Origin of the sequence: Salmonella sp. NW884 (assembly GCF_051700745.1) — a bacterium.
Classification (GTDB): Bacteria; Pseudomonadota; Gammaproteobacteria; order Enterobacterales; family Enterobacteriaceae; genus Salmonella; species Salmonella enterica.
On record NZ_JAMMDE010000010.1, the window covers coordinates 57,672 to 115,342 of the forward strand.

The following is a 57,671-nucleotide window of genomic DNA, read 5'->3' on the forward strand; positions in this document are numbered from 1 at the left end:
ACGATCCTGACATCAGAGTGGAGTTGCTGTTGTCCGCCGAGCCGCCAGAAGGTTTTATCCTGCAAGAATCGCAGCAGCTTACTTTGCATTTCTATCGGCATGGCGTTCAGCTCATCAAGAAAGAGCGTTCCCCCGTTTGCCAACTCCAGATAGCCCTGGCTATTTTCCGCGCCAGTATAGGCGCCGCGCACGGTGCCGAAAAGCGTACTTTCGATAAGCGTAGGCGGTAGAGCGCCGCAGTTCAGGGCGATGAAGGGTTTATTCGCCCGCTTGCTGCATTGATGTATCAGGCGGGAAAATAGCTCCTTACCCGTACCCGTCTCCCCGACAATCGTCACCGGAATATTACTGGCGGCCAGCCGTTTGGCTTTGGCGATATTACTGAGCATTTCCGGGTTTTCGGTAATAATGGCATGGTGCTTCTCATGGCGATCGGCATACAGCAGTTGGTTCAGTTCTACCACCTGCTCCTGGAGCCGCCTGACGCCGGACATATTCCTGCCGATTTCGATAACGCCGACCATGCCGCCATCGCTTGCATAGAGCGGTGCGGTGGTGTGCTGATAGTCAACGGCCTGGCCTCGCGCATTGTAATAAATTTGATAATGGCCAATGTATTCCACGCCTTTTTTTAACGATGAAAGCATCGTACTTTGCGTCTCTTTCATGCCCGGATAGACATCCAGCATATGTTTTCCCATTGCCCGTTCAATGCTGTAGCCGTCCAGATCCGCGCTTTCCTGATTGTAGTAAACGTATTCACCACGCTCATTAATGACGGCCAACGGCTGATGAATCAAATCGAAAAAGCGGGAAAACATCCTGAGCGCCGAGGCCAGTTCCTGATTGGTGGATGCCATACATGCATTCCTTATATCTATTGTTCATGTTGCCATTATAAAAGTGACGAATTTTCGTCGTTGTGATGAATAGCAAACTCAATGACGAAAATGAGAAATAGCTTATTTTTATAAGTAATTGATTATTTTGATAAAAAATAGTGGCATGCCTTTTGCTTTATCCCTGTAAAGAATGCGTATTTTTACCATAAACATTAAGCAGAGGGCGTTATGACTGACTCGATTATGCAGAATTACAACCAGCTACGTGAGCAGGTAATCAACGGCGATCGCCGTTTCCAGCACAAAGACGGTCATTTGTGTTTTGAAGGGGTCGATCTGGACGCTCTGGCGCGCCAGTACCCCACGCCGTTCTATGTGTTTTCTGAGCCGGAGATTATTCGTAACATTCATGAAATCCAGCAGGCATTTGCGGCGCATAAAAATACCAAAACCTTCTTTGCGTCAAAAACCTGCTCGGTCATGGGGGTATTGAAAGCCATTCGTGACGCCGGAATTTGCGCGGAGGCAAACTCACAATATGAGGTTCGCAAGTGTCTGGAGATAGGCTTTCGCGGCGATCAGATCGTCTTCAACGGCGTGGTGAAAAAGCCTGCCGATCTGGAATATGCCATCGCTAACGATCTGTATCTTATTAATGTTGATAGCCTGTATGAGCTGGAACATATTGATGCCATCTCTCGCAAGCTGAAGAAAGTCGCCAATGTTTGCGTCCGCGTAGAGCCGAATGTTCCCTCGGCGACGCATGCGGAACTGGTTACCGCTTTCCATGCGAAGTCGGGTCTCGACCTGGAACAGGCGGAAGAAACCTGCCGCCGCATTCTGGCAATGCCTTATGTGCATTTGCGCGGCTTGCATATGCATGTAGGCGATCAGGTGCCGGAGTCAGAGCCTTTCGCAAAAGCGACTAAAGTGCTGGTGGATGAATCCCGTCGCCTGGAAGAGGTGCTCGGTATTAAATTTGATTTGATTAACGTGGGCGGCGGAATTCCGGTTCCCTATAAATATGACGACGAGAATGGCGACCCGTTAAAAGATAATATGTATGCCGGTATTACCGCCCAGGATTTTGCCGATGCGGTCATTCGCGAAGTGCATAAATGGCGTACCGATGTGGAAATATGTATTGAACCGGGACGTAAAGTGACCGGGTCGGCGGCGGTTTTACTTACGGAAGTCTCCTGCGAAAAACGTAAAACAAATTACGATCTTAACGGCAATGTGGAATGCCACGTTGAATGGAAATTTGTCGACGCTGGTTACAGCGTACTTTCTGACAGCCAGCATTTTGACTGGTTCTTTTATGTCTATAACGCCTCTCGCATGACGGCAGCGCACGACGCCTGGATAAAATTAGCCGGGCCGCTGTGTGATGGCGGGGATTATTTCCACATGGGAGTGAAAGGCGAAGAGTTTTTACTGCCGAAGGAGACTCATGTTGGCGATATTGTCGCGTTTCTTGATGCCGGGGCATACACCATTGAAAGTCAAACCGTTTATAACAACCGTCCGCGCACGGGCGTGGTGATGATCGATAAAAATGGTGAGACGCGTCTGATTCGTCGGGAAGACAGTTACGAAGATATGGTCAAGTACGACATTTATTAATACTGTTTTGGGCTTCAGTTTCATGCTGAAGCCCGTCGTCAGATGATAAGAAGAGGGCAGTGATGCCTGAATGCATAACAGGAGATGGCCATGAGTAACACGAATTCTGGCTTACTTGGCATCAAAGACATTGTCTTTATGAATGTCATCGCTATTCTGAGTTTGCGGCAAATCCCTAACGTGGCGCCTTACGGGGCATCGGCCATGTTGTTATGGGTGATAGCCGCATTCTGCTTGTTTTTTCCTTTAGCGATGGTATGCGGCGAGCTGTCAACCGGCTGGCCGAAAGATGGCGGGATATTTGTCTGGATTAAAGAGGCATTTGGTAAACGTATTGCATGGATTGTCGTGGTTTGTTTTCTCTTTTCCTGCGTACTGTTTTTCCCATTAATGCTGCAATTCGGCTTTACCGCGTTGGGCTATATGATCGGCGGCGGCCTGGCGGAAAATAAAGCATTTATCGGTATTGGTTCCGCGGTAATTTTCTGGCTATTAACGCTGATGAATATCCGCGGGATGGAATGGACAAAAATTATTAATAGCATCAGCGCCTGGTGCGGCGTATTTATTCCCTCCGCCATCCTCATTTTACTGGCGGTGGTATGGCTATGTACCGGACACCAGATGCAGACGGACTACACTACAGCGAAAAACTGGATTCCGGATCTCGGACACTGGGATACGATCGTTTTCTTATCCAGCATGATGTTTGCGTTTGCCGGACTGGAGGTCGCCCCGATGATTGCCGGGCGTACCCGTAATCCACAGCGTGATTTTCCGCGAGCGATGGCCGTCTCCGCCGCCGTTATCGTTGGGATCTATATGGTCGGCACCTGGGCGCTAAACACGCTTTTACCCGCCGGGAAAACCGACATTGTGGCAGGCGTCATGCAGGCTATGCATGCTGCTGCGGATACGCTGCATATGCCGTGGTTAATTCCTGTTATGGCCATCTGTATGTTTTTTGGCGCTCTCGGGCAGATTAACTCCTGGCTGGTGGGGCCGATTTATATGCTCCAGGAAGCCTCGCGTGAAGATAATCTGCTGGGGGACCGAATCGGCAAATTACATCCGGTGTGGAAAACGCCCGCCTTTGCCTTGACTGTACAGGCGATTATTGTCACGGTCCTGTGTTTTTCGACTTTTATTTCGCCAAGCGTTGCGGCGGCTTACTGGATGTTAACGGCGCTAACGACCATCACCTATTTTATTCCTTACCTGGTGATGTTCCCGGCGTTCTGGCGTTTACGTAAGACTCAGCCGGATACGCCAAGAAGTTTTAAAATTCCGGGCAAGGTTTTACCGGCTATTTTACCCGCGCTGGGCTTTCTTTCTATCGCCTTTGCCGTTGCGCTGTTATTTATTCCGCCTTCTCAAATTGATATGGGCGGATATTTCCAGTACGCCGGGAAAATTATTGGCGGAGCCGTGCTGGCGGTTGTCGTCGCGGAGTACATTTACCATCGGGCGCAGAAACGTAATGCCCGTTTAAGCATGGCGGGAGGAAAATAAAATGTATATGCCAGTTCTGGAAATCAATCTACGCAAGCTGGAAGAAAACGCCCGCACGGAAAAAGCTCTGCTGGCAAGCAGCGGTATTGACGTGATGGCTGTCAATAAAGTTTTTGACGGCTGCGTGGAAACTGCACAGGCGGTGTTCAACGGCGGAATTACCGTTATTGCTGAATCACGAACCTATAATTTGAAAAAAATACGCGAGACAGGATGTACGACTTGCCTGTTACGCAGCCCGTGTCTGAGTGAAATCGAAGATGTGGTGCGCTACGCGGATATTAGTTTAAATAGCGAGCCGGTGGTATTACGGGCATTATCGCAAGAAGCCCAACGCCAGGGGAAAACGCATCAGGTATTACTGATGGTGGATATGGGCGATTTACGCGAGGGTATCTGGTTTGGTGAATATCAACGCATTCTTGAGACCGTGACTCTGATTACTGGTCTGCCCGGTCTGGAATTATATGGACTGGGCACCAACTTTAATTGTTACGGCACCGTGTTGCCAACGGTAAAAAATGGCGAGGATTTTCTGGCGCTGGCCGCCCGGCTGGAAGCCGACAGCGGTATTCCTGTCCGGCGGCTTTCTGCGGGAAACTGCACCAGCTATCACCTGCTGGATAAAGGTATCTGGCCGCAGGGACTGAATCATCTGCGCATCGGCGGACTGCATGAATTCGGCATTGAATATGTGGACATGAAATACCTGAATGAATTTCACCACTCCGCAAAACCGGTAGATAAAGCCTGTTCCGATATGTATATCCTGGAAGCGGAAATCATCGAACTGAACAGTAAACCTACCGTCCCGGTCGGGGAGCTGGGCGTCGATGCCTTTTTGCAAAGTAAAACCTTTGTCGATCGTGGCATACGCCGACGCGCATTGCTGGCGTTTGGTCGCCAGGATGTGCCGTCGGATAACTGTGTGCCATGCGACGACGCTATCACTATCTTAGGGCAAACCAGCGATCATACGCTGGTGGATATTGAAGATTGTCGTCAGTCGCTAAAAGTAGGCGATGTGGTTCGCTTTGAGCTGGATTATACGGGCCTGTTAATGGCCTGCCAGACCAAAGGCGTCGCCTGGAGGTTTACGCGTTAACGCATAACCGCCGCGGCTATGTCGCGGCGGCATCTTTGACCTCACGAAAGACAGGGAGTAACGATGGATACCCTGCAACAATCTCCGCCAGCAGAGCCTGAAGGCGGTCTGCGGCGTAACCTGAAGAAGCGGCACCTGCTGATGATGTCGCTGGGCGGCACGATTGGCACCGGCTTATTTATCGGCATTGCCGAACCGTTAAGCAGCGTCGGGCCGGCGGGAACCTTACTGGCCTATCTGTTTGCCGGAACCATTATGCTGGCGACGATGATGTGTCTTGGCGAATTATCATGCGCTTTTCCTCACTCCGGTTCATTTCAACATTACGCGCTGATGTTTATGCCGTCACCTTGCTGGAGCTATACCATTGGCTGGCTTTACTGGTTTAGCTGGGTCTTTTCCCTGGCGGCCGACCTCACTGCCGCAGGGTTTATTGCTCACCAGTTTTTCCCCGCGGTTCCGGTATATATGTTCTGCCTGGCGATTCTGCTCATCCTGACGGCCATCAATCTTACCTCCGCAAAAAGTTTTGGCGAATGCGAATACTGGCTTTCGGCCATTAAGGTCTTCGCGATCGTGCTGTTTATCTGCGCGGGCGGGGTCATGATCTACTCGCTAATGGGCCATAGTGACTGGCACCCGACGTTAAAAACAGACGGAATGTGGTTTCCACACGGTTGGGAGCAAATTGTGGTCTGTATGACGATCGTGATTTACTCCTTCCAGGGGGTGGAACTGGTAGGAAATGCGGCAGGGGAGACTGAATCGCCGCACATTATTTTACCGAAAGTGATCCTGGGGATCGGTCTCAGAATCATTTTGTTTTACGGCCTGGCGATTGCGGTGCTGGCGCTGGTCTATCCGCATGAACTGACGCCAAATGGACAAAGTCCCTTTGTATGGGTATTCTCCCACGCGGGCATTCCGGGGGCGGATACGCTGATGACGCTGGTAATCTTTTCCGCCGCGGTTTCTGCCGCTAACTCGGCCATTTACGCCAGTTCGCGCATGCTGTGGTCTATGGCGGGCGATCGCTTTGCGCCAGCCTGCTTTGGTAAAACGAACGGCGGCGGCGTGCCGGTGTATGCTATTTTAATCACGGCCTTGCTGGCGTTGGTGTCGTTGCTGACCCGCTATATTCCCGCACAGCAATTTTATTTATATCTGATCGCCAGTACCGGGCAGGTGGGTTGCCTGGCATGGATAACCATTGGATGGTGCCAGTATCGCTTCCGGCAATCGGTGCGTAATGGCACGTACGCCAGCGATTTGCTACGCTATCGATCGCCGCTTTTCCCCTGGACGGCCCGATTTGTCATTATCACCAATTTTGCCATTATGGTCGGCACCTGGTTTAGTGAGCAGGGGGTAGTGATAATGTTGGTTGAGCTGGCTTTTATGATAGGGATTCTTTTGTCATGGTATCTCTTCAGACCCACTTTGAGCCGATTACGTAACACAGTGGGATGAACGGCGCTCGTAAACGGTAAGAGAACATGAAACGACTCATTGTAGGAATTAGCGGCGCCAGCGGAGCGATTTATGGCGTGCGCTTATTACAAATTTTGCGCGATGTCGATAGCGTGGAAACGCATCTGGTGATGAGCCAGGCGGCCCGGCAAACGCTGGCGCTGGAGACCCATTTTTCGCTGCGCGAGGTGCAGGCGCTGGCCGATGTGACGCACGATGCGCGCGACATTGCCGCCAGCATTTCTTCGGGCTCTTACCCGACGGCGGGAATGGTTATCCTGCCCTGTTCGATTAAAACGCTGTCGGGGATTGTCCACAGTTATACTGACGGACTGCTTACCCGCGCGGCGGATGTGATATTAAAAGAGCGGCGACCTCTGGTGCTGTGTGTGCGCGAAACGCCGCTGCATATCGGGCATTTGCGTTTAATGACCCAGGCCGCTGAGATAGGCGCGGTGATTATGCCGCCGGTTCCGGCTTTTTATCACCTTCCTCAGACGTTAGATGATGTTATAAATCAAACGGTTAATCGAGTACTGGATCAGTTTGACATCCCCCTTCCGCACGATCTTTTTGTTCGCTGGCAGGGCGCATAGCGTTGTCTGTTTAGCGTGCATTATTGTCCCTGTTGCCCTGTTTCAGGGCAATTTTGTAACCGCGATCATATCCTCAACATTTAATTCGTTAAAAGCCGCCGAAACGCTGCGGTTCAACCGTCATACCTGCTATCTTCAACATCAGGACAATATTGCAACGTTTTATTAACAAATTTAACGTCGAATCGTTTTGCTGACGTGAAAATGGCATAAGACCTGCATGAAAAAGTCTGCAAACACACAACGCCACGTAAAACATAAGAAAATGACGCTACTTGAGGGGTATGTATGAAGAAGACCGTTCTCGCTTTGTCTTTGCTGATAGGTCTGGGCGCGACGGCGGCCAGTTACGCCGCGCTCCCGCAAACGGTTCGTATTGGAACAGATACCACCTACGCGCCTTTCTCATCGAAAGATGCCAAAGGCGACTTTATTGGCTTTGATATCGATCTCGGTAATGAAATGTGTAAGCGTATGCAGGTGAAATGTACCTGGGTCGCCAGCGACTTTGATGCGCTTATTCCCTCACTAAAAGCGAAAAAAATCGATGCCATTATTTCATCGCTCTCTATTACCGATAAACGCCAGCAAGAAATCGCGTTTTCCGACAAACTTTACGCGGCGGATTCACGCCTGATTGCGGCAAAAGGGTCTCCCATTCAGCCGACGCTGGAATCGCTGAAAGGCAAGCATGTCGGCGTGCTGCAAGGGTCCACGCAAGAGGCTTACGCCAATGATAACTGGCGCACTAAAGGTGTGGATGTGGTGGCTTATGCCAACCAGGATCTTATCTATTCCGATTTAACCGCCGGTCGTCTGGATGCCGCATTGCAGGATGAAGTCGCCGCCAGCGAAGGTTTCCTGAAGCAGCCAGCGGGCAAAGAGTATGCGTTTGCCGGTCCTTCCGTGAAGGATAAAAAATATTTTGGCGACGGGACGGGGGTTGGGCTGCGTAAAGACGATACCGAGCTAAAAGCCGCGTTTGATAAGGCGCTGACCGAACTGCGCCAGGACGGAACTTACGACAAAATGGCCAAAAAGTACTTCGATTTTAATGTCTACGGCGATTGAGGGAAGGGGATAACGCGCCGCGCTGGGGAACTATCACGGTGCAAAATAGATGTTTTGCACCTTTTTGGTGCATAAGCCGTTGCGGAACAGGCGCATAAATGCATACTTAATCGATTTTTATGCAAAATAAACCGGCTGACAAGGTAGAATGCTTTGCCTTGTCGGCCTGATTAATGGCACGATAGTCGCATCGGATCTGTAAAGATCTCCTGGAAAGACAGTCTGTTGAGGATAGTTATGAAAAAACTGGCGTTATCCCTTTCTCTGGTGCTGGCATTTTCCAGCGCTACCGCAGCATTTGCCGCTATTCCACAAAAGATTCGTATCGGTACCGATCCTACATACGCACCGTTTGAATCCAAAAATGCACAAGGTGAATTGGTCGGCTTTGATATCGATCTGGCCAAAGAGCTGTGCAAACGTATCAACACACAGTGTACGTTCGTGGAAAACCCGCTGGATGCGCTGATTCCGTCTTTAAAAGCGAAGAAAATTGATGCCATCATGTCCTCGCTGTCCATCACTGAAAAGCGCCAGCAGGAAATCGCGTTTACCGACAAGCTTTACGCCGCTGATTCCCGTCTGGTGGTGGCGAAGAACTCTGATATTCAGCCGACCGTCGCGTCGCTGAAAGGCAAGCGCGTCGGCGTGCTACAGGGGACGACGCAGGAGACCTTCGGCAATGAGCACTGGGCGCCGAAAGGGATTGAGATCGTCTCTTACCAGGGGCAGGACAACATTTATTCCGACCTGACGGCTGGCCGTATTGATGCGGCGTTCCAGGACGAGGTCGCGGCCAGCGAAGGTTTCCTTAAACAGCCCGTCGGAAAAGACTATAAATTCGGCGGCCCGGCGGTGAAAGATGAGAAGTTATTCGGCGTAGGAACCGGTATGGGGCTGCGCAAAGAGGATAACGAGCTGCGCGAAGCGCTGAACAAAGCCTTTGCTGAAATGCGTGCTGACGGTACTTACGAAAAGCTGGCGAAAAAGTACTTTGATTTTGATGTTTATGGCGGTTAATCACCGTCGGTGCAGATAAAGCCCAAAGAATATTGACTGTCTGCATTGCCTGAGGGCGCTGTGCGTGTCAGGCCTACGGGGAGCATCGTAGGCCGGGCAAGGCACAGCCGCCATCCGGCGTGATGTGAGGCAAAAATGCAAAAGAGGCTTCTTACTTCACCACACACAACAGGACAGGCTGCATGTTGTACGGGTTTTCAGGCGTAATTTTACAGGGCGCGATCGTCACGCTGGAACTGGCGCTCAGTTCCGTGGTGCTGGCCGTGCTTATCGGTCTCGTCGGCGCGGGGGCGAAGCTTTCGCAAAACCGGGTAACGGGGCTTATTTTTGAAGGGTACACCACCCTGATTCGCGGGGTGCCGGATCTGGTCTTAATGCTGCTGATATTTTACGGATTGCAAATCGCGCTTAACGTGGTGACCGATTCGCTGGGTATCGACCAGATAGATATTGATCCGATGGTGGCCGGTATTATCACCCTTGGTTTCATCTACGGCGCCTATTTTACCGAAACCTTTCGCGGCGCGTTTATGGCGGTGCCGAAAGGCCATATCGAGGCGGCGACGGCCTTTGGTTTTACCCACGGGCAAACCTTCCGGCGGATTATGTTCCCGGCGATGATGCGTTACGCCCTGCCGGGGATCGGCAATAACTGGCAGGTGATACTCAAAGCGACGGCGCTGGTGTCGCTACTGGGCCTGGAAGATGTCGTCAAAGCCACGCAGCTTGCCGGTAAAAGCACCTGGGAGCCTTTCTATTTTGCCGTGGTCTGTGGACTTATCTACCTGGTATTTACCACCGTTTCCAATGGTGTGCTGCTCTTACTTGAGCGTCGCTATTCCGTGGGCGTGAAGAGGGCCGATTTGTGATTGAGATCATTCAGGAGTACTGGAAATCCCTGCTGTGGACGGATGGCTATCGTTTTACCGGCGTGGCGATTACGCTGTGGTTGTTAATTTCATCGGTGGTGATGGGCGGTCTTCTGGCGGTGATTCTGGCGGTAGGTCGCGTTTCCAGTAATAAATTCATCCGTTTTCCCATCTGGCTGTTCACGTATATTTTTCGCGGCACACCGCTGTACGTACAGCTACTGGTGTTCTATTCGGGGATGTATACGCTGGAGATAGTCAAAGGCACCGATCTTCTTAACGCGTTTTTCCGCAGCGGACTGAACTGTACCGTACTGGCGCTGACGCTGAATACCTGCGCGTATACCACGGAGATTTTCGCCGGGGCGATTCGCTCGGTGCCGCACGGTGAAATTGAAGCGGCACGGGCCTATGGCTTCTCGTCATTTAAAATGTATCGCTGCATTATTTTGCCGTCGGCATTACGCATCGCCTTGCCTGCCTACAGCAACGAAGTGATTTTAATGCTGCACTCTACGGCGCTGGCGTTTACCGCGACGGTGCCGGATTTGTTGAAAATCGCCCGCGATATTAACTCAGCGACTTACCAGCCGTTTACCGCGTTTGGCATTGCCGCCGTGTTGTATTTACTCATTTCGTATGTCCTGATAAGCCTGTTCCGTCGGGCGGAAAGACGCTGGTTGCAGCACGTGTCCTCTAAATAATTCGAGTAACATGATGTCAGAAAATAAATTACACGTTATCGATTTGCACAAACGCTACGGCGGTCATGAAGTGCTGAAAGGGGTATCGCTGCAGGCCCGCGCCGGAGATGTGATTAGCATCATCGGCTCGTCCGGCTCCGGTAAAAGCACTTTTTTGCGCTGTATTAACTTCCTCGAAAAACCGAGCGAAGGCGCGATTATCGTGAACGGTCAGAACATTAATCTGGTGCGCGACAAAGACGGGCAGCTCAAAGTGGCGGATAAAAATCAGCTACGCTTGTTGCGTACCCGCCTGACGATGGTGTTTCAGCACTTTAACCTCTGGAGCCACATGACGGTGCTGGAAAATGTGATGGAAGCGCCGATTCAGGTACTGGGATTAAGCAAGCACGACGCGCGCGAGCGGGCGTTGAAATATCTGGCGAAGGTGGGGATTGATGAGCGCGCTCAGGGCAAATATCCCGTCCATCTCTCCGGCGGCCAACAGCAGCGCGTTTCTATTGCGCGCGCGCTGGCGATGGAACCTGACGTTTTACTGTTCGATGAACCCACTTCGGCGCTCGATCCTGAACTGGTCGGCGAAGTGTTGCGCATCATGCAACAACTGGCGGAAGAAGGCAAAACGATGGTGGTGGTCACGCATGAAATGGGCTTCGCTCGCCATGTCTCTTCGCACGTTATTTTTCTGCATCAGGGGAAAATTGAAGAAGAGGGCGATCCGGAGCAGGTGTTCGGCAATCCGCAAAGCCCGCGTTTACAGCAATTCCTGAAAGGCTCGCTGAAATAAAAGAAGCCCGGCGGCGCATCGCTCACCGGGCAGGATACGGCGCTTTGGGAACTAGCGAATCACATCCGCCAGCGCCTCTTCTAAATCATACCAGCGAAATGCGAATCCGGCGGCTTCAAGCCGTTTTGGCAGCGCCCGCTGTCCGCCCAATACCAGCACTGACGACTCTCCCATCAATAAGCGAATTGCCGTCGCCGGAATGCGAATAATCGCCGGACGGCGCAGCGCGCGACCCAGCGCATGAGCAAAATGCTCATTATGGACGGGATACGGCGAGACCATATTGAAGGGACCGCGAAGATCGTTATCCAGCAGCCACAGAATGCCGTTGACCATATCGTCGATGTGAATCCAGGCCAGATATTGCCGACCATTACCCACCGGACCGCCGAGTCCGAGGCGAAACGGCGGAACCATTTTCCCCAGAATCCCGCCTTGCGGCGCCAGGACAACGCCGGTACGCAGCAGGCAGACGCGGGTCTGGTCGCTCTGCGCACGACAGGCAATCTGTTCCCAGCGGGCGCAAAGTTTATGCGTAAATTCGTTGTGCGGCGGCTCATCTTCAGTGACGACAACGTCGCCCAGATCGCCGTAATAGCCCGTGGCGGAGCCGGATATCAACACCGAGGGCGGCGTAGCGCTGGCATGAATTAAATCCACCAACTTTTGCGTGATAGCCCAGCGGCTTTGGCACAACCGTTCTTTTTGTTGCGACGTCCAGCGCTTGTCGGCAATCGGTTCGCCCGCCAGATTGATGATGGCATCAATCTCATTGAGGTGCTCACGTTCCGCCAGCCCTTTCCATAATGTCACTCTGGAATCGAGAATCTGACGCGCGTTATCGGGATTGCGCGTAACGACCGTCACCTGGTGCCCCAGTGTTAACAGCCGGGGAATGAGATGACGCCCTATCAGGCCCGTACCGCCGGTAATCAGAATCTGCATATGACCTCCAGAGTAGGGAGGATTTCCTCTTCCCTAATGTCAGGTTTTTAATACGAATAAGGGTGCCGGACGCAGGTTTTTTCCGTGTATACACCTCTACATCATACATGATGTATGCTACCGCGTTACGCTTTCGTACTGTTACAGTGCAGTTGCGCTTGTAACAGTGCGCGCGCTGTCGCAGGACGCGTGCGAATGCGTTCAAACCAGTTATACACCGCCGGGTAGGTATCAAGATCGATTCGCTGACGCTGATGTGCGTTAACCCACGGCCAACTGGCGATATCCGCAATACTGTAGTGGTCGCCGCCCAGCCACGGGGAGGTTCCCAGGCGTTTATTCAGGACGTTGTATAAGCGTTGCGTTTCAACCTGATAGCGTTCAATTGCATAGGGGATGGCCTGCGGCGCAAAGTGGTTAAAGTGATGATTCTGGCCCAGCATCGGCCCTAACCCGCCGACCTGCCAGAACAGCCATTGCAGCGTGGTATGGCGTTCACGCAGCTCCCCGCTAAGCAGTTTGCCGCTTTTTTCCGCCAGGTAGAGAAGAATTTCGCCGGATTCAAAAAGACTAAGCGGTTGACCGCCGTCTGCCGGGGCGTGATCGACGATGGCAGGAATTTTATTATTGGGAGAGATAGCCAAAAAATCAGGGCGAAACTGATTGCCCTTGCTGATATCTACTTTTAGCAAACGATACGCCAGCTCCGCCTCTTCCAGAAACAGCGTTATTTTATGCCCGTTGGGCGTGGGGGCGTAGTAAAGGTCAATCATTTTGGCTCCTGCATGTGCGTAAAGAGTCTGGGCTGAATTAAGTATAGAAAGCCTCCTGATGTGTGTGAGTTTTCATCAGGTGACAGCAGGCGAAAGACGCTATATTTTGGGAAGAAACCTAATACGCCCTCAAGAGGACATTATGAGTAAGCCTGTTATTGTGCTGTGGTCGGATGCGAACTTTTTCTCTCCCTACGTCTTGTCCGCCTGGGTGGCATTACAAGAAAAAGGGCTTTCCTTTACTCTGAAAACTCGCGATCTGGACCAGGGAGAACATCTGCAACCTGGCTGGCGAGGATATGCGCTGACGCAGCGCGTACCGGTGCTTGAGGCCGACAATTTTGAGCTGAGCGAGTCGTCCGCTATTGCGGAATACCTGGAGGAGCGTTTCGCGCCGCCGCAGTGGGAGCGTATCTACCCGCACGATTTACAAAAACGCGCCCGCGCGCGACAGATTCAGGCGTGGCTACGCAGCGATTTACTGCCGCTTCGCGAAGAACGGCCTACCGACGTGGTGTTTGCCGGGGCGAAAAAAGCGCCGTTAAGCGAGGCTGGAAAAGCCAGCGCGGCAAAACTGTTTGCGACGGCTGAAGCGCTATTGGGGCAGGGGACGCAAAATTTATTTGGTGAATGGTGCATTGCCGATACCGATCTGGCATTGATGATCAATCGTCTGGCGCTGCATGGCGATGACGTGCCGGCATCGCTGGCGGCATATGCGACATTCCAGTGGCAGCGTGCTTCCGTACAGCGTTTTATTGCGCTTTCCTCGAAGCGTTCAGGCTGAAAATCTATTCATATTCCAGTATCATAACGCCGTTTTTCACAACGAGGAGTGAGCGATGAAACTGATGTTCGCATCGGACATTCATGGTTCTTTACCCGCCACGGAACGCGTGCTTGAGCGGTTCGCGCAAAGCGGCGCGCGTTGGCTGGTGATATTAGGCGATGTCCTTAACCACGGGCCGCGAAATGCGCTGCCTGAAGGCTATGCGCCCGCCCAGGTCGCCGAACGCCTGAACGCGGTGGCGACGCAAATCATTGCCGTGCGCGGCAACTGCGATAGCGAAGTGGATCAGATGCTGCTGCATTTCCCGATAACTGCGCCGTGGCAGCAAATATTGACGCAAGAGAGGCGGCTATTTTTAACGCATGGGCACCTCTTCGGGCCGACGAATCTGCCCGCTCTGCATACTGGCGATGTGTTGGTTTATGGTCATACGCATCTGCCGGTGGCGCAACAGCAGGAAGGACTGTATCACTTTAATCCTGGGTCAGTGAGTATCCCGAAAGGCGGGTATGCGGCAAGCTACGGTATTCTGGATGATAATGTGTTGAGCGTAATCGCACTCAATGATCAAAGTATCATTGCGCAGGTTGCAATTAACTCGTAATTTACCTCACAAACGTAAATGCGCCGTAAGAGCGCCAGAAATAAGAAGGTTTCCTGATGGTGGAACAGCGTCGTTTGGCAAGTACGGAATGGGTGGATATTGTGAATGAAGACAATGAAGTCATTGCACAGTCCAGCCGGGAACAGATGCGTGCGCAACGCTTACGGCATCGTGCGACGTATATCGTCGTTCATGATGGTATGGGTAAAATTCTGGTGCAGCGTCGTACCGAAACAAAAGATTTTTTGCCCGGTATGTTAGATGCTACCGCAGGCGGCGTGGTCCAGGCTGATGAGCAGCTACTGGAATCTGCCCGCCGCGAAGCGGAAGAAGAGTTGGGTATTGCAGGCGTGCCGTTTGCCGAACACGGTCTGTTTTACTTTGAAGACCAACATTGCCGGGTTTGGGGCGCGCTGTTTAGCTGTGTTTCCCACGGGCCTTTCGCGCTTCAGGAAGATGAAGTCAGCGAAGTGTGTTGGCTGACTCCGGAGGAGATCACCGCGCGCTGTGATGAGTTTACGCCAGATTCGCTCAAAGCGCTGGCGCTGTGGATGACCCGCAACGCCAAAAACGAAGCCGCGCTCCAGGAGAAACCGGAAGAGACGGAATAAGCGTTTTAGCAGCTTTCCCGCATACATAAACTGGAGGCGATGGATTTCCGATCGCTCCAGTTTCCCTGATTTAACCTTTCCAACAGCGCCCGTCCGGCTTCACTGCCAATCTTACGGTGCGGTACGGCCATGGTGGTTAACGGCGGCTGGCAGACCCGGCTGACATCGCTATCGCCAAACCCGACCACCGCTAAATCGTCCGGAACTTTGATCCGCCGTCGTTGGCACTCGTATAACGCGCCGCAGGCCAGCTCATCCGATACGCATACCAGCGCGTCCAGCTCCGGCCACGCCAGTAAAAACTCCGGCAGTTGCGACGCGCCGGTAGAAAAATTGGGTGGCAAAGCGGCATTAATCACCCGGTTTGGCGACATATGGTGGCGAAGCATCGCTTTGTACCAGCCGTGCAGATGTTGCTGAAAAATCCACTGCTCCTGATTGGCGCATAGCAGCCCGATATTCTGATAACCGCGCTGAATCAGCATTTCCGTCAGCTCATACATTGCCGCAACGTTATCAATACCGATATTCATATCAATAGGATCGCTGCGAATCGCGCCCATCTCCATCACCGGGATAGAGGCATTTTTCAGCCACTGGCGCACGGTAGTGCTATGTTCGACGCTAAGCAGAATCGCCGCGGCAATGTTGGAGGCCAGCAGCGTTTCGAGCAGCTTCTCCTCTTGTTCCACGCGATGTTGCGATTCCGCCAGCATAATCTGGTAGCCAGCGGGCTGTAAAATTTGTTGCAGCCCGGCGAACATTTCAGAACACCCCGCTTCCGCAAGGTTCGGTACGACCATCGCGATGGTGTGCGAGGAGGCAGACGCCAGCGCGCTGGCGGCGAGATTAGGCATATAGCCCAGCTCATGCACTGCCGCTTCGATTTTTTCCCGGAGTTTATCAGAGACCTGTTCCGGCGTGCGTAAGGCTCGTGATACGGTCATCGTGCCTACACCGGCAAGTTGGGCTACATCGGCGATAGTCACTTTACCGGTACTGCGCCGTTTACGGGGTATCGACATACAAATTCCTGCGTCATTACAACATGTTGAGATGCTTTTTTATTGTCGTTCTTTGCTTCGCATGACTGGCAGTATACGCCTTAAATCCGCTTTTTTGCTGTGATTTCACACCATGATTTTAATTTGATAGCGCTATCACAATTCTGAGTAATAGTCGCTGGTAGCGCTATCTTTGTGATAACGATCGCAGCTAATATCGGATGGCTTGAATAAAGTTTGTTCATAATTTCATACACCGTGGGGGCGAATAACATGCTGGGAACCTGGTTATCTGACGCAACCATCACGCTACGGGAGAGCGTAGAAACGTGGCCGCAGGCGCTGGAAATTTGCGGCAAACCCCTGCTGGACGCAGGTGTTATCGCACCGGAATACATTACGGCGATTGTTCAGCAGCATCAAAAGCTTGGGCCGTATTATGTATTAGCGCCAGGGTTAGCGATGCCGCATGCGAGGCCGGAAGAGGGGGCGAAAGGGTTAGGTTTATCGTTACTGAAACTACAGCGCGGCGTTTCATTTGGCGCAGACGAATTCGATCCGGTTGACATCATTATTATGCTGGCGGCGCCTGATAAGCACAGTCATATCGAAATGATATCGGCGCTGGCGGAATTATTTTCCAGTGATGCAGATATGGAAAAATTACATCAGGCAAAAAACCTGGAGGACATTAAAACGATTATTGACCGTTTCTGATTTTATTTCATTTTCTTGCGGTAAATAACATTGCGCCCGTGCGTGATGCAGACCAACTCTACTTTTAAAAGGTGACAATAATGAAAATCATGGCAATTTGCGGTTCCGGCCTGGGTAGTAGTTTTATGGTAGAAATGAACATTAAAAAAGTATTAAAGAAACTCAATATTGACGCTGAAGTGGAACACTCCGATCTCTCATCGGCCACGCCCGGGGCTGCCGATCTTTTTGTAATGGCCAAAGATATCGCGGCCAGCGCCAGCGTACCGGAAAGCCAACTGGTGGTGATCAATAACATCATCGACATCAACGAACTGGAAACGCAGCTGCGCGCATGGTTCGCTAAACAATAATTATTGCTGGCGAGGTGGATATGTTTATCCTTGAAACGCTGAATTTTGTTGTTGATATTTTAAAAGTGCCCTCGGTGCTTGTAGGGTTAATTGCGCTGATTGGTCTGGTGGCGCAGAAAAAAGCGTTTTCCGATGTGGTGAAAGGCACGATTAAAACCATTTTAGGCTTTATTGTGCTTGGCGGTGGCGCAACCGTACTGGTGGGTTCATTAAACCCGCTAGGGGGTATGTTTGAACACGCTTTTAATATTCAGGGCATTATTCCTAATAATGAAGCGATAGTCTCAATCGCGCTGGAAAAATATGGCGCGTCCACGGCGTTAATTATGGCATTTGGTATGGTGGCCAATATTGTCGTGGCGCGCTTTACGCGTCTTAAATATATCTTTTTGACCGGGCATCACACCTTTTACATGGCCTGTATGATTGGCGTAATCCTGACCGTGGCGGGGTTTGAGGGCGTAGGGCTGGTCTTCACCGGATCGCTAATCCTGGGGCTGGTGATGGCCTTCTTCCCGGCGTTGGCCCAACGTTATATGAGGCGGATTACCGGTACCGATGACATTGCGTTTGGTCACTTCGGTACCCTGGGATATGTGCTTTCCGGCTGGATAGGTAGCCTGTGTGGTAAAGGCTCCCGCTCCACGGAAGAGATGAACCTGCCGAAAAACCTCAGTTTTTTACGCGACAGTTCTATCTCGATTTCGCTGACCATGATGATTATCTATCTGATCATGGCAGTCAGCGCAGGGCGTGAGTATGTCGAAGCGACGTTTAGCGGCGGGCAAAACTATCTGGTGTACGCCATCATCATGGCAATCACCTTCGCCGCCGGCGTATTCATCATTCTGCAAGGCGTCCGTCTGATTCTGGCGGAAATTGTTCCGGCCTTTACCGGCTTTTCAGAAAAACTGGTGCCAAACGCGCGTCCGGCGCTGGACTGCCCGGTGGTGTATCCCTATGCCCCTAACGCGGTACTGATTGGCTTCCTGTTCAGTTTTCTCGGCGGGCTGGTGGGGCTGTTCCTGCTTGGACAGATGAAGCTTGTGTTAATCCTGCCAGGCGTTGTGCCGCACTTCTTTACCGGCGCGACCGCAGGCGTCTTTGGCAATGCCACCGGCGGTCGCCGCGGGGCGATGATCGGCGCATTTGCTAATGGTCTATTAATCACTTTCCTGCCAGTGCTGTTACTGCCGGTTCTCGGCGCGATCGGCTTCGCCAATACCACGTTCTCGGATGCTGACTTTGGCGTAATCGGTATTTTGCTGGGCAACCTGGCGCGTTATCTGTCGCCGATGGCTATCACGGGGCTGGTGGTGGCGCTATTCGCGCTACTGGTGGCGTACAACGTGTTGGCCAAAAACAAAAAAGCGACTGCCGAAGTGCAGGAAAATAGCGGAGCGAAAGAATGAACGTAACCGAAATCACCCAACTGGCGCGCGATATTCGCGTCGCCACGCTCAAATCCTTAAACCATCTTGGCTTTGGTCACTATGGCGGCAGCATGTCGGTAGTGGAGACTCTGGCGGTTCTGTACGGCGCGGTGATGAAAATCGACCCTGCCGACCCGGACTGGCCGGAGCGCGATTACTTCGTGCTGTCGAAAGGCCATGCGGGCCCCGCGTTGTACAGTACCCTGGCGATTAAAGGCTATTTCCCGCGCGAAGAGCTGAATACGCTTAACCAGAACGGCACCCGTCTTCCCAGCCATCCGGATCGGCTAAAAACGCGCGGCGTGGACGCCACGACCGGCTCACTGGGACAGGGCATCTCTATTGCGGGCGGTATGGCGTTGTCGCATAAACTGGCGCGGCGACCCAATCGGGTATTTTGCATTGTCGGCGATGGGGAGCTGAATGAAGGGCAGTGCTGGGAGGCGTTTCAGTTTATTGCCCACCACCGCCTGAATAATCTGACCGTTTTCATTGACTGGAATAAACAGCAGCTTGACGGCGAGCTGGAGGAGATTATCAATCCGTTCGATCTGGAAGGGAAATTCCGCGCGTTTGGTTTCGATGTCGTCACCGTCAAAGGCGATGATATCGCCGGACTACTGGCGGTGGTTCAGCCTGTGCCGCCCGCTGATGCCCGGCCACGGGTAGTGATCCTTGACAGCATTAAAGGGCAGGGGGTGCCATGCCTGGAGCAGTTAACGAATTCTCACCACTTACGCCTGACGGATGGCATGAAGCAGACGCTCAATGAGGCCATTCATCAACTGGAGGTCATGCATGATTAAGCTTGCGCCCGCAGGGCTTAAAGACGATATCGAAATGCGCAAAGTTTACGCCGGTTTTGTCGCCGGGCAGATTGAGGCTGGAAGCCCAATTATTGCGCTTGAGGCTGATTTAATGAGCTCAATGGCGATGGACAGCGTGGCGCGTGACTACCCGCAGCATGTCATTAACTGCGGTATTATGGAGGCGAATGTGATTGGCACTGCGGCGGGGCTGGCGCTGACCGGTCGTAAACCGTTTGTGCATACTTTTACCGCTTTTGCCAGCCGTCGCTGTTTTGATCAGCTCTTTATGGCGCTGGATTATCAGCGTAACAACGTCAAAGTGATCGCTTCCGATGCCGGAGTGACGGCGTGCCATAACGGCGGCACCCATATGTCTTTTGAAGATATGGGGATTGTTCGCGGGCTGGCGCACTCCGTAGTACTGGAGGTGACGGATGCGGTGATGTTCGCGGATATTTTACGCCAGCTAATGGACCTGGACGGTTTTTACTGGCTGCGTACTATCCGTAAGCAGGCGCGGAGTATCTATGCGCCAGGCTCTACCTTTACCATTGGCAAGGGCAACGTACTGCGCGAGGGCGATGATATTACGCTTATCGCCAACGGCATTATGGTGGCGGAGGCGCTGGAGGCGGCGCGCCAACTGGAGCAGGAAGGCGTGAGCGCCGCGGTCATTGATATGTTCACCTTAAAGCCTATCGATCGCATGTTGGTGAAAAACTACGCGGAAAAAACGCGGCGTATCGTCACGTGTGAAAACCACAGCATCCATAATGGACTGGGGTCAGCGGTGGCGGAAGTGCTGGTGGAAAACTGCCCGGTGCCGATGCGCCGTGTTGGCGTCAAAGAGCGTTATGGGCAGGTAGGAACGCAGGATTTCTTACAACAAGAGTACGGACTCACCGCCGAAGCGATTGTAGAAGCCGCGAAATCACTGCTTTAATCATGGAGATATTGCCGGATGGCGCTGATGCTCATCCGGCATTTTGGATTAATGATATCCCATCATCTGCGCGCCAATGACGACCACGCTGGACATAATAAACAGTAGTCCCAGCAGCGACGCCCCCACTTTCAGCCAGTTGCGAAAATCGACCCGGCACACGCCCAGCGTGGCCATCAGCGAGGCTGATGTCGGATAGATAATATGGCTGAAGCCATCGCCAAACTGGAAGGCCAGAACAGTCACCTGACGGTTAACACCGACCAGATCGCCGAGCGGCGCCAGTAATGGCATGGTTAACGCCGCCTGACCCGAACCGGACGTGACAAAGAAATTAAATACCGCCTGGAAGAGCAGCATAAACCAGGCGGCGATAGCATTATTAAGCCCGCTGATGCCATGCGCGATACTGTTAAGCAACGTATTGAGCACGCTGGGTTCCCCGGCTTCGCCGTTGCCGACCAGCAGCAGAATGCCTTTGGCAAAACCCACCAGCAAGGCGGGCGCGATCATCATCCTCGCCCCTTCGGTGAATGAGGACGCCATCACGTTGACCGTCATACCGTTGAGGCGGAAGATAACGCCAATGAGGCCGATCACCACGCCCATGGTGAAAAACTGGCTGGCGATCTCCGGAATAAACCAGGCGTGGACAATCACGCCCCAGACGACCCAAATCATTACGCCGGTCAGGACCAGCAGTACCAGCCAGTCGCCGAAGGTGAAAGGGCGCTGGACGACTTCATCCTGCTGTTCGCGGAAATAGCGATCGGATTCGTGGACGCGGGACAGCAGCGGATTCTTTTTCACGCGTGAGGCGTAGACCAGCGTAAAAACCAGCCCAATCAGCGTGGCGACAATCCAGACCACAATACGCAGCCCGGAGCCGGAAAGTACCGGCACGCCGGCAATCCCCTGGGCGACGACTACGCAAAAAGGGTTCATCCACGAACTGGCAAAGCCAATTTGGGTGGCGATATAGGTCACCAGGACGGTGGTAATGCTGTCATAGCCCAGCCTGACCATCAGCGGGGCTATGATAATTGCAAAGGCGACCGCCTCTTCGCCCATGCCAAATACGGCGCCCCCTAACGAAAAGAGAACAAATAGCACCGGAATAAACAGGACTTCGTTGCCCCGCGTGTGGCGAATAAGCGCCAGAATGCCGTTATCCACGGTGCCGGTACGCATCACGATGCCGAATGCGCCGCCAATCACCAACATAAACATAATGATGCCGACGGCAGTGCCGAATTTCGATCCGGATGTTAACCCTTCAAACGGAAAATTCATCAGCCCTGGTCTTTCATCGCCAGTAGTGAAAAATTGTACGCGATGATACTGCGCTTCCCCGGCCTCATTGGTCACAATGCGAAAAGAGTGCGGGTCGACGACCTTGCGGGTTTTTGTCTGACCATCGACCTGATACTGCACTTCCTGGCTATCAAACATCCCAACGGGGACGACCCAGGTGGCGATACTGGTTAAAATGGCGACAAAAAAGATGATGACCAGCGTATCGGGCATTGCCCATTTTCTGGCTGTTTTTGATTCTGTAACGACAGACATGACGGACTATCCCTGTTGCAAAGCAAAGAGGCTAAGTATGAGAAGAAGGGAATAGTTATTCATTGATGCAGCGCAGTTAAGCAAAAAATTCCGCTTTGCAGGGTAAATAGCAGAATGCCGGATGGCGATGCTAACGCGTCTTATCCGGCCTACAACGGTATCTCACCTGTAGGCCGGACAAGGCGTTCACGCCGCCATCCGGCATTAGCTTTTACTGTTACTGTTACTGCTGCTGCTGAGAAGCCTGGATCGCCGTCAGGGCGATGGTGTAGACGATATCGTCAACCAGTGCGCCACGGGACAGGTCGTTCACCGGCTTGCGCATACCCTGCAGCATCGGCCCGATGGAGATCAGGTCGGCAGAACGCTGTACCGCTTTGTAGGTGGTGTTACCGGTGTTCAGATCCGGGAAAATGAACACGGTAGCGCGACCCGCAACCGGCGAGTTCGGCGCTTTGGATTTCGCTACGTCAGCCATGACCGCGGCGTCGTACTGCAACGGACCGTCGATCATCAGGTCAGGACGTTTTTCCTGCGCCAGACGCGTCGCTTCACGTACTTTCTCTACGTCGCTGCCCGCGCCAGAGGTGCCGGTGGAGTAGGAGAGCATTGCCACACGCGGTTCGATGCCGAAGGCAATGGCGGAATCCGCAGACTGAATCGCGATTTCTGCCAGCTGCTCTGCAGTCGGGTCTGGGTTGATTGCGCAGTCGCCGTAAACGTAAACCTGCTCCGGCAGTAGCATAAAGAACACAGAAGAGACCAGGGAGCTACCCGGCGCCGTTTTAATAAGCTGCAGCGGCGGACGGATGGTGTTGGCGGTGGTATGAACCGCGCCGGAAACCAGGCCGTCGACTTCGTCTTGCTCCAGCATCAGCGTGCCGAGCACCACGTTGTCTTCCAGCTGCTCGCGGGCAACCGGTTCGGTCATGCCTTTGCTCTTACGCAGCTCAACCAGGCGAGCGACATAGCTTTCACGCACCACTTCCGGATCGACGATTTCAATACCTGCGCCCAGCTCAACGCCCTGAGATGCCGCGACGCGGTTGATTTCATCCGGGTTGCCCAGCAGAACGCAAGTGGCGATGCCGCGTTCAGCGCAGATTGCCGCCGCTTTGACGGTACGCGGTTCATCGCCTTCCGGCAGCACTACGCGTTTACCGGCTTTACGCGCCAGCTCAGTGAGTTGGTAGCGGAACGCCGGCGGAGAGAGACGACGGCTACGCTCGGAAGTGGCGGTCAGCGACTCGATCCACTCAGCGTTAACGTAGTTCGCGACGTATTCCTGAACTTTCTCGATGCGCTCATGGTCATCAACCGGGACTTCCAGATTGAAGCTTTGCAGGCTCAGCGAAGTCTGCCAGGTGTTGGTGTTCACCATAAAGACCGGCAGACCGGTGGCGAATGCGCGTTCGCACAGTTTAGAAATGCGCGCGTCCATTTCATAGCCGCCGGTCAGCAGCAGGGCGCCGATTTCTACGCCGTTCATCGCGGCCAGGCAAGCTGCGACCAGTACGTCCGGACGGTCAGCGGAGGTCACTAACAACGAGCCTGCGCGGAAATGTTCCAGCATATGCGGAATACTACGCGCGCAGAAAGTGACGGATTTAACTCGGCGGGTTTTGATATCGCCTTCGTTAATGATGGTGGCGTTCAGGTGACGCGCCATATCGATAGCGCGGGTCGCAATCAGGTCGAAGCTCCACGGCACCGCGCCCAGAACCGGCAGCGGGCTGGATTCCTGCAGTTTAGCAGGATCGATTTTGATCACCTGCGCTTTGGAAGAGTCGTCAAAAATCTCCGACAGATCCGGGCGAGTACGGCCTTGTTCATCAACCGGCGCATTCAGTTTGTTGATGATAACGCCGGTGATGTTGGTGTTTTTCGCGCCGCCGAAGCTGCTGCGCGTCAGTTCGATACGTTCGTTCAGCTGTTCTGGCGTGTCGGTACCCTGAGACATGACAAAAACGATTTCCGCATTCAGCGTTTTCGCGATTTCATAGTTCAGAGACTGAGCGAACTGATGTTTACGGGTCGGAACCAGACCTTCAACCAGCACCACTTCCGCGTCTTTGGTATTCGCATGGTAGTTCGCGATGATCTCTTCCATCAGCACGTCTTTCTGGTTGCTGGAGAGCAGAGATTCAACGTGGCTCATCTTCAGCGGTTCAGCCGCCGGCAGGGTAGAGTTCGCGCGAACGATAGTGGTGGTCTGGTCAGGCGCATCGCCGCCAGCGCGAGGCTGGGCGATAGGCTTAAAGACGCTCAGACGAACGCCTTTGCGTTCCATAGCACGGATGACGCCGAGGCTGACGCTGGTCAGGCCGACGCTGGTTCCGGTAGGGATCAGCATAATAATACGGGACACGGTTTATCCTCTTTCGTTACCGTCTTTTGGGGACGGGTTACAAAACAGCACCGCCAGCGAGGCTGGCGGTGTGAAATCAGGCAGTCAGACGGCTCGCGTCCTGCGCGATAACCAGTTCTTCGTTGGTTGGGATCACCACCGCCGGACGGGTACCTTCTTTGTTGATGAAACCAGATTTGCCGAAGCGGGCCGCCAGGTTACGTTCGTGGTCGACTTCAAAGCCCAGTACGCCCAGTTTGCCCAGAGACAGCTCGCGAACCATCGCGGCGTTTTCACCGATACCGCCGGTGAACACGACTGCATCCAGACGACCGTCCATCAGAGCGGTGTAAGAACCGATGTATTTCGCCAGGCGGTGGCAGTAAACGTCCATCGCACGTTTAGCGTCTTCTTTGGTGGCGTAGTTGTCTTCAACATAACGGCAGTCGCTGGTCACTTCAGTCAGACCCAGCAGACCGGACTCTTTGGTCAGCATTTTGTTGATCTGATCCACGCTCATGCCCAGAGTGTCGTGCAGGTGGAAGATAATCGCAGGGTCGATATCGCCGGAACGGGTACCCATGACCAGGCCTTCCAGCGGGGTCAGACCCATAGAGGTATCCACGCATTTACCGTTACGGATAGCGGAAACAGAACCGCCGTTGCCCAGGTGGCAGGTGATAATGTTCAGTTCTTCTACCGGCTTGTTCAGCATTTTTGCCGCTTCCTGAGTTACATAGAAGTGGCTGGTGCCGTGTGCGCCATAGCGACGAACGCCGTGTTCTTTATACAGGCTGTACGGCAGGGCATACAGGTAAGATTCTTCCGGCATGGTCTGATGGAAGGCGGTGTCGAATACTGCAACGTTTTTATCTTTCAGCTGCGGGAAAGATTTCAGCGCTTCGGCGATACCAATCAGGTGAGCCGGGTTATGCAGCGGTGCGAAAGAGGCGGAATCTTTGATGCCCTGAATGACGGACTCATCAATGACTACGGAGCTGGTATACTTCTCGCCGCCGTGTACGATACGGTGACCAATTGCAGTTAACTGCGCAGACAGTTCTGGTTTTTGTGCCAGAATAGTGTTAACGATAAAGTTCAGCGCTTCACTGTGAGCGGCGCCTGCACCTAAAGCCGCTTCTTGTTTACTGCCGTCCATTTTCCATTTGATGCGTGCTTCTGGCAGATGGAAACATTCGGCTAAACCAGAAAGGTATTCATCACCATTAACTGCATCAATAATTGCAAATTTCAGTGAAGAACTACCGCAGTTCAGAACCAGTACTAACTTACTCGACATGGAAGTACCTATTTATGATACGTGGCTAAAAAAACGTCAGTGAGCCATAGAGCGTAGCGCATGATAGCCCTGACATTTATGATTAACATCATGCGCAGGAGTTTTTTTGGGCATGATGGAAGAAATACCTTTGAGTCTATGCCATTTTGCGTATTTTTCAGCCAATGGCATACTATGTGTAATATTGACGACTCAATGATTTTAAACTACCGGCCTTTGACAGGCCGACACAGGATACCTGATAGTGGGTATCGAAGACAAAATGTTTTGAACGTTGTCCCTCGCAGTTGTTGTTTTGCACAAATTTTTTAAATTTTATATGTGAAGTTGAGGTAGGCCATGTCGACACCGGATAATCGCTCCGTAAATTTTTTTAGCTTATTTCGCCGGGGGCAGCACTACGCGAAGACGTGGCCGATGGAAAAGCGGCTGGCGCCCGTTTTCGTCGAAAACCGCGTCATTCGTATGACGCGCTATGCCATACGATTTATGCCGCCTGTCGCCGTCTTTACATTATGCTGGCAGATAGCGCTGGGCGGTCAGTTAGGTCCGGCCGTGGCGACCGCCCTGTTCGCCCTGAGCTTGCCTATGCAGGGATTATGGTGGTTAGGGAAACGTTCTGTGACGCCATTGCCGCCTTCAATCCTTAACTGGTTTTACGAAGTTCGCGGTAAATTGCAGGAGGCTGGACAAGCGCTGGCGCCGGTAGAAGGAAAGCCGGATTACCAGGCATTAGCTGACACGCTTAAGCGCGCCTTCAAACAACTGGATAAAACTTTCCTGGATGATTTGTAATTGACCCCGGATTACGCATATAAAAGAAGGCATACCAATGCCTTCTTTTTTTCATCGCTATAGCGTGATACAGGAGTTCAAAATGGAAATGACCAACGCGCAACGTCTGATTTTGTCTAACCAGTACAAAATGATGACGATGCTCGATCCCACCAACGCCGAGCGTTACCGTCGCTTACAAACAATTATTGAACGCGGCTACGGCCTGCAGATGCGCGAGCTGGATCGCGAGTTTGGCGAGCTGACGGAAGAGACCTGTCGTACCATCATCGATATTATGGAGATGTACCATGCGCTGCACGTCTCCTGGACCAACCTCAAAGATACGCAAGCCATCGACGAACGTCGCGTCACCTTCCTGGGGTTTGACGCCGCGACGGAAGCGCGTTACCTCGGCTATGTCCGTTTTATGGTGAATATAGAAGGACGCTACACTCACTTTGACGCCGGGACACACGGCTTTAATGCCCAGACGCCGATGTGGGAAAAATACCAGCGGATGTTGAATGTCTGGCATGCCTGCCCGCGTCAGTACCACCTGAGCGCGAATGAAATCAATCAAATCATTAATGCCTGAGGAGGCTCGCGTGCAGTGTAAAGGTTTTCTGTTTGATCTGGATGGAACGTTGGTTGACTCATTACCTGCCGTCGAACGCGCGTGGTGTAGCTGGGCCGATCGTTTTAACCTTGCTCATGATGAGGTGCTGGGCTTTATTCATGGCAAACAGGCGATCACCTCGTTGCGGCATTTTATGGCGGGTAAATCGGAGGCGGAAATTGCCGCTGAGTTTACGCGCCTGGAGCAAATAGAAGCCACTGAAACCGCAGGGATCACCGCGTTGCCGGGGGCAGTCGATTTACTCAATCACCTGAATAAAGCGGGCATTCCGTGGGCTATCGTCACCTCCGGTTCAATGCCGGTCGCGCGTGCGCGCCATCAGGTCGCGGGCCTTCCAGCGCCAGAGGTGTTTGTCACCGCCGAACGAGTCAAACGCGGCAAACCGGAGCCGGATGCGTATTTGCTGGGCGCACAACTGCTTGGCCTGGCCCCTCAGGAGTGCGTCGTAGTAGAAGATGCCCCGGCTGGCGTGCTGTCCGGACTGGCTGCGGGCTGCCACGTCATTGCGGTCAATGCGCCGGCCGACACGCCGCGTCTGGCGGATGTTGATTTTGCGTTGGATAGCCTGACGCAATTATCGGTCGCTAAACAACCAAACGGCGATGTGGTGGTGTTAAGAAAGACCTGATCATGATATCGCCCCGCTTTGGCGGGGCATATTTATGGCAGAATCGCGTTATCTTCTCATCTGACAAGGATATGTTGTGAACGGTGAATTGATTTGGGTTCTCTCTTTACTGGCGATTGCCGTCGTGTTGTTTGCGACGGGCAAAGTACGTATGGATGCGGTGGCTTTATTCGTCATTGTTGCTTTTGTCCTTAGCGGTACCTTGACCCTTTCGGAAGCCTTCTCCGGCTTTAGCGATCCGAATGTTATTCTTATCGCCGCCTTATTTATTATTGGCGACGGCCTCGTGCGCACCGGCGTTGCGACGGTGGTCGGTACCTGGCTGGTTAAAATGGCGGGCAGCAGTGAAATCAAAATGCTGGTTTTACTGATGATCACCGTCGCCGGACTTGGCGCTTTCATGAGTTCAACCGGCGTGGTGGCGATCTTTATCCCCGTTGTTCTTAGCGTTTCTATGCATATGCAGACCTCGCCTTCGCGCCTGATGATGCCGCTGAGTTTTGCCGGGCTTATCAGCGGAATGATGACGCTGGTGGCGACGCCGCCGAACCTGGTGGTTAACAGTGAACTGCTGCGTGAAGGCCTGCACGGGTTCAACTTTTTTAGCGTGACGCCGCTGGGGGTAGTGGTGTTGGCGCTCGGCATTGTTTATATGCTGGTGATGCGCTTCATGCTAAAAGGAGATGCGCCCGGACAACAGGCCGGTAAGCGGCGCACTTTCCGCGATCTTATCCGCGAGTACCGTCTGACGGGGCGCGCTCGCCGTCTGGCGATTCGCCCCGGTTCGCCAATGGTGGGACAGCGGCTGGACGACCTTAAACTGCGCGAACGTTACGGCGCCAATGTCATCGGCGTTGAACGCTGGCGGCGCTTTCGGCGGGTTATCGTCAATGTGAACGGCGTATCGGAGTTTCGCGCTCGCGACGTTCTGCTGATTGATATGTCGGCGGCGGAGGTTGACCTCAGAGAGTTCTGCGCCGAGCAACTGCTGGAACCGATGGTATTGCGTGGAGAATATTTTTCCGATCAGGCGTTGGATGTTGGCATGGCGGAAATTTCGCTTATTCCGGAGTCTGAACTGATAGGCAAGTCGGTGCGTGAAATCGCCTTCCGTACACGTTACGGGCTGAATGTGGTCGGCCTGAAACGCGACGGCGTCGCGCTGGAAGGATCGCTGGCCGATGAACCGTTATTGATGGGCGATATCATTCTGGTTGTGGGGAACTGGAAGTTAATCAGCCTGCTGGGGCAAAAAGGCCGCGACTTTGTGGTGCTGAATATGCCGGTCGAGGTCAGCGAAGCCTCTCCTGCGCACAGCCAGGCGCCGCACGCCATTTTCTGCCTGGTACTGATGGTGGCGCTGATGTTGACCGATGAAATTCCCAACCCGATCGCGGCGATTATCGCCTGCCTGCTGATGGGTAAATTTCGCTGTATTGATGCTGAAAGCGCGTATAAAGCGATCCACTGGCCGAGCATTATCTTGATTGTGGGTATGATGCCGTTTGCGCAGGCGTTGCAAAAAACCGGCGGCGTCTCTCTGGTCGTGCAAGGGTTAATGAATATCGGCGGCGGCTATGGGCCATATATGATGCTGGGATGCCTGTTCGTGCTGTGTGCCGTCATAGGACTGTTCATTTCTAACACGGCAACGGCGGTGCTGATGGCGCCGATTGCGCTGGCGGCGGCGAAATCGATGGGGGTGTCGCCCTATCCGTTTGCGATGGCGGTGGCGATGGCGGCATCCGCCGCCTTTATGACGCCGGTTTCATCGCCGGTCAATACTCTGGTTCTGGGGCCGGGAAACTATAGCTTTAGCGATTTTGTGAAGCTTGGCGTGCCGTTCACGCTTATTGTGATGGCGGTTTGTATTGTGATGATTCCGATGTTGTTTCCGTTTTAACCCCAGACAGGAAAAGGCCTGATGGCGCTACGCTTATCAGGCCTACGGGAAGAACGGTAGGCCGGATAAGGCGTTAGCCGCCATCCGGCAACTAAAGCGGTGAATCCTGGCTAATTTCATCCAGAGAGAGATGGAAACTTGGTACGAACACCGCCATAAAATAGTCCATCTCCTGGCTGCGACGTAATTCCAGCGTTTTTTCCAGCCGCGTTTTTGCCAGTCCAAACTCATTGTTTCCCGCTGAGAGCTCCTCCAGGCATTTCAGGTAGGCGCAAAGCGCATCGGCCTGTTTTACGATTGCCTGTTCTTCTTCGCTCCAGGCATTCTCATCAATAAGCGGTGCGAAAATATCGCGTAATTCATCCGGCGCCATATCAACCAGCTTTTGCTGGGCGATTTTTTCGATCGCTTTATATTCCTGGGCTATCTGGGAATTAAAATATTTTACCGGCGTTGGCAGATCGCCGGTCAGTACTTCCGAGGCATCATGATACATCGCCAGAAGCGCGATGCGTTCAGCATTGAGCTGGCCGCCAAATTTACGGTTTTTTATCGCCGCTAACGCATGGGCGACCATCGCCACCTGCAGACTATGTTCGGAGACGTTTTCCGTACGCACGTTACGCATCAGCGGCCAGCGGTTAATCAACTTCATGCGGGAGAGATGGGCGAAAAAATGGCTCTGCTTCATAGATTACCTTTTGTTTTCACTGCGGCAGACTTCATTGTGCGGGGAGGGAGATGAAGATGCAATTCAGGCTACCGAAGTAGCCTGAATTTAAGATTATTGATGGTAACCTGAGAGGAAACGCCCAAAACGGTTGATGGCCATCTCCAGGTCATCTTCACGCGGTAGCGTCACAATGCGGAAGTGATCCGGCCACGGCCAGTTAAAGGCGGTACCTTGCACCAGCAGCACCTTTTCCTGTAGCAGGAAGTCCAGCACCATCTTCTGGTCGTCGTGAATATTAAAACGTTTAGCGTCGATCCTGGGGAACATGTACAACGCGCCGCGCGGTTTTACGCAGGAAACGCCGGGAATATCGTTAATCAACTCCCAGGCTCGGTTACGCTGTTCATACAGTCGACCGCCCGGCAGAATAAATTCGCTAATGCTTTGATAGCCGCCGAGCGCGGTCTGAATAGCATGTTGCGCCGGGACGTTGGCGCACAGGCGCATTGAGGCTAACATCTCCAGCCCTTCAATATAGCCCTTCGCATGTTTTTTCGGCCCGTTTAGCACCATCCAGCCCTGGCGGAAGCCGGCGACGCGATAGGTTTTAGACAAACCATTAAAGGTGATGGTCAGCAGATCAGGCGCCAGTGCGGCGATAGAGTGATGCTCGGCATCGTCATAGAGAATCTTGTCATAAATTTCATCGGCGAAGATGATGAGATTATGCTCGCGCGCAATGTTGACAATTTCCATCAACAATTCTTTAGAATAGACGGCGCCAGTAGGGTTGTTTGGATTAATAATGACAATACCACGCGTACGTGGGGTGATTTTGGCGCGGATATCGTCAAGGTCCGGGAACCAGTCGGAAGATTCATCGCAAAGATAATGTACCGCCTTGCCGCTGGAGAGCGATACCGCCGCTGTCCATAACGGATAATCGGGCGCGGGAACCAGCATTTCATCGCCACTGTTAAGCAACGCCTGCATCGCCTGAACGATCAGTTCGGAAACGCCGTTACCGATATAGATATCTTCCACGGTTACATCACGCATTCCACGGGCCTGATAATGCTGCATAATCGCTTTACGGGCGGAATAAAGCCCTTTCGAGTCGCAATATCCTTGCGCCGTCGGCAAATTACGAATGACATCGACCAGAATTTCGTCCGGCGCTTCGAATCCGAAGGGGGCGGGGTTGCCGATATTCAGTTTAAGAACTTTATTACCTTCTTCCTCAAGGCGTTTTGCTTCTTTCAGAACGGGGCCACGAATGTCATAACAGACATTTTCGAGTTTGCTGGATTTTTCAATGGGGGACATGAATCTTGACCTTTTAGCTGTTATTGCCACTCCCTGCCGTGGAAGTCAGCACGAAACAATGTACTCCCACGACGGTGAGTTTTGAAGAGTGAACAGAAGAAGATTTTGTTTATTTTTAACGCGCTTTCGTACTGTTTAAAACTTCATAAAATCATTTGGTTAGATGCATTTTCTATTTTTGGTTGCATGTATAGTGTTTTGTTCTATGTGATTGCGCGTGATGTGGTTTTTTATGTTGTCAGAAATTATCTGTTTTATGAGAGATAAGCATTCATCATTAGTGTCGCGCTGGCTATTTCGGAAATACTGAGTATTAAAGGTAAAATGAGAAGGTTAGACCTTTCCGGCGGCGGGGGGTGTGAAAGTATTGTTAAGTATAATTAATGAATGGTAGAAATCTTAATTAATTATTATTTAATATTTAAAAAGCATTTACTAAAGTCGTAATAATATCTTTCTGGTCCGATTAGTATAACATATCCCAGGTTAAGATTATTCGTAATAATACTTATAAATATAGCGGTTTTAGGTTAAGATAATGATCCGAAACGGGGGCGTAGTCTGCGTTGTCTGCTAATTATCATGACGCGATTTTATACATAACCTATTGTTCAATATATTGTTTTTGTATCTGTGCGTCTCGGTAAACTATTTGACGCTGTTACAAGATTTACACGTCCATCATTAGCAGAAATCTGTAGACGCCTAAAGGTATGACACATTCTCTTTGATATATCCCGATCAGTTGCATTTGGTATTATATCAGTAAGTAAGAGAAGTGTTTTGGTCGTATTTTCAATTACATTCTAACATTTACCTGGGTAACCAGGCGGTACTGCGAAGGATGCACATTACAAATGGAATTGCTTGTTTCTGAATGCACAGCATTAACCAGGTCAGCCCGATATGACCCGCCAGTAAGTGAAAAATTATGATAAATGCAAATCGTCCGATAATTAACCTCGATCTCGATCTGCTGAGAACGTTCGTGGCCGTTGCCGATCTGAACACCTTCGCCGCGGCGGCGGCGGCGGTATGTCGTACTCAGTCTGCGGTCAGTCAGCAAATGCAGCGTCTTGAGCAACTCGTGGGAAAGGAATTGTTCGCCCGCCATGGTCGTAACAAGCTTTTGACCGAACACGGTATCCAGCTTCTGGGGTACGCCAGAAAAATCCTGCGTTTTAATGATGAGGCGTGTTCATCATTAATGTTCAGTAATCTTCAGGGAGTGTTAACAATCGGCGCTTCTGATGAATCAGCTGATACTATCCTGCCTTTTTTGCTTAGCCGAATCAGCTCGGTTTATCCGAAACTCGCGCTTGATGTACGGGTAAAACGCAACGCCTATATGGTGGACATGGTTAAATCGCAGGAAGTAGATTTGGTGGTGACGACTAACCAACCTCATTCGCTGGACTGTCTGAATTTGCGGACCTCGCCCACCCATTGGTATTGTGCGGCTGAGTATGTTTTGCAAAGGGGAGAGCCCGTACCATTAGTCCTGCTGGACGATCCCAGCCCATTCCGCGATATGGTGCTGGAGACGCTAAATGCAGCGGGTATTCCCTGGCGGCTGGCCTATGTGGCCTCTACATTACCGGCGGTACGCGCGGCCGTTAAAGCCGGTCTTGGCGTAACGGCTCGACCTGTCGAAATGATGAGTCCCGACCTTCGCGTGCTGGGCGCCGCAGACGGATTACCGCCTTTGCCGGATACGGAATATATGTTGTGCCGCGATCCCAATAGCCAGAACGAGCTGGCGATGGTGATTTTCCATGCGATGGAAAGCTATCAAAACCCATGGCATTACAACCAGTTTTCTGCAGAGGGCGGAGATGATCCGCTGATGGTGGAAGGGGGTTTTGAGTAGCTCGCAGGCAAAAGGCGCTAAGTCGTAAATGTAAAAAAGAGCCGCTGGCGATGAAAAAACGCTCAGTGGCTCTTTTTTTGTGCCCATCTGTACGCGCTTAACCGCACAAATTGTAAAAGTAGCGGTAAATCAGCCAGTAGCGATTCGCAGTTCAATGTGGGCAAAAAATAACCAGAACATCCATTTTATGAATTTGCATGTTAAAAAACTAGAGAAATTGTTGCTGTTTTAGGGGGTGAATTAACAAAAGCGTGTCACAGATCAAGAAAATACTCCCATTTAGGGGGAGGCATCTTCACAAATTCCTGTCAAAATAGGTGTGTGTTATTTCTTTTGCTTCACAACGGACACGATTCAACAACATAAAATCCCCCCTGGTCGAAGAGTCATTTTCTCCAGGATGGCACTTAATGTTAATGGTGATGAATTGATGTAAATTAATGTGAAGGAACTTTTGTTAAAGTTGACAAAAGGTTATAGAAAGGAGTAAAAAACCACATCAATTAGCTGTTTTTATCATTTTCTACAGTAATTGTAGGGTTTTTTTTATTCCTCCCCATGAATCGATGTGGCGTCCATCTGCCGTAAAGAGCAGAGGAACTGGCGCTACTTTTGATGAGTAAGCAATGAGTATGTCAACATCCACTGAAGTCATCGCTCATCACTGGGCATTCGCTATCTTTCTTATCGTTGCCATTGGCCTGTGCTGCCTGATGCTGGTAGGCGGTTGGTTTTTGGGCGGTCGCGCACGCGCGAGGCACAAGAACGTTCCGTTTGAATCAGGTATCGACTCGGTCGGCACCGCCCGCTTACGCCTGTCTGCCAAGTTTTACCTGGTAGCCATGTTCTTCGTTATCTTCGACGTTGAAGCGCTGTATCTGTTCGCATGGTCAACTTCTATCCGCGAAAGCGGCTGGGTTGGCTTTGTGGAAGCTGCAATTTTTATTTTTGTGTTACTGGCTGGTCTGGTTTATCTGGCGCGTATTGGCGCGTTGGACTGGACGCCCGCGCGTTCACGCCGCGAGCGTATGAACCCGGAAACGAACAGTATCGCTAATCGTCAACGCTAACCGCGAGGCATTAAGATGGATTATACGCTCACCCGCATAGATCCTAACGGTGAGAATGACCGTTACCCCCTGCAAAAACAGGAGATCGTAACCGACCCCCTGGAGCAGGAAGTTAACAAAAACGTGTTCATGGGCAAACTGCATGACATGGTTAACTGGGGCCGTAAAAACTCAATTTGGCCCTACAACTTCGGCCTTTCTTGCTGCTATGTAGAGATGGTGACCTCTTTTACCGCAGTGCATGACGTTGCTCGTTTCGGCGCGGAAGTGCTGCGTGCGTCGCCACGTCAGGCTGACCTGATGGTGGTGGCCGGTACCTGCTTTACCAAAATGGCCCCGGTTATTCAGCGTCTGTATGACCAAATGCTGGAGCCAAAATGGGTCATTTCTATGGGCGCCTGCGCCAACTCCGGCGGCATGTACGATATTTATTCGGTAGTGCAGGGCGTTGATAAGTTTATCCCGGTGGATGTGTATATCCCTGGCTGTCCGCCGCGTCCGGAAGCGTATATGCAGGCGTTGATGCTGCTGCAAGAATCGATTGGCAAAGAGCGCCGTCCGCTCTCATGGGTGGTGGGCGATCAGGGCGTGTATCGCGCCAATATGCAGCCAGAACGCGAACGTAAACGCGGCGAGCGTATTGCCGTCACGAACCTGCGTACCCCGGACGAGATTTAATTTGCGCCTGTCGGCAGCAGCACTTCACTTCGCTAACCACTATTTTAATAGCGCGAAGCACTGCCGACCACCACGGACCATTTGCAATGGTGAACAATATGACCGACTTAACCGCGCAAGACGCTGCATGGAGTACCCGCGATCATCTTGATGATCCGGTTATCGGCGAACTGCGCAACCGTTTTGGGCCGGATGCCTTTACCGTTCAGGCGACCCGCACCGGTATCCCCGTTGTTTGGGTCAAGCGTGAACAACTACTGGAGGTTGGCGATTTCTTAAAGAAACTGCCGAAACCTTACGTCATGCTGTTTGACTTACACGGCATGGATGAACGCCTGCGTACGCACCGTGACGGGTTACCCGCCGCGGATTTTTCCGTTTTCTACCACCTGATTTCCATTGAGCGTAATCGCGATATCATGCTCAAGGTGGCGTTGTCTGAAAACGACCTGCGCGTGCCGACCTTCACTAAACTTTTCCCTAACGCCAACTGGTACGAGCGTGAGACCTGGGAGATGTTTGGTATTGATATCGAAGGCCACCCGCACCTGACGCGCATCATGATGCCGCAAACCTGGGAAGGCCATCCGCTGCGTAAAGATTATCCGGCGCGCGCGACCGAATTCGACCCGTTTGAGCTGACCAAAGCCAAGCAGGATCTGGAAATGGAAGCGCTGACCTTTAAGCCGGAAGACTGGGGGATGAAGCGCGGGACTGACAACGAGGACTTTATGTTCCTCAACCTCGGCCCGAACCACCCGTCTGCGCACGGTGCGTTTCGTATTATCCTGCAACTTGACGGTGAAGAAATCGTCGACTGCGTGCCGGATATCGGCTATCACCACCGCGGCGCCGAAAAAATGGGCGAGCGCCAGTCCTGGCATAGCTACATTCCCTATACCGACCGTATCGAATACCTCGGTGGTTGCGTCAATGAAATGCCGTACGTGCTGGCGGTAGAAAAGTTGGCAGGGATCACCGTCCCGGATCGTGTGAACGTCATCCGCGTGATGCTCTCCGAACTGTTCCGCATTAACAGTCATCTGCTGTACATCTCGACCTTTATTCAGGACGTCGGCGCGATGACGCCGGTCTTCTTTGCCTTTACCGACCGGCAGAAAATTTATGACCTGGTGGAAGCCATTACCGGTTTCCGTATGCACCCGGCCTGGTTCCGTATCGGCGGCGTCGCGCACGACTTGCCGCGCGGTTGGGATCGCCTGCTGCGAGAGTTCCTTGAGTGGATGCCGAAGCGTCTGGATTCTTACGAGAAAGCCGCGCTGCGTAACACTATTCTGAAAGGGCGTTCGCAGGGCGTTGCCGCTTACGGCGCGAAAGAGGCGCTGGAGTGGGGCACCACCGGCGCAGGGCTGCGCGCGACCGGGATCGACTTCGACGTGCGTAAATGGCGTCCATACTCTGGCTACGAAAACTTTGACTTTGAAGTGCCGGTGGGCGGCGGCGTTTCCGACTGCTATACCCGCGTGATGCTGAAAGTGGAAGAGCTGCGCCAGAGTCTGCGCATTCTTCAGCAGTGCCTCGATAACATGCCGGAAGGCCCGTTCAAAGCGGATCACCCGCTGACCACGCCGCCGCCGAAAGAGCGCACGCTGCAACATATCGAAACCCTGATCACCCACTTCCTGCAGGTTTCCTGGGGCCCGGTGATGCCGGCGCAGGAGTCCTTCCAGATGGTGGAAGCGACGAAGGGGATTAACAGTTACTACCTGACCAGCGACGGCAGCACTATGAGCTACCGTACCCGCGTGCGCACGCCGAGCTTTGCGCACCTGCAGCAGATTCCCTCGGCGATCCGCGGTAGCCTGGTCTCCGACCTGATTGTCTATCTGGGTAGTATCGATTTTGTTATGTCAGATGTGGACCGCTAATTATGCACGAGAATCAACAACCACAAACCGAGGCTTTTGAGCTGAGTGCGGCAGAGCGTGAAGCGATAGAGCACGAGAAGCACCACTACGAAGACCCGCGTGCGGCGTCCATTGAAGCGCTGAAAATCGTTCAGAAGCAGCGTGGCTGGGTGCCGGACGGCGCGATCTACGCTATTGCCGATGTGCTGGGTATTCCGGCGAGCGACGTCGAAGGCGTCGCCACATTCTACAGCCAGATCTTCCGTCAGCCGGTCGGTCGCCACGTGATTCGCTACTGCGACAGCGTGGTGTGCCATATCACCGGCTATCAGGGGATTCAGGCCGCGCTGGAAAAAAATCTCAACATCAAACCGGGGCAGACGACCTTTGACGGTCGCTTTACGCTGCTGCCGACCTGCTGCCTGGGGAATTGCGATAAAGGGCCGAACATGATGATTGATGAGGATACTCACAGCCATCTGACCCCGGAAGCCATTCCTGAACTACTGGAGCGGTATAAATGAAAAACGTTATCCGTACTCCCGAAACCCATCCGCTGACTTGGCGTCTGCGCGATGACAAACAGCCGGTCTGGCTGGATGAATATCGTAGCAAAAACGGCTACGAAGGCGCGCGTAAGGCGCTGACCGGCCTGTCTCCGGATGAAATCGTCAGCCAGGTAAAAGACGCCGGTCTGAAAGGGCGCGGCGGCGCGGGCTTTTCCACCGGTCTGAAGTGGAGCCTGATGCCGAAAGATGAATCCATGAACATCCGTTACCTGCTGTGTAACGCCGATGAAATGGAACCGGGCACCTATAAAGACCGTCTGCTGATGGAACAACTGCCGCACCTGCTGGTGGAAGGCATGCTGATCTCCGCGTTTGCGCTGAAAGCGTACCGCGGCTACATCTTCCTGCGTGGAGAATATATCGAAGCAGCGCAGCACCTGCGTCGCGCGATTGCGGAAGCAACCGAGGCCGGGCTGCTTGGCAAAAATATCATGGGCACCGGGTTCGACTTCGAACTGTTTGTCCACACCGGGGCAGGGCGTTACATCTGTGGTGAAGAAACGGCGCTGATTAACTCCCTCGAAGGCCGCCGCGCGAACCCGCGCTCCAAGCCGCCCTTCCCGGCGACCTCCGGCGTATGGGGCAAACCGACCTGTGTGAATAACGTCGAAACGTTGTGCAACGTCCCGGCAATCCTCGCCAACGGCGTGGAGTGGTACCAGAACATTTCGAAAAGCAAAGATGCGGGTACCAAGCTGATGGGCTTCTCAGGCCGCGTGAAGAATCCGGGCCTGTGGGAATTACCGTTCGGCACCACCGCGCGCGAGATCCTTGAAGACTACGCCGGCGGTATGCGCGATGGCCTGAAATTCAAAGCCTGGCAGCCGGGCGGGGCGGGAACCGACTTCCTGACCGAGGCGCATCTTGACCTGCCGATGGAGTTCGAAAGCATCGGTAAAGCAGGCAGCCGTCTGGGCACCGCGCTGGCGATGGCGGTAGACCACGAAATCGGCATGGTGTCGCTGGTGCGTAACCTGGAAGAGTTCTTTGCCCGCGAATCCTGCGGCTGGTGTACGCCATGCCGCGACGGGCTGCCGTGGAGCGTGAAAATTCTGCGCGCGCTGGAGCGTGGCGAAGGCCAGCCGGGGGATATCGAGACACTTGAGCAACTGTGTCGTTTCCTCGGACCGGGTAAAACCTTCTGCGCGCATGCGCCGGGCGCGGTTGAGCCACTGCAAAGCGCAATTAAGTATTTCCGCGAAGAATTCGAAGCTGGCATCAAGCAGCCGTTCAGCAATACCCATTTAATCAATGGTATTCAGCCGAACCTGCTCAAAGAGCGCTGGTGAGTTAACGATTTTTAATTTGGAAGCATGCTAATGGCTACGATTCATGTAGACGGCAAAGAATACGAGGTCAACGGCGCGGACAACCTGCTACAGGCATGTCTGTCCCTCGGCCTTGATATTCCGTATTTTTGCTGGCACCCGGCGCTGGGAAGCGTCGGTGCTTGCCGCCAGTGTGCGGTGAAGCAATACCAAAACGCGGAAGATACGCGTGGTCGCCTGGTGATGTCCTGTATGACGCCAGCCACCGACGGTACCTTTATCTCTATTGACGACGAAGAAGCGAAACAGTTCCGTGAAAGCGTGGTGGAGTGGCTGATGACTAACCACCCGCACGACTGTCCGGTTTGTGAAGAGGGCGGTAACTGCCATCTTCAGGATATGACCGTGATGACGGGTCACAGTTTCCGCCGCTACCGTTTCACCAAACGTACCCACCGCAACCAGGATCTGGGGCCGTTCATCTCGCACGAAATGAACCGCTGCATCGCCTGCTACCGTTGTGTACGTTACTACAAAGATTATGCTGACGGTACCGATCTGGGCGTCTATGGCGCGCATGACAACGTCTACTTCGGGCGTCCGGAAGACGGTACCCTGGAAAGCGAATTCTCCGGTAACCTGGTCGAGATTTGTCCGACCGGCGTCTTCACCGATAAAACGCACTCCGAGCGTTATAACCGTAAATGGGACATGCAGTTTGCGCCAAGCATCTGCCAGCAGTGTTCCATCGGCTGTAACATCAGCCCGGGCGAGCGCTATGGCGAATTGCGCCGTATCGAAAACCGTTACAACGGCACCGTTAACCACTACTTCCTCTGCGACCGCGGTCGTTTCGGCTATGGCTATGTGAACCTGAAAGACCGTCCGCGTCAGCCGGTTCAGCGTCGTGGCGACGACTTCATCACCCTCAACGCCGAGCAGGCGATGCAGGGCGCGGCGGATATTCTGCGCCAGTCGAAGAAAGTGATCGGTATCGGTTCGCCGCGCGCCAGCATTGAGAGCAACTTTGCGCTGCGTGAACTGGTTGGTGCGGAAAACTTCTACACCGGTATCGCGCGCGGCGAGCAGGAACGTCTGCAACTGGCGCTGAAAGTGCTGCGTGAAGGCGGCATTTACACCCCGGCGCTGCGGGAGATCGAATCTTATGACGCGGTACTGGTCTTGGGTGAGGATGTCACTCAGACCGGCGCGCGCGTTGCGCTGGCGGTACGCCAGGCGGTGAAAGGTAAAGCGCGTGAAATGGCGGCGGCGCAGAAAGTGGCCGACTGGCAGATTGCGGCCATCCTTAACATCGGCCAGCGTGCCAAACATCCGCTGTTCGTGACTAACGTGGACGACACCCGTCTGGATGATATCGCCGCCTGGACTTATCGCGCGCCGGTGGAAGATCAGGCGCGCCTGGGCTTTGCGATTGCCCATGCGCTGGACAATACAGCGCCTGCGGTTGACGGTATCGACAGCGACTTGCAAAACAAAATTGATGTCATTGTGCAGGCGTTGGCCGGCGCGAAAAAACCGCTGATTATCTCCGGCACTAACGCCGGTAGCAGTGAGGTGATTCAGGCGGCCGCCAACGTGGCGAAAGCGCTGAAAGGCCGTGGCGCCGACGTCGGTATTACTATGATTGCCCGCTCCGTGAACAGCATGGGGCTGGGTATGATGGGCGGCGGTTCGCTTGACGATGCGCTGGGCGAGCTGGAAACCGGCAGCGCGGACGCGGTGGTGGTGCTGGAAAACGATCTCCACCGTCATGCAAGCGCTACGCGCGTGAACGCCGCGCTCGCCAAAGCGCCGCTGGTGATGGTGGTTGACCATCAGCGCACGGCGATTATGGAAAACGCGCATCTGGTGCTTTCCGCGGCAAGCTTCGCCGAAAGCGATGGTACGGTCATCAACAACGAAGGCCGCGCGCAGCGCTTCTTCCAGGTTTATGATCCGGCCTACTACGATAACAAGACGATTATGCTGGAAAGCTGGCGCTGGCTGCATTCGCTGCACAGCACCGTCGAAAACCGCGAAGTGGACTGGACTCAGCTTGACCATGTGATCGACGCGGTCATTGCCGCCATGCCGCAATTTGCCGGCATTAAAGACGCCGCGCCGGATGCGACCTTCCGCATTCGTGGGCAGAAGCTGGCGCGCGAACCGCATCGTTACAGCGGTCGTACGGCGATGCGCGCCAATATCAGCGTGCATGAACCACGTCAGCCGCAGGATAAAGACACCATGTTCGCCTTCTCGATGGAAGGGAATAACCAACCGACTGCCCCGCGATCTGAAATTCCGTTCGCCTGGGCGCCGGGCTGGAACTCCCCGCAGGCGTGGAACAAATTCCAGGATGAAGTGGGCGGCAAACTGCGTCACGGCGATCCGGGCGTGCGTTTGATTGAAGCGACTGAGGGCGGTCTGGATTATTTCACTACCGTGCCGGCAAGCTTCCAGGCGCAGGACGGTCAGTGGCGTATTGCGCCGTATTACCACCTGTTTGGCAGCGACGAATTGTCTCAGCGTTCTCCGGTCTTCCAGAGCCGTATGCCGCAGCCGTATATCAAACTTAACCCGGCGGATGCCGCGAAGTTGGGCGTCAATGCCGGGACGCGCGTCTCCTTTAGCTACGATGGCAATACGGTGACGCTGCCGGTTGAAATCTCTGAAGGGTTAGCGGCAGGGCAGGTAGGGCTGCCGATGGGTATGCCTGGCATCGCGCCGGTTCTGGCTGGCGCGCGTCTTGAGGATCTGCGGGAGGCGCAACAATGAGTTGGATTACACCGGATCTGATTGAGATCCTGCTGAGCATTCTCAAAGCGGTGGTGATTCTGCTGGTGGTCGTCACCTGCGGGGCCTTCATGAGCTTTGGCGAACGTCGTCTGCTGGGTCTGTTCCAGAACCGTTATGGACCAAACCGCGTTGGCTGGGGCGGCTCGCTCCAGCTGGTCGCGGATATGATCAAGATGTTCTTTAAAGAAGACTGGATCCCGAAATTCTCGGATCGCGTCATCTTTACCCTGGCGCCGATGATCGCGTTTACTTCGCTGCTGCTCTCCTTCGCCATTGTGCCGGTTAGCCCTAATTGGGTGGTGGCCGATTTAAACATCGGGATTCTGTTCTTCCTGATGATGGCCGGTCTGGCGGTTTACGCGGTGCTGTTCGCCGGTTGGTCGAGCAACAACAAATACTCGCTGCTGGGCGCGATGCGCGCGTCTGCCCAGACGGTGAGCTACGAAGTGTTCCTTGGTCTTTCCCTGATGGGCGTGGTGGCGCAGGCCGGTTCATTTAATATGACCGATATCGTCAATAACCAGGCGCATCTGTGGAACGTGATTCCGCAATTCTTTGGGTTTGTTACTTTCGCCATCGCGGGCGTAGCGGTCTGTCACCGTCACCCGTTTGACCAGCCGGAAGCCGAGCAGGAACTGGCGGACGGTTACCACATCGAATATTCCGGGATGAAATTCGGTCTGTTCTTCGTGGGGGAGTACATCGGCATCGTCACCGTTTCCGCGCTGATGGTAACGTTGTTCTTCGGTGGCTGGCATGGCCCGTTCTTACCGCCATTCGTCTGGTTCGCGCTGAAAACCGCGTTCTTCATGATGATGTTCATTTTGATTCGTGCGTCGTTACCGCGTCCGCGTTATGACCAGGTAATGTCCTTCGGCTGGAAAGTTTGCCTGCCGCTGACGCTCATCAACTTGCTGGTAACGGCGGCTGTCATTCTGTGGCAGGCGCAATAAGGGACACAAAGACCATGACCTTAAAAGAATTATTAGTAGGTTTCGGCACTCAGGTACGCAGTATCTGGATGATCGGCCTGCATGCGTTCGCGAAACGCGAAACGCGGATGTATCCGGAAGAGCCGGTCTATTTACCGCCCCGTTACCGTGGCCGTATCGTGCTCACGCGCGACCCGGACGGTGAAGAGCGCTGCGTTGCCTGTAACCTGTGCGCGGTAGCCTGTCCGGTAGGCTGTATCTCCCTGCAAAAAGCGGAGACCAAAGATGGCCGCTGGTATCCGGAATTTTTCCGCATTAACTTCTCACGCTGCATCTTCTGCGGCCTGTGCGAAGAAGCGTGCCCGACCACGGCGATTCAGTTGACCCCGGACTTCGAACTGGGCGAATACAAACGTCAGGATCTGGTGTACGAAAAAGAGGATCTGCTGATTTCCGGTCCGGGCAAATACCCGGAATATAACTTCTACCGGATGGCGGGTATGGCAATCGACGGCAAAGATAAAGGCGAAGCAGAGAACGAAGCCAAGCCTATCGACGTCAAGAGCCTGTTACCGTAAGGAGAGGGCAATGGAATTCGCTTTTTATATCTGTGGCCTGATAGCCATCCTCGCGACCCTGCGAGTGATCACCCATACCAATCCGGTACACGCGCTGTTGTATCTGGTGATATCGCTACTGGCGATTTCCGGGGTGTTCTTTTCGCTGGGCGCTTACTTTGCCGGTGCGCTGGAAATTATCGTCTACGCAGGCGCCATCATGGTGCTGTTTGTGTTCGTGGTGATGATGCTCAACCTCGGCGGCAGCGAAATCGAACAGGAACGCCAGTGGCTGAAGCCGCAGGTGTGGATTGGTCCGGCGGTTTTGTCGGCCATTATGCTGGCGGTCATTGTGTACGCCATTCTGGGCGTTAACGACCAGGGCATCGACGGCACGCCGATTAGCGCGAAAGCGGTGGGCATTACGCTGTTCGGGCCTTATGTTCTGGCGGTCGAACTGGCGTCTATGCTGCTGCTGGCAGGCCTGGTGGTGGCGTTCCACGTCGGTCGTGAAGAGCGTGCGGGCGAAGTGCTAAGCAACCGCGCCGATGACCGCGCGAAAAGAAAAACGGAGGAGCGCGCATGATCCCCTTAACACACGGACTGATCCTCGCTGCGATTTTATTCGTCCTGGGTTTAACCGGTCTGGTTATCCGCCGCAATCTGCTGTTTATGCTGATCGGGCTGGAAATCATGATTAACGCCTCCGCGCTGGCCTTTGTGGTCGCCGGGAGCTACTGGGGCCAGACCGATGGTCAGGTGATGTACATTCTCGCCATCAGCCTTGCGGCTGCGGAAGCGAGTATTGGACTTGCGCTGTTGCTGCAACTCCATCGCCGTCGCCAGAACCTGAACATCGATTCAGTAAGTGAGATGCGTGGATGAACATGCTTGCCTTAACCATTATTCTGCCATTGATTGGCTTTGTACTGCTGGCGTTCTCTCGCGGACGCTGGTCGGAAAATCTCTCCGCGACCATTGGCGTGGGCTCCGTTGGTCTGGCGGCGTTGGTGACAGCGTTTGTCGGGATGGATTTCTTCGCCAACGGCAAACAGGCGTTCAGCCAGCCGCTGTGGACGTGGATGTCGGTCGGTAACTTCAACATCGGTTTTAACCTGGTGCTGGACGGCCTGTCGCTGACCATGCTCTCTGTGGTCACCGGCGTCGGCTTCCTGATCCACATGTTCGCGTCCTGGTACATGCGTGGAGAAGAGGGTTACTCCCGCTTCTTCGCTTATACCAACCTGTTTATCGCCAGCATGGTGGTTCTGGTGCTGTCCGATAACCTGCTGTTGATGTACCTCGGCTGGGAAGGCGTGGGCCTGTGCTCTTATCTGTTGATCGGCTTCTATTACAGCGATCCGAAGAATGGCGCGGCGGCAATGAAAGCCTTCGTGGTAACCCGTGTCGGTGACGTGTTCCTCGCCTTCGCGCTGTTCATCCTCTACAACGAACTGGGCACGCTGAACTTCCGCGAAATGGTCGAGCTGGCGCCAGCGCACTTTGCTGACGGCAACAACATGCTGATGTGGGCGACGCTGATGCTGCTGGGCGGCGCGGTCGGTAAATCTGCGCAGCTACCGTTGCAGACCTGGCTTGCCGACGCGATGGCCGGCCCGACGCCTGTCTCCGCGCTGATCCATGCCGCGACGATGGTTACCGCCGGTGTCTACCTGATTGCACGCACGCATGGCCTGTTCCTGATGACGCCGGAAATTCTGCATCTGGTGGGTATTATCGGGGCGATTACGCTGGTAATGGCAGGTTTCGCCGCGCTGGTGCAGACCGACATCAAACGCGTGCTGGCCTATTCCACCATGAGCCAGATTGGCTACATGTTCCTGGCGCTGGGCGTGCAGGCGTGGGATGCGGCGATTTTCCACCTGATGACGCACGCCTTCTTTAAAGCGCTGCTGTTCCTGGCGTCCGGTTCCGTCATTCTGGCCTGCCATCACGAACAGAACATCTTTAAGATGGGCGGTCTGCGTAAGTCCATTCCGCTGGTGTATGCCTGCTTCCTGGTGGGGGGCGCGGCGCTGTCGGCGCTGCCGCTGGTCACTGCGGGCTTCTTCAGTAAGGATGAGATCCTGGCTGGCGCGATGGCGAACGGTCATATCAATCTGATGGTGGCGGGTCTGGTTGGCGCGTTCATGACCTCCCTGTACACCTTCCGGATGATTTTCATCGTATTCCACGGTAAAGAACAAATTCATGCTCATGCAGGGAAGGGGATTACCCACCATCTGCCGCTGATTGTCCTGATGATTCTGTCTACCTTTGTTGGCGCGCTGATTGTGCCGCCATTGCAGGGGGTGCTGCCGCAGACAACTGAACTGGCGCATGGTCGCGTCATGACGCTGGAAATTACCTCTGGCGTAGTGGCGATTGCCGGCATCCTGATTGCCGCATGGCTGTGGCTGGGTAAACGCACGCTGGTGACCTCGATCGCCAACAGCGCGCCGGGCCGTCTGCTGGGGACCTGGTGGTATAACGCCTGGGGCTTTGACTGGCTGTACGACAAAGTATTCGTCAAGCCATTCCTCGGTATCGCCTGGCTGCTGAAGCGCGACCCGCTTAATGCGTTGATGAACATTCCGGCTATCCTTTCCCGTTTTGCAGGCAAAGGCCTGGTACTGAGCGAGAACGGTTATTTGCGCTGGTATGTGGCATCCATGAGCATCGGCGCGGTTGTGGTGCTGGCGCTGCTGATGGTACTGCGTTGAGTTTGTTGGCTGGATGAACGACTGCCGGATGGCGCAGTGCTTATCCGGCCTACAAACCCAAAAATAATTTTTAGAATTCGTTGAAAATCTGTTCCTGAAGTACAGGCGTCATCGGCGAAGTCAGACCGGATACCGCCAGCGCACAGCAACCGGAGCGTACTGAAGTACGTGAGGATGATTCGCGAAGCTCACCCCTACGGGGCCGTCCTTACGGACGTTCAAAACGCGCTGCGTTTTGTGTGAGCACTGGCAGGATTTGGGCTGACGAGTGAGATAGCCTGAGCAGGAGTAAATATAAGGGACATACTTAGCTATGTTATTACCCTGGTTGATATTAATCCCCTTTATAGGTGGCTTCCTGTGCTGGCAGACCGAACGCTTTGGCGTGAAGGTGCCGCGTTGGATAGCGCTGATTACCATGGGGCTGACGCTGGCGCTCGGTCTGCAATTGTGGTTGCAGGGCGGCTACTCACTGACGCAATCCGCCGGTATTCCGCAGTGGCAATCTGAATTTGTTCTGCCGTGGATCCCGCGTTTTGGCATCTCTATCCATCTGGCGCTCGACGGACTGTCGCTGCTAATGGTGGTGCTGACCGGCCTGCTCGGCGTTCTGGCGGTGCTTTGCTCCTGGCGAGAAATCGAAAAATATCAGGGCTTCTTCCACCTGAACCTGATGTGGATCTTAGGCGGCGTTATCGGCGTGTTCCTGGCCATCGACATGTTCCTGTTCTTCTTCTTCTGGGAAATGATGCTGGTGCCGATGTACTTCCTGATAGCGCTGTGGGGCCACAAAGCTTCTGACGGTAAAACGCGTATCACGGCGGCAACCAAGTTCTTCATTTACACCCAGGCGAGTGGTCTGGTGATGTTGATTGCCATCCTGGCGCTGGTGTTTGTGCACTATAAAGCGACCGGCGTGTGGACCTTCAACTATGAAGAGCTGCTGAATACCCCGATGTCCCACGGTGTGGAATATCTGCTGATGCTGGGCTTCTTCATCGCCTTTGCGGTGAAAATGCCGGTGGTGCCGCTGCATGGCTGGCTGCCGGATGCGCACTCCCAGGCGCCGACCGCCGGTTCTGTCGACCTGGCCGGTATCTTGCTGAAAACCGCCGCTTACGGTCTGCTGCGTTTCTCCCTGCCATTGTTCCCGAACGCGTCGGCGGAGTTTGCGCCTATCGCCATGTGGCTGGGCGTTATCGGCATTTTCTACGGCGCGTGGATGGCCTTTACCCAATACGACATCAAGCGCCTGATTGCCTATACCTCCGTTTCCCACATGGGCTTCGTGCTGATCGCTATCTACACCGGCAGTCAGCTGGCGTACCAGGGCGCGGTGATTCAGATGATTGCGCACGGTTTGTCCGCAGCCGGTCTGTTCATTCTGTGTGGCCAGTTGTACGAACGTCTGCATACGCGTGACATGCGTATGATGGGCGGCCTGTGGGGCAAAATGAAATGGTTGCCTGCGCTGTCCATGTTCTTTGCGGTGGCGACGCTCGGTATGCCGGGCACCGGTAACTTTGTCGGCGAATTTATGATTCTGTTCGGCAGCTACCAGGTGGTGCCGATGATTACCGTGATCTCCACCTTTGGGCTGGTATTCGCCTCTGTATACTCGCTGGCGATGCTGCATCGCGCTTACTTTGGTAAAGCGAAGAGCCAGATTGCCAGCCAGGAACTGCCAGGGATGTCGCTGCGCGAGCTGTTTATCATTCTGTTGCTGGTGGTGCTTCTGGTACTGCTTGGCTTCTATCCGCAGCCGATTCTGGATACCTCGCATTCTGCGATGAGCAACATCCAGCAGTGGTTTGTTAATTCCGTTACTACTACAAGGCCGTAAATCGCCATGACAATAACTCCACAACACCTGATTGCGCTGCTACCGCTGCTGATCGTCGGCTTGACGGTGGTGGTTGTGATGCTCTCCATTGCGTGGCGACGCAATCACTTCCTCAATGCCACGCTGTCGGTCATTGGGCTTAACGCTGCTCTGGTTTCGCTTTGGTTTGTCGGCCAGGCTGGGGCAATGGACGTCACGCCGCTGATGCGCGTTGACGGCTTTGCGATGCTCTACACCGGGCTGGTGCTGCTGGCGAGCCTCGCCACCTGTACCTTTGCCTACCCGTGGCTGGAAGGCTATAACGATAACCAGGAAGAGTTCTACCTGCTGGTGTTAATCGCCAGCCTGGGGGGAATTCTGCTGGCGAACGCCAACCACCTGGCGGCGCTGTTCCTCGGTATTGAACTGATCTCGCTGCCGCTGTTCGGCCTGATTGGTTATGCTTTCCGCCAGAAACGCTCGCTGGAAGCCAGTATCAAATACACCATCCTCTCCGCCGCCGCCTCGTCTTTCCTGCTGTTCGGGATGGCGCTGGTGTACGCGCAGTCCGGCAACCTGTCTTTCGAAGCGCTCGGTAAGAGCCTCGGCGATGGTATGCTGCACGAGCCATTGCTGCTGGCGGGCTTTGGCCTGATGATTGTCGGTCTGGGCTTTAAACTCTCTCTGGTGCCGTTCCACCTGTGGACGCCAGACGTTTACCAGGGCGCGCCTGCGCCGGTTTCCACCTTCCTGGCGACGGCGAGCAAAATCGCTATCTTCGGCGTGGTAATGCGTCTGTTCCTCTATGCGCCGGTAGGTGACAGCGAAGCGGTACGCGTGGTGCTGGGCATTATCGCCTTTGCCTCTATCATCTTCGGTAACCTGATGGCGCTGAGCCAGACCAACATCAAACGTCTGCTCGGTTACTCTTCTATCTCTCACCTCGGCTATCTGCTGGTGGCGCTGATTGCCCTGCAGAGCGGCGAGATGTCGATGGAAGCGGTAGGCGTTTATCTGGCCGGTTATCTGTTCAGCAGCCTCGGCGCGTTTGGTGTGGTCAGCCTGATGTCCAGCCCGTTCCGCGGCCCGGATGCCGATTCCCTGTACTCTTACCGTGGTCTGTTCTGGCACCGTCCGGTTCTTGCCGCGGTGATGACGGTGATGATGCTGTCGCTGGCAGGTATTCCGATGACGCTGGGCTTTATCGGCAAATTCTACGTGCTGGCGGTCGGCGTTCAGGCCAGCCTGTGGTGGCTGGTCGCCGCCGTGGTGGTGGGTTCCGCGATTGGTTTGTACTACTACCTGCGCGTTGCGGTGAGTCTCTACCTGCACGCGCCGCAGCAACCGGGACGCGACGCGCCGACAAACTGGCAGTACAGCGCAGGCGGTATCGTGGTGCTGATCTCCGCGTTGCTGGTGTTGGTACTGGGCGTCTGGCCGCAGCCGCTGATTAGCCTTGTGCAGTTAGCGACGCCGTTGATGTAAGCAATAAGTAAAAACGAAAAACCCGCTTCACGAAGCGGGTTTTTTATTACCTGATGTCATTCTTTAAAATGACTCAGGACGGTAGACCGGATAAGGCGCTTGCGCCGCCATCCGGCCTGTAAGGTCTCAGCGACCGGAATTTAACTTAGCAACTGCCGGCTTACCAGCGGGCCGCTGATGTTTTGCGCCGCGCGTTCCATCACTTCCTGTATCACTGAAGAGAGTTCGTTAATCTCAAACTTGGCCACGTAGCCGTCGGCTTTCACCTTACGCACATGATCTTCGTTGGCGCTGCCGGAAAGGGAAGAGTGAATAACAACCGGGATCTTTTTCAGCCGTTCATCGGTTTTAATTTTACGCGTTAACGTAAAGCCATCCATCTCCGGCATCTCAAGGTCTGTCAGGACTAGCGCGATTTTCTCGCTAATTGGCTTACCTTCGGCCTCCGCTTCCTGCGCCAGTTGCTGGATTCTCTCCCAGGCATCCTTGCCGGTCACATGCATCTGATGCGGAATTTCCATCGCGTTCAGCCCTTTTTCCAGCATCGCGCGGGCGACTTTGGAGTCTTCCGCCACAATGGCTACCGCGCCTGGGGTAATATAAAATTTATTGGTCTTCAGATTGGTGGCGCGCAGATCGTGGCTGGAGGGGACAATATCATAAAGGATCTGCTCAACGTCGAGCACCAGCGCCAGGTTGTTGGTTTCTTTGTTGTCATCCAGGCAGGCAATACTGGTGATGTAGCGACCGTTGACGGCTTTCTCGGCGGTATGCACCTGTTGCCAGTCAAGACGCATAATATTTTCCACCGACTCGACGGCAAATGCCTGTACGCTGCGCGCATATTCGGTGATCAGCAAAATATTCAGCCCGGTTTCCGGCTTGCAGCCCGCTACCGCTGGCAAATCAATCACCGGAATGACCTGATCCCGAATATTGACCATGCCCAATAGCGGCGCTTTCATGCCTGCCGGGCGCGTAAAGGCGGGCATCGGTACGATTTCGCGCAGCTTAAATACATTGATGCCGAACAGCTCTGACTTCTGTTCATGCAGCGATGTACCAAGACGGAATAACAGCAGCTCAAAACGGTTGGACAGGGTTAAATTGGCCCTGTCATCAATATCTTTCTGAAAATTGTCCATCCTAACCTCATTATGAAAGCCTGCCTTTTTTAGTGTTATCGGCAATGAGGACAAAAAATGGAGCGCTAAACCGGGAAAACAGAAAAATCGTAAGCCAGCTCCGTCGCCGGGAAAATAGCGCGGCATTCCGCCAGTAAGCGCTGACAGCCTTTATCGTCATAGCGTGAGCTAATATGGGTCATGATCAGCCGACCAACGGCAGCTTCCCGCGCCAGCGTCGCGGTTTGACGGGTGGAGCTGTGTCCGCGAGCGTTGGCTTTCTCCTCCATTGACGCATCCAGCGTGGTTTCATGAACCATCACATCTACACCCTGCGCCAGTGCGAGGGCGGCCTCGCAGGGCGCGGTATCGCCGAAAATCGCCACTGATTTCCCGGCCACGGCGGGAGCAAGGTAGTCGGCGCCATTGATCTGCCTTCCATCGGCAAGCGTGACGGTTTTTCCTGCCTTCAACGCCTGAAACAGCGGGCCGGGCGTAACGCCTGCGGCTTTTAACGCCCTGGCATTCAGCGCGCCAGGCTTGTCATGTTCAACAACGCGATATCCGTAGCACTCCAGTGGATGCTCCAGCCTGAACGCGGTCACTTTACGCAGACCGTCGTCAAGAATATCGCCTGCGCTAATTTCTTCAATTTGCAACGGAAAATCGGTCCATGAACCGCTAAGGCGCAGTGTGGTTGCAATAAACTCACGCACGCCTTGAGGCCCGTATACGGTTAGCGGATGGGGATTCCCCGCCATCGACCGGCTGCATAGCAGACCCGGCAGGCCAAACAGATGATCGCCGTGAAGATGGCTGATAAAAATGCGCTCAAGCTTACCGGGATGAAACGCGGTATTAAGCATTTGATGCTGTGTCCCTTCGCCGCAATCAAAAAGCCATACTCCCGGCTGCGTTGGATGTTGCAGATGTAATAAAATTGCCGTTACATTGCGTGAGCGCGTGGGAACGCCTGCGGACGTACCTAAAAAAATTAATTCCATCTTGTCCATACACGTTTGGTTATCGTTTAACCCAAGATTACCACAACACAGGAGCGCATCATGATTGACTGGCAGGATCTCCACCATAGCGAACTTACCGTTCCTCAACTTTACGCGTTACTCAAATTGCGCTGCGCGGTCTTTGTGGTAGAACAGCGCTGTCCTTACCTGGATGTGGATGGCGATGATTTAGTTGGCGACAATCGTCATATTTTGGGCTGGCATCAGGATGAGCTGGTGGCGTATGCGAGGATTCTGAAAAGCGATAACGAATCAGACCCGGTTGTCATTGGCCGGGTGATCGTCAGCGATGCCTGGCGAGGGGCGAAACTGGGCCAGCAATTAATGGCGAAAACGCTGGAATCTTGTGGGCGGCACTGGCCGGATAAGCCGCTATATCTGGGAGCGCAGGCGCATCTGCAACCTTTTTATGCGCGGTTTGGTTTTATTCCGGTTACCGATGTTTATGACGAAGACGGCATTCCGCACCGGGGAATGGCGCGGGAGGTTCATCAGGCATAAACCGAAACCGTTGACTATAGTTAGGAGCAGGTGTTAACACAACGGAGAATGAGAATGTCATATCAATTTGGTGAATCACGTGTTGATGATGATCTGACTTTGCTCAGCGAAACGCTGGAAGAGATTTTACGTTCCTCAGGCGATCCCGCCGATCAAAAATACATTGAGCTGAAAGCCCGCGCGGAACAAGCGCTGGAAGAGGTGAAAAACCGCGTAAGCCATGCGTCGGATAGCTATTATTACCGGGCAAAGCAGGCCGTTTATAAAGCGGATGACTACGTTCATGAAAAACCCTGGCAGGGTATTGGCGTAGGCGCGGCGGTAGGACTGGTACTTGGACTGCTGCTGGCGCGGCGCTAAATCCCCCTACTGAACAGAATTGCAACCCTCCCTAAATGAGGTACTGCTTTTTTAGGGCAGTACCCCGTATAATGTGGGGTTTTTAACAGGGAGGGGCCGCGTGCATTCTATTACTACTGCGCTGGAAAATCTGACGCGTCAGCTATCGCAAGAGATACCGGCGACGCCAGGGCTTTGCGTTTTCGATGCGCCTTTCCCTTTAAACGATGCCTTCGATGCATTGAGCTGGCTGGCCAGCCAGTCATCCTTTCCGCAATTCTACTGGCAACAGCGCAATGGCGACGAAGAAGCTGCCGTTCTCGGGGCAATCACCGTTTTTTCATCGCTCGATCTGGCGCAACGGTTTTTACGTCAGCACGCGCAGCCTGACCTGCGTATTTGGGGGCTGAATGCGTTCGAGCCGAAAGAGGGCTACTTATTGCTGCCGCGGCTGGAGTGGCGACGTAGCGGGGGTACGGCGACCTTACGCTTACATCTGCACAGTGACGTTTCGCTACGCGATGATGCGCGCCAGGCGAAAGCGTTTCTCGCTTCTCTGGTCGGCATTAAGCCTGTTCCGGCGCTACGCCTTTCGCTCACGAGCGAACAACACTGGCCGGACAAAGACGGTTGGGTGAAGCTGATTCAGCAGGCCACCCACACCATTGCGCAAGAGGCGTTTGATAAAGTTGTGCTGGCGCGGGCCACCGACTTACAATTCTCCCGTCCGGTCAATGCCGCCGCGATGATGGCGTCCAGTCGTCGTTTAAATCTCAACTGCTACCACTTTTTTATGGCTTTTTCCGCCGATACCGCCTTTTTGGGATCATCGCCGGAGCGGCTCTGGCGGCGGCGTGAAACGGCGCTGCGTACCGAAGCGCTGGCCGGGACGGTGGCGAACCATCCGGATAACCATAAAGCCTGGCAGCTTGGCGAATGGTTAATGAAAGACGATAAAAACCAGCGAGAAAATATGCTGGTTGTCGAAGACATCTGCCAGCGACTGCAAAACTGCACCCACTCGCTGGATGTGCTGCCGCCGCAGGTGCTCAGACTGCGCAAGGTACAGCATTTGCGCCGCTGTATCTGGACGGCGCTTAATCAGGCGGACGACACGCTCTGCCTGCACCAGTTACAGCCTACCGCAGCGGTCGCCGGGATCCCTCGTGAACCCGCGCGTTGTTTTATCGAACAACATGAGCCGTTCGAACGTGAATGGTATGCCGGGTCGGCAGGCTATCTCTCCACGCGGCAAAGTGAGTTTTGCGTGACGTTACGTTCAGCCAAAGTGACGGCCAATGTGGTGCGATTGTATGCCGGCGCGGGAATCGTCCGCGGGTCGGATCCGGAACAAGAATGGCAGGAAATAGATAATAAAGCGGCCGGGTTACGTACCTTATTGCAGATGGATGCGTAATGAGTCACATATTCCCGACCCATATCAATAATCCATTTTTGCAGCTCTTTATACTTAGTCCCAATGATTGATACCGGACAAACTCATGTCAGTAAGTGCATTTAACCGGCGCTGGGCGGCGGTCATCCTGGAAGCCTTAACCCGTCATGGCGTCAGGCATGTTTGTATCGCCCCTGGTTCCCGTTCCACGCCGCTCACGTTGGCGGCGGCAGAGAATCCTGCTTTTATCCACCATACGCACTTTGATGAGCGTGGGCTTGGTCATCTGGCGTTAGGGCTGGCGAAAGTCAGCCAACAGCCGGTTGCCGTTATTGTCACTTCAGGTACCGCCGTGGCGAACCTCTATCCGGCGCTGATTGAGGCGGGGCTGACGGGCGAGAAGCTCATTTTACTTACCGCCGATCGCCCGCCGGAGCTGATTGACTGCGGCGCCAACCAGGCGATCCGTCAGGCGGGGATGTTTGCCTCGCACCCCTCCCAAACTCTGTCGTTGCCGCGTCCCACGCAGGATATTCCGGCGCGCTGGCTGGTGTCGACCATCGATAATGCGCTCGCCATGCTTCATGCGGGCGCGCTGCACATTAACTGTCCTTTTGCCGAACCGCTGTATGGCGATATGAATGACACCGGTCTGGTCTGGCAACAGCGTCTCGGCGACTGGTGGCAGGATGAAAAACCCTGGCTACGTGAAGCGCGTCGGCTGGAAAGCGACAAACAACGTGACTGGTTTTTCTGGCGACAAAAGCGCGGCGTAGTCATTGCCGGTCGTATGAGCGCGGAAGAAGGCAAAAAAGTGGCGCAGTGGGCGCAAACTCTGGGATGGCCATTAATTGGCGACGTATTGTCGCAAACCGGGCAGCCGCTGCCGTGCGCCGACCTGTGGCTCGGCAACGCCAAAGCGGTGACCGAACTGCAGCAGGCGCAGATTGTCGTCCAGCTTGGCAGTAGCCTTACCGGAAAACGCTTACTGCAATGGCAGGCAACCTGCGAGCCGGAAGAGTACTGGGTAATCGACAATATTGAAGGTCGTCTGGACCCGGCGCACCATCGTGGACGCAGACTGGTAGCGAAAATCGCCGACTGGCTGGAGATGCATCCGGCGGAAAAACGTAAACCGTGGTGTGTAGAGATCCCGCGTCTGGCGGAACTGGCGTGGCAACGGGTGGTCGCGCAGCGAGACACCTTTGGCGAAGCGCAGCTGGCGCACCGTATCCGTGACTATCTGCCGGAGCAGGGGCAATTGTTCGTGGGCAATAGTCTGGTGGTGCGTCTGATCGACGCGCTGTCGCAGTTGCCGGCTGGCTATCCGGTATACAGCAATCGCGGGGCGAGCGGCATTGACGGCCTGCTTTCCACGGCGGCGGGCGTGCAGCGCGCCAGCGCCAAATCGACGTTGGCTATCGTCGGCGATTTATCCGCGCTGTACGATCTTAACGCGCTGGCGTTACTACGTCAGGTATCCGCGCCGTTTGTGTTGATTGTGGTCAACAATAACGGCGGGCAGATCTTTTCCCTGCTGCCGACGCCGCAAAGCAAACGTGAGCGCTTTTATTTGATGCCGCAAAACGTCCATTTTGACCATGCGGCCGCCATGTTTAACCTACGCTATCATCGCCCGGAAAACTGGGAAGAGCTGGAGTCTGCGCTGGCTGGCGCGTGGCGAACCCCGGCGACAACGGTGATTGAGCTGGTGGTAAACGATACGGACGGCGCGCAGACGTTGCAGCAACTTTTGGCTCAGGTAAGCCATCTATGATGTTGCACGCGCAGCACATGCCCGGACAGCCTGGGGCGCCCTCGCTGGTTTTCCTGCACGGTTTTTCTGGCGATTGCCACGAATGGCAGCCGGTTGGCGAACAGTTTCACGGCTGTTCGCGGCTCTATATTGACTTACCGGGACATGGCGGATCTGCGGCTATTCCGGTCGACGGATTTGCCGATGTCATCAGATTACTGCGCGCTACGTTAATTAGTTACAACATACTAAAGTTTTGGTTGGTGGGATACTCTCTTGGCGGCCGGGTGGCGATGATGGCAGCCTGCCAGGGAATACCAGGCCTGTGCGGCCTGGTGGTCGAAGGCGGTCATCCGGGGCTGCAAAATGAACAGGCGCGCGTTGAAAGACGATTGTCCGACGGGCGCTGGGCAGAGCGTTTTCGTCATGAACCATTGACTGAGGTTTTTCACGACTGGTATCAGCAGCCGGTGTTCGCCTCGCTGACGGCGCAGCAAAGGCAGGTGCTGACGGCGCTGCGTAGCCAGAATAACGGCGAAACGCTGGCTGCGATACTGGAGGCGACATCGCTTGCCGTCCAGCCGGATTTACGCGAGGCGCTCAACGCGCTGGCATTTCCGTTTTATTATTTATGTGGCGAACGCGACAGCAAATTCCGCGCCCTGGCGCAGGAAGTGGCGGCGACATGCCATGTTATTCGTAACGCCGGACACAACGCACATCGGGAAAACCCCGCTGGCGTGGTAGACAGTCTGGCTCAGATTCTGCGTCTCTGACTAAAGGACACACTATGATCTATCCTGATGAAACAATGCTTTACGCACCGGTAGAATGGCACGACTGCTCGGAGGGTTACACCGACATTCGTTATGAAAAATCCACCGACGGTATTGCAAAAATCACTATTAATCGTCCGCAGGTGCGCAATGCATTTCGTCCGTTGACCGTCAAAGAGATGATTCAGGCGCTGGCGGATGCCCGTTACGACGACAACGTGGGCGTGATTATTCTGACCGGCGAAGGCGATAAAGCGTTTTGCGCGGGCGGTGACCAGAAGGTGCGCGGCGATTACGGCGGTTATCAGGATGACTCCGGCGTGCATCACCTGAACGTGCTGGACTTCCAGCGCCAGATTCGCACCTGTCCAAAACCGGTTGTCGCGATGGTCGCGGGGTATTCTATCGGCGGTGGTCATGTGCTGCACATGATGTGCGACCTCACCATCGCGGCGGAAAACGCCATCTTCGGCCAGACCGGTCCGAAAGTCGGCTCCTTTGACGGCGGCTGGGGCGCTTCGTATATGGCACGTATCGTTGGTCAGAAGAAAGCGCGTGAAATCTGGTTCCTGTGCCGCCAGTACGATGCGCAACAGGCGCTGGACATGGGGCTGGTTAACACCGTCGTTCCGCTGGCGGATCTGGAAAAAGAGACCGTGCGCTGGTGCCGCGAAATGTTGCAAAACAGTCCGATGGCGCTGCGTTGCCTGAAAGCGGCGCTGAATGCCGATTGTGACGGTCAGGCCGGGCTGCAGGAGCTGGCGGGCAACGCTACCATGCTGTTCTACATGACCGAAGAAGGGCAGGAAGGCCGTAACGCCTTTAACCAGAAGCGTCAGCCTGACTTCAGCAAATTCAAACGGAACCCATAATGCGTAGCGCGCAGGTATACCGCTGGCAGATCCCCATGGACGCGGGGGTGGTTCTGCGCGACAGGCGGTTAAAAACTCGCGACGGGCTGTATGTTTGTCTGCGTGACGGCGAGCGTGAAGGGTGGGGAGAGATCTCCCCGCTGCCGGGCTTCAGTCAGGAAACGTGGGAAGAGGCGCAGACGGCGCTCCTGACATGGGTGAATGACTGGCTTCAGGGGAGCGAGGGATTACCGGAGATGCCTTCGGTCGCGTTTGGCGCAAGCTGCGCGCTGGCGGAACTGACTGGCGTATTGCCGGAGGCGGCGGACTATCGCGCCGCGCCGTTATGCACTGGCGATCCTGACGATTTGGTGCTGCGGCTTGCCGATATGCCCGGCGAGAAAATCGCTAAGGTCAAAGTGGGTCTTTATGAAGCGGTACGCGACGGCATGGTGGTTAATTTGCTGCTGGAGGCGATCCCGGATCTGCATCTGCGTCTGGATGCGAATCGCGCCTGG

55 protein-coding genes (2 of these 55 cut by a window edge) are annotated in these 57,671 nt (G+C 54.0%); 44 read left to right on the top strand and 11 right to left on the bottom strand.

Annotated features, from left to right (window positions below; all coding sequences use genetic code 11):
* A protein-coding gene (locus tag NA197_RS18875; RefSeq protein ID WP_000168929.1) for a sigma-54 interaction domain-containing protein crosses the window boundary here: on the bottom strand, positions 1 to 860 show its 5' portion. It extends 568 nt beyond the left edge of the window; 860 of the gene's 1,428 nt are visible here — the first part of the coding sequence; its start codon is at positions 858 to 860; its stop codon lies off the left edge, out of view.
* A gap of 210 nt (positions 861 to 1,070) precedes the next feature.
* Here NA197_RS18875 and NA197_RS18880 point away from each other — a divergent pair, with 210 nt between their 5' ends.
* The 10 genes from NA197_RS18880 (at position 1,071) to hisP (ending at position 11,602) form a co-directional block, all read left to right on the top strand.
* On the top strand, positions 1,071 to 2,468 hold the full coding sequence (locus NA197_RS18880) for a diaminopimelate decarboxylase family protein (protein ID WP_000132306.1): 1,398 nt from the start codon (positions 1,071 to 1,073) through the stop codon (positions 2,466 to 2,468).
* 90 nt (positions 2,469 to 2,558) lie between these two features.
* A complete protein-coding gene (locus NA197_RS18885) occupies positions 2,559 to 3,980 on the top strand; it encodes an APC family permease (protein WP_000072512.1) in 1,422 nt (473 codons plus the stop codon).
* A gap of 1 nt (position 3,981) precedes the next feature.
* Entirely contained in the window at positions 3,982 to 5,085 is a 1,104-nt protein-coding gene (locus NA197_RS18890) for an alanine/ornithine racemase family PLP-dependent enzyme (protein WP_000281907.1), read from the top strand.
* 63 nt (positions 5,086 to 5,148) lie between these two features.
* The gene (locus NA197_RS18895) at positions 5,149 to 6,555 is read left to right on the top strand and encodes an amino acid permease (RefSeq protein WP_000380356.1); all 1,407 of its coding nucleotides are present in this window, start codon (positions 5,149 to 5,151) and stop codon (positions 6,553 to 6,555) included.
* Between the two features lie 26 nt (positions 6,556 to 6,581).
* Positions 6,582 to 7,151 (top strand): UbiX family flavin prenyltransferase, encoded by a 570-nt coding sequence (locus NA197_RS18900; protein ID WP_000825682.1) that lies wholly within the window; start codon positions 6,582 to 6,584, stop codon positions 7,149 to 7,151.
* Between the two features lie 288 nt (positions 7,152 to 7,439).
* A complete protein-coding gene (gene argT, locus NA197_RS18905) occupies positions 7,440 to 8,222 on the top strand; it encodes a lysine/arginine/ornithine ABC transporter substrate-binding protein ArgT (RefSeq protein ID WP_000754418.1) in 783 nt (260 codons plus the stop codon).
* A 237-nt stretch (positions 8,223 to 8,459) separates the two neighbouring features.
* Positions 8,460 to 9,242: a histidine ABC transporter substrate-binding protein HisJ gene (hisJ, locus tag NA197_RS18910; protein WP_000731868.1), complete on the top strand. Its 783-nt coding sequence runs from the start codon at positions 8,460 to 8,462 to the stop codon at positions 9,240 to 9,242.
* A gap of 182 nt (positions 9,243 to 9,424) precedes the next feature.
* Entirely contained in the window at positions 9,425 to 10,111 is a 687-nt protein-coding gene (locus NA197_RS18915; RefSeq protein ID WP_000965498.1) for a histidine ABC transporter permease HisQ, read from the top strand.
* On the top strand, positions 10,108 to 10,815 hold the full coding sequence (gene hisM / locus NA197_RS18920; RefSeq protein WP_000569771.1) for a histidine ABC transporter permease HisM: 708 nt from the start codon (positions 10,108 to 10,110) through the stop codon (positions 10,813 to 10,815). The genes NA197_RS18915 and hisM overlap by 4 nt, the downstream gene beginning before the upstream one ends.
* Before the next feature lie 13 nt (positions 10,816 to 10,828).
* Positions 10,829 to 11,602, top strand: a complete 774-nt coding sequence (gene hisP, locus NA197_RS18925; protein ID WP_001293591.1) for a histidine ABC transporter ATP-binding protein HisP — start codon at positions 10,829 to 10,831, stop codon at positions 11,600 to 11,602.
* Positions 11,603 to 11,653: 51 nt separating this feature from the next.
* Here hisP and NA197_RS18930 read toward each other — a convergent pair whose 3' ends face one another.
* Together NA197_RS18930 and yfcG are read right to left on the bottom strand one after the other, a co-directional pair.
* Entirely contained in the window at positions 11,654 to 12,547 is an 894-nt protein-coding gene (locus NA197_RS18930) for a TIGR01777 family oxidoreductase (RefSeq protein ID WP_001166274.1), read from the bottom strand.
* A 125-nt stretch (positions 12,548 to 12,672) separates the two neighbouring features.
* The gene (gene yfcG, locus NA197_RS18935) at positions 12,673 to 13,320 is read right to left on the bottom strand and encodes a GSH-dependent disulfide bond oxidoreductase (protein ID WP_064042906.1); all 648 of its coding nucleotides are present in this window, start codon (positions 13,318 to 13,320) and stop codon (positions 12,673 to 12,675) included.
* 142 nt (positions 13,321 to 13,462) lie between these two features.
* Here yfcG and yfcF point away from each other — a divergent pair, with 142 nt between their 5' ends.
* The 3 genes from yfcF to yfcD are packed head-to-tail and all read left to right on the top strand — an operon-like array spanning position 13,463 to position 15,325.
* On the top strand, positions 13,463 to 14,107 hold the full coding sequence (yfcF, locus tag NA197_RS18940) for a glutathione transferase (protein ID WP_000043010.1): 645 nt from the start codon (positions 13,463 to 13,465) through the stop codon (positions 14,105 to 14,107).
* Positions 14,108 to 14,162: 55 nt separating this feature from the next.
* Entirely contained in the window at positions 14,163 to 14,714 is a 552-nt protein-coding gene (gene yfcE / locus NA197_RS18945; RefSeq protein ID WP_000772458.1) for a phosphodiesterase, read from the top strand.
* A 56-nt stretch (positions 14,715 to 14,770) separates the two neighbouring features.
* Complete coding sequence (yfcD, locus tag NA197_RS18950) at positions 14,771 to 15,325, top strand: NUDIX hydrolase YfcD (protein WP_000230215.1); 555 nt, start codon at positions 14,771 to 14,773, stop codon at positions 15,323 to 15,325.
* A gap of 5 nt (positions 15,326 to 15,330) precedes the next feature.
* Here the strand turns inward: yfcD and NA197_RS18955 are convergent, their stop codons facing one another.
* Positions 15,331 to 16,350 (bottom strand): LacI family DNA-binding transcriptional regulator, encoded by a 1,020-nt coding sequence (locus tag NA197_RS18955; protein ID WP_000026949.1) that lies wholly within the window; start codon positions 16,348 to 16,350, stop codon positions 15,331 to 15,333.
* A gap of 252 nt (positions 16,351 to 16,602) precedes the next feature.
* Here NA197_RS18955 and NA197_RS18960 point away from each other — a divergent pair, with 252 nt between their 5' ends.
* The 5 genes from NA197_RS18960 to NA197_RS18980 all read left to right on the top strand — a co-directional run bounded on the left by NA197_RS18960 (position 16,603) and on the right by NA197_RS18980 (position 20,584).
* On the top strand, positions 16,603 to 17,046 hold the full coding sequence (locus NA197_RS18960) for a PTS sugar transporter subunit IIA (RefSeq protein WP_000901817.1): 444 nt from the start codon (positions 16,603 to 16,605) through the stop codon (positions 17,044 to 17,046).
* 80 nt (positions 17,047 to 17,126) lie between these two features.
* Positions 17,127 to 17,399: a PTS sugar transporter subunit IIB gene (locus tag NA197_RS18965; RefSeq protein WP_000699818.1), complete on the top strand. Its 273-nt coding sequence runs from the start codon at positions 17,127 to 17,129 to the stop codon at positions 17,397 to 17,399.
* 20 nt (positions 17,400 to 17,419) lie between these two features.
* The gene (locus NA197_RS18970; protein ID WP_001522266.1) at positions 17,420 to 18,811 is read left to right on the top strand and encodes a PTS ascorbate transporter subunit IIC; all 1,392 of its coding nucleotides are present in this window, start codon (positions 17,420 to 17,422) and stop codon (positions 18,809 to 18,811) included.
* Positions 18,808 to 19,638, top strand: coding sequence for a transketolase (locus NA197_RS18975; RefSeq protein WP_001103267.1), 831 nt, complete (start codon positions 18,808 to 18,810; stop codon positions 19,636 to 19,638). Before NA197_RS18970 ends, NA197_RS18975 begins: the two co-directional genes overlap by 4 nt.
* On the top strand, positions 19,631 to 20,584 hold the full coding sequence (locus NA197_RS18980) for a transketolase family protein (RefSeq protein WP_000593026.1): 954 nt from the start codon (positions 19,631 to 19,633) through the stop codon (positions 20,582 to 20,584). Before NA197_RS18975 ends, NA197_RS18980 begins: the two co-directional genes overlap by 8 nt.
* Positions 20,585 to 20,632: 48 nt before the next feature.
* On the opposite strand, the gene yfcC is transcribed toward NA197_RS18980, so the two are convergent.
* From yfcC to ackA, 3 genes are all read right to left on the bottom strand, one after another.
* Positions 20,633 to 22,153: a putative basic amino acid antiporter YfcC gene (gene yfcC / locus NA197_RS18985; RefSeq protein WP_000117932.1), complete on the bottom strand. Its 1,521-nt coding sequence runs from the start codon at positions 22,151 to 22,153 to the stop codon at positions 20,633 to 20,635.
* Between the two features lie 223 nt (positions 22,154 to 22,376).
* Positions 22,377 to 24,521: a phosphate acetyltransferase gene (gene pta, locus NA197_RS18990; RefSeq protein WP_000086692.1), complete on the bottom strand. Its 2,145-nt coding sequence runs from the start codon at positions 24,519 to 24,521 to the stop codon at positions 22,377 to 22,379.
* A 76-nt stretch (positions 24,522 to 24,597) separates the two neighbouring features.
* On the bottom strand, positions 24,598 to 25,800 hold the full coding sequence (gene ackA, locus NA197_RS18995) for an acetate kinase (RefSeq protein ID WP_000095689.1): 1,203 nt from the start codon (positions 25,798 to 25,800) through the stop codon (positions 24,598 to 24,600).
* 339 nt (positions 25,801 to 26,139) lie between these two features.
* Between ackA and yfbV the strand changes: the two genes are divergently transcribed.
* From yfbV to NA197_RS19015, 4 genes are all read left to right on the top strand, one after another.
* Positions 26,140 to 26,595, top strand: coding sequence for a terminus macrodomain insulation protein YfbV (gene yfbV / locus NA197_RS19000; protein ID WP_000106617.1), 456 nt, complete (start codon positions 26,140 to 26,142; stop codon positions 26,593 to 26,595).
* A gap of 82 nt (positions 26,596 to 26,677) precedes the next feature.
* On the top strand, positions 26,678 to 27,172 hold the full coding sequence (locus NA197_RS19005) for a YfbU family protein (RefSeq protein WP_000426135.1): 495 nt from the start codon (positions 26,678 to 26,680) through the stop codon (positions 27,170 to 27,172).
* Positions 27,165 to 27,842: a sugar phosphatase gene (locus NA197_RS19010; protein WP_001555201.1), complete on the top strand. Its 678-nt coding sequence runs from the start codon at positions 27,165 to 27,167 to the stop codon at positions 27,840 to 27,842. Before NA197_RS19005 ends, NA197_RS19010 begins: the two co-directional genes overlap by 8 nt.
* A 76-nt stretch (positions 27,843 to 27,918) precedes the next feature.
* Positions 27,919 to 29,745, top strand: a complete 1,827-nt coding sequence (locus NA197_RS19015; RefSeq protein ID WP_023239982.1) for an SLC13 family permease — start codon at positions 27,919 to 27,921, stop codon at positions 29,743 to 29,745.
* A gap of 91 nt (positions 29,746 to 29,836) precedes the next feature.
* Here NA197_RS19015 and yfbR read toward each other — a convergent pair whose 3' ends face one another.
* The gene (gene yfbR / locus NA197_RS19020) at positions 29,837 to 30,436 is read right to left on the bottom strand and encodes a 5'-deoxynucleotidase (RefSeq protein ID WP_000813882.1); all 600 of its coding nucleotides are present in this window, start codon (positions 30,434 to 30,436) and stop codon (positions 29,837 to 29,839) included.
* A 93-nt stretch (positions 30,437 to 30,529) separates the two neighbouring features.
* On the bottom strand, positions 30,530 to 31,744 hold the full coding sequence (gene alaA, locus NA197_RS19025; protein WP_000074540.1) for an alanine transaminase AlaA: 1,215 nt from the start codon (positions 31,742 to 31,744) through the stop codon (positions 30,530 to 30,532).
* A gap of 931 nt (positions 31,745 to 32,675) precedes the next feature.
* Here alaA and lrhA point away from each other — a divergent pair.
* From lrhA to nuoN, 15 genes are all read left to right on the top strand, one after another.
* The gene (lrhA, locus tag NA197_RS19030; protein WP_000606291.1) at positions 32,676 to 33,614 is read left to right on the top strand and encodes a transcriptional regulator LrhA; all 939 of its coding nucleotides are present in this window, start codon (positions 32,676 to 32,678) and stop codon (positions 33,612 to 33,614) included.
* Between the two features lie 79 nt (positions 33,615 to 33,693).
* Positions 33,694 to 33,846: an STM2329 family putative cytoplasmic protein gene (locus NA197_RS19035; RefSeq protein ID WP_001522276.1), complete on the top strand. Its 153-nt coding sequence runs from the start codon at positions 33,694 to 33,696 to the stop codon at positions 33,844 to 33,846.
* 394 nt (positions 33,847 to 34,240) lie between these two features.
* Complete coding sequence (gene nuoA, locus NA197_RS19040; RefSeq protein WP_000062993.1) at positions 34,241 to 34,684, top strand: NADH-quinone oxidoreductase subunit NuoA; 444 nt, start codon at positions 34,241 to 34,243, stop codon at positions 34,682 to 34,684.
* Positions 34,685 to 34,699: 15 nt separating this feature from the next.
* Complete coding sequence (nuoB, locus tag NA197_RS19045) at positions 34,700 to 35,362, top strand: NADH-quinone oxidoreductase subunit NuoB (RefSeq protein ID WP_000386728.1); 663 nt, start codon at positions 34,700 to 34,702, stop codon at positions 35,360 to 35,362.
* Positions 35,363 to 35,448: 86 nt separating this feature from the next.
* Entirely contained in the window at positions 35,449 to 37,251 is a 1,803-nt protein-coding gene (nuoC, locus tag NA197_RS19050) for an NADH-quinone oxidoreductase subunit C/D (protein WP_000247855.1), read from the top strand.
* A 2-nt stretch (positions 37,252 to 37,253) separates the two neighbouring features.
* Positions 37,254 to 37,754 carry an NADH-quinone oxidoreductase subunit NuoE gene (gene nuoE / locus NA197_RS19055; RefSeq protein ID WP_000545038.1) on the top strand — a complete coding sequence of 167 codons (501 nt, stop codon included), beginning with the start codon at positions 37,254 to 37,256 and terminating at the stop codon, positions 37,752 to 37,754.
* On the top strand, positions 37,751 to 39,088 hold the full coding sequence (gene nuoF, locus NA197_RS19060) for an NADH-quinone oxidoreductase subunit NuoF (RefSeq protein ID WP_001581300.1): 1,338 nt from the start codon (positions 37,751 to 37,753) through the stop codon (positions 39,086 to 39,088). Before nuoE ends, nuoF begins: the two co-directional genes overlap by 4 nt.
* Positions 39,089 to 39,118: 30 nt before the next feature.
* Positions 39,119 to 41,845 (top strand): NADH-quinone oxidoreductase subunit NuoG, encoded by a 2,727-nt coding sequence (nuoG, locus tag NA197_RS19065; RefSeq protein ID WP_001518099.1) that lies wholly within the window; start codon positions 39,119 to 39,121, stop codon positions 41,843 to 41,845.
* Positions 41,842 to 42,819, top strand: coding sequence for an NADH-quinone oxidoreductase subunit NuoH (gene nuoH / locus NA197_RS19070; RefSeq protein WP_000118515.1), 978 nt, complete (start codon positions 41,842 to 41,844; stop codon positions 42,817 to 42,819). The genes nuoG and nuoH overlap by 4 nt, the downstream gene beginning before the upstream one ends.
* A 14-nt stretch (positions 42,820 to 42,833) precedes the next feature.
* Positions 42,834 to 43,376 carry an NADH-quinone oxidoreductase subunit NuoI gene (gene nuoI, locus NA197_RS19075; RefSeq protein ID WP_000172747.1) on the top strand — a complete coding sequence of 181 codons (543 nt, stop codon included), beginning with the start codon at positions 42,834 to 42,836 and terminating at the stop codon, positions 43,374 to 43,376.
* 10 nt (positions 43,377 to 43,386) lie between these two features.
* The gene (nuoJ, locus tag NA197_RS19080) at positions 43,387 to 43,941 is read left to right on the top strand and encodes an NADH-quinone oxidoreductase subunit J (protein ID WP_000393522.1); all 555 of its coding nucleotides are present in this window, start codon (positions 43,387 to 43,389) and stop codon (positions 43,939 to 43,941) included.
* Positions 43,938 to 44,240 carry an NADH-quinone oxidoreductase subunit NuoK gene (nuoK, locus tag NA197_RS19085; protein ID WP_000612687.1) on the top strand — a complete coding sequence of 101 codons (303 nt, stop codon included), beginning with the start codon at positions 43,938 to 43,940 and terminating at the stop codon, positions 44,238 to 44,240. The genes nuoJ and nuoK overlap by 4 nt, the downstream gene beginning before the upstream one ends.
* Complete coding sequence (gene nuoL, locus NA197_RS19090) at positions 44,237 to 46,078, top strand: NADH-quinone oxidoreductase subunit L (protein ID WP_001056582.1); 1,842 nt, start codon at positions 44,237 to 44,239, stop codon at positions 46,076 to 46,078. The genes nuoK and nuoL overlap by 4 nt, the downstream gene beginning before the upstream one ends.
* A 313-nt stretch (positions 46,079 to 46,391) precedes the next feature.
* Positions 46,392 to 47,921, top strand: coding sequence for an NADH-quinone oxidoreductase subunit M (nuoM, locus tag NA197_RS19095; protein WP_023138690.1), 1,530 nt, complete (start codon positions 46,392 to 46,394; stop codon positions 47,919 to 47,921).
* Between the two features lie 6 nt (positions 47,922 to 47,927).
* Positions 47,928 to 49,385 carry an NADH-quinone oxidoreductase subunit NuoN gene (gene nuoN / locus NA197_RS19100; RefSeq protein ID WP_000156669.1) on the top strand — a complete coding sequence of 486 codons (1,458 nt, stop codon included), beginning with the start codon at positions 47,928 to 47,930 and terminating at the stop codon, positions 49,383 to 49,385.
* Positions 49,386 to 49,525: 140 nt separating this feature from the next.
* Here nuoN and NA197_RS19105 read toward each other — a convergent pair whose 3' ends face one another.
* Complete coding sequence (locus NA197_RS19105) at positions 49,526 to 50,530, bottom strand: chemotaxis protein (protein ID WP_000368554.1); 1,005 nt, start codon at positions 50,528 to 50,530, stop codon at positions 49,526 to 49,528.
* Positions 50,531 to 50,595: 65 nt separating this feature from the next.
* The gene (gene rbn, locus NA197_RS19110; RefSeq protein WP_000419093.1) at positions 50,596 to 51,513 is read right to left on the bottom strand and encodes a ribonuclease BN; all 918 of its coding nucleotides are present in this window, start codon (positions 51,511 to 51,513) and stop codon (positions 50,596 to 50,598) included.
* A gap of 60 nt (positions 51,514 to 51,573) precedes the next feature.
* On the opposite strand from rbn, the gene NA197_RS19115 reads away from it, so the two are divergent.
* The 7 genes from NA197_RS19115 to menC form a co-directional block, all read left to right on the top strand.
* Positions 51,574 to 52,035 carry a GNAT family N-acetyltransferase gene (locus NA197_RS19115; RefSeq protein ID WP_000568155.1) on the top strand — a complete coding sequence of 154 codons (462 nt, stop codon included), beginning with the start codon at positions 51,574 to 51,576 and terminating at the stop codon, positions 52,033 to 52,035.
* A 54-nt stretch (positions 52,036 to 52,089) separates the two neighbouring features.
* The gene (gene elaB / locus NA197_RS19120) at positions 52,090 to 52,395 is read left to right on the top strand and encodes a stress response protein ElaB (RefSeq protein WP_001519663.1); all 306 of its coding nucleotides are present in this window, start codon (positions 52,090 to 52,092) and stop codon (positions 52,393 to 52,395) included.
* A 100-nt stretch (positions 52,396 to 52,495) separates the two neighbouring features.
* Positions 52,496 to 53,791, top strand: a complete 1,296-nt coding sequence (gene menF, locus NA197_RS19125) for an isochorismate synthase MenF (RefSeq protein ID WP_000555674.1) — start codon at positions 52,496 to 52,498, stop codon at positions 53,789 to 53,791.
* 85 nt (positions 53,792 to 53,876) lie between these two features.
* Positions 53,877 to 55,547, top strand: a complete 1,671-nt coding sequence (gene menD, locus NA197_RS19130) for a 2-succinyl-5-enolpyruvyl-6-hydroxy-3-cyclohexene-1-carboxylic-acid synthase (RefSeq protein ID WP_064042904.1) — start codon at positions 53,877 to 53,879, stop codon at positions 55,545 to 55,547.
* Positions 55,544 to 56,302, top strand: coding sequence for a 2-succinyl-6-hydroxy-2,4-cyclohexadiene-1-carboxylate synthase (menH, locus tag NA197_RS19135; RefSeq protein WP_064042903.1), 759 nt, complete (start codon positions 55,544 to 55,546; stop codon positions 56,300 to 56,302). Before menD ends, menH begins: the two co-directional genes overlap by 4 nt.
* Before the next feature lie 14 nt (positions 56,303 to 56,316).
* Positions 56,317 to 57,174 (top strand): 1,4-dihydroxy-2-naphthoyl-CoA synthase, encoded by an 858-nt coding sequence (gene menB, locus NA197_RS19140; RefSeq protein WP_000640013.1) that lies wholly within the window; start codon positions 56,317 to 56,319, stop codon positions 57,172 to 57,174.
* On the top strand, positions 57,174 to 57,671 hold the 5' portion of the coding sequence (gene menC / locus NA197_RS19145) for an o-succinylbenzoate synthase (protein WP_001255562.1). 465 nt of this gene lie beyond the right edge of the window; 498 of the gene's 963 nt are visible here — the first part of the coding sequence; the start codon lies at positions 57,174 to 57,176; its stop codon lies off the right edge, out of view. The genes menB and menC overlap by 1 nt, the downstream gene beginning before the upstream one ends.

Coding starts and splice junctions, on each gene's coding strand:
- yfcE (WP_000772458.1), top strand. CDS start 14,163: ATGAAACTGATGTTCGCATCGGACATTCATGGTTCTTTACCCGCCACG.
- nuoL (WP_001056582.1), top strand. CDS start 44,237: ATGAACATGCTTGCCTTAACCATTATTCTGCCATTGATTGGCTTTGTA.
- NA197_RS18960 (WP_000901817.1), top strand. CDS start 16,603: ATGCTGGGAACCTGGTTATCTGACGCAACCATCACGCTACGGGAGAGC.
- nuoB (WP_000386728.1), top strand. CDS start 34,700: ATGGATTATACGCTCACCCGCATAGATCCTAACGGTGAGAATGACCGT.
- nuoF (WP_001581300.1), top strand. CDS start 37,751: ATGAAAAACGTTATCCGTACTCCCGAAACCCATCCGCTGACTTGGCGT.
- nuoK (WP_000612687.1), top strand. CDS start 43,938: ATGATCCCCTTAACACACGGACTGATCCTCGCTGCGATTTTATTCGTC.
- yfcD (WP_000230215.1), top strand. CDS start 14,771: ATGGTGGAACAGCGTCGTTTGGCAAGTACGGAATGGGTGGATATTGTG.
- NA197_RS18915 (WP_000965498.1), top strand. CDS start 9,425: ATGTTGTACGGGTTTTCAGGCGTAATTTTACAGGGCGCGATCGTCACG.
- NA197_RS18890 (WP_000281907.1), top strand. CDS start 3,982: ATGTATATGCCAGTTCTGGAAATCAATCTACGCAAGCTGGAAGAAAAC.
- NA197_RS18880 (WP_000132306.1), top strand. CDS start 1,071: ATGACTGACTCGATTATGCAGAATTACAACCAGCTACGTGAGCAGGTA.
- NA197_RS18930 (WP_001166274.1), bottom strand. CDS start 12,547: ATGCAGATTCTGATTACCGGCGGTACGGGCCTGATAGGGCGTCATCTC.
- NA197_RS19115 (WP_000568155.1), top strand. CDS start 51,574: ATGATTGACTGGCAGGATCTCCACCATAGCGAACTTACCGTTCCTCAA.
- menB (WP_000640013.1), top strand. CDS start 56,317: ATGATCTATCCTGATGAAACAATGCTTTACGCACCGGTAGAATGGCAC.
- yfbR (WP_000813882.1), bottom strand. CDS start 30,436: ATGAAGCAGAGCCATTTTTTCGCCCATCTCTCCCGCATGAAGTTGATT.
- alaA (WP_000074540.1), bottom strand. CDS start 31,744: ATGTCCCCCATTGAAAAATCCAGCAAACTCGAAAATGTCTGTTATGAC.
- nuoA (WP_000062993.1), top strand. CDS start 34,241: ATGAGTATGTCAACATCCACTGAAGTCATCGCTCATCACTGGGCATTC.
- argT (WP_000754418.1), top strand. CDS start 7,440: ATGAAGAAGACCGTTCTCGCTTTGTCTTTGCTGATAGGTCTGGGCGCG.
- NA197_RS19010 (WP_001555201.1), top strand. CDS start 27,165: ATGCCTGAGGAGGCTCGCGTGCAGTGTAAAGGTTTTCTGTTTGATCTG.
- nuoH (WP_000118515.1), top strand. CDS start 41,842: ATGAGTTGGATTACACCGGATCTGATTGAGATCCTGCTGAGCATTCTC.
- rbn (WP_000419093.1), bottom strand. CDS start 51,513: ATGGAATTAATTTTTTTAGGTACGTCCGCAGGCGTTCCCACGCGCTCA.
- yfcF (WP_000043010.1), top strand. CDS start 13,463: ATGAGTAAGCCTGTTATTGTGCTGTGGTCGGATGCGAACTTTTTCTCT.
- NA197_RS19005 (WP_000426135.1), top strand. CDS start 26,678: ATGGAAATGACCAACGCGCAACGTCTGATTTTGTCTAACCAGTACAAA.
- nuoJ (WP_000393522.1), top strand. CDS start 43,387: ATGGAATTCGCTTTTTATATCTGTGGCCTGATAGCCATCCTCGCGACC.
- nuoI (WP_000172747.1), top strand. CDS start 42,834: ATGACCTTAAAAGAATTATTAGTAGGTTTCGGCACTCAGGTACGCAGT.
- yfcC (WP_000117932.1), bottom strand. CDS start 22,153: ATGTCTGTCGTTACAGAATCAAAAACAGCCAGAAAATGGGCAATGCCC.
- yfbV (WP_000106617.1), top strand. CDS start 26,140: ATGTCGACACCGGATAATCGCTCCGTAAATTTTTTTAGCTTATTTCGC.
- menD (WP_064042904.1), top strand. CDS start 53,877: ATGTCAGTAAGTGCATTTAACCGGCGCTGGGCGGCGGTCATCCTGGAA.
- nuoE (WP_000545038.1), top strand. CDS start 37,254: ATGCACGAGAATCAACAACCACAAACCGAGGCTTTTGAGCTGAGTGCG.
- NA197_RS18955 (WP_000026949.1), bottom strand. CDS start 16,350: ATGTCGATACCCCGTAAACGGCGCAGTACCGGTAAAGTGACTATCGCC.
- NA197_RS18980 (WP_000593026.1), top strand. CDS start 19,631: ATGATTAAGCTTGCGCCCGCAGGGCTTAAAGACGATATCGAAATGCGC.
- lrhA (WP_000606291.1), top strand. CDS start 32,676: ATGATAAATGCAAATCGTCCGATAATTAACCTCGATCTCGATCTGCTG.
- NA197_RS18970 (WP_001522266.1), top strand. CDS start 17,420: ATGTTTATCCTTGAAACGCTGAATTTTGTTGTTGATATTTTAAAAGTG.
- nuoC (WP_000247855.1), top strand. CDS start 35,449: ATGGTGAACAATATGACCGACTTAACCGCGCAAGACGCTGCATGGAGT.
- NA197_RS18900 (WP_000825682.1), top strand. CDS start 6,582: ATGAAACGACTCATTGTAGGAATTAGCGGCGCCAGCGGAGCGATTTAT.
- menH (WP_064042903.1), top strand. CDS start 55,544: ATGATGTTGCACGCGCAGCACATGCCCGGACAGCCTGGGGCGCCCTCG.
- nuoM (WP_023138690.1), top strand. CDS start 46,392: ATGTTATTACCCTGGTTGATATTAATCCCCTTTATAGGTGGCTTCCTG.
- NA197_RS18885 (WP_000072512.1), top strand. CDS start 2,559: ATGAGTAACACGAATTCTGGCTTACTTGGCATCAAAGACATTGTCTTT.
- NA197_RS18895 (WP_000380356.1), top strand. CDS start 5,149: ATGGATACCCTGCAACAATCTCCGCCAGCAGAGCCTGAAGGCGGTCTG.
- NA197_RS19105 (WP_000368554.1), bottom strand. CDS start 50,530: ATGGACAATTTTCAGAAAGATATTGATGACAGGGCCAATTTAACCCTG.
- NA197_RS18975 (WP_001103267.1), top strand. CDS start 18,808: ATGAACGTAACCGAAATCACCCAACTGGCGCGCGATATTCGCGTCGCC.
- hisP (WP_001293591.1), top strand. CDS start 10,829: ATGTCAGAAAATAAATTACACGTTATCGATTTGCACAAACGCTACGGC.
- elaB (WP_001519663.1), top strand. CDS start 52,090: ATGTCATATCAATTTGGTGAATCACGTGTTGATGATGATCTGACTTTG.
- ackA (WP_000095689.1), bottom strand. CDS start 25,800: ATGTCGAGTAAGTTAGTACTGGTTCTGAACTGCGGTAGTTCTTCACTG.
- nuoN (WP_000156669.1), top strand. CDS start 47,928: ATGACAATAACTCCACAACACCTGATTGCGCTGCTACCGCTGCTGATC.
- yfcG (WP_064042906.1), bottom strand. CDS start 13,320: ATGATTGACCTTTACTACGCCCCCACGCCCAACGGGCATAAAATAACG.
- nuoG (WP_001518099.1), top strand. CDS start 39,119: ATGGCTACGATTCATGTAGACGGCAAAGAATACGAGGTCAACGGCGCG.
- hisJ (WP_000731868.1), top strand. CDS start 8,460: ATGAAAAAACTGGCGTTATCCCTTTCTCTGGTGCTGGCATTTTCCAGC.
- NA197_RS18965 (WP_000699818.1), top strand. CDS start 17,127: ATGAAAATCATGGCAATTTGCGGTTCCGGCCTGGGTAGTAGTTTTATG.